The organism is Robertmurraya kyonggiensis, assembly GCF_005116465.1.
Classification (GTDB): Bacteria; Bacillota; Bacilli; order Bacillales; family Cytobacillaceae; genus Robertmurraya; species Robertmurraya kyonggiensis.
In genome coordinates this window covers 1-52,836 of record NZ_SWBM01000011.1, presented here as the reverse complement: position 1 = coordinate 52,836, position 52,836 = coordinate 1, and the positions used below count along the sequence as shown (strand labels likewise).

52 protein-coding genes and 2 rRNA genes are annotated in these 52,836 nt (G+C 39.2%); 2 read left to right on the top strand and 52 right to left on the bottom strand.

Annotated features, from left to right (window positions below; genetic code table 11):
• From FA727_RS24520 to metG, 43 genes are all read right to left on the bottom strand, one after another.
• Positions 1 to 79: ribosomal RNA gene (locus tag FA727_RS24520) — 16S ribosomal RNA — on the bottom strand; the annotation flags it as partial.
• 399 nt (positions 80 to 478) lie between these two features.
• Positions 479 to 1,972 (bottom strand): lysine--tRNA ligase, encoded by a 1,494-nt coding sequence (lysS, locus tag FA727_RS22830; protein WP_194138562.1) that lies wholly within the window; start codon positions 1,970 to 1,972, stop codon positions 479 to 481.
• Positions 1,973 to 2,168: 196 nt separating this feature from the next.
• The gene (gene dusB, locus FA727_RS22825) at positions 2,169 to 3,170 is read right to left on the bottom strand and encodes a tRNA dihydrouridine synthase DusB (protein ID WP_136833758.1); all 1,002 of its coding nucleotides are present in this window, start codon (positions 3,168 to 3,170) and stop codon (positions 2,169 to 2,171) included.
• Between the two features lie 22 nt (positions 3,171 to 3,192).
• A complete protein-coding gene (locus FA727_RS22820; protein ID WP_136833757.1) occupies positions 3,193 to 3,402 on the bottom strand; it encodes a helix-turn-helix domain-containing protein in 210 nt (69 codons plus the stop codon).
• Positions 3,354 to 3,881, bottom strand: coding sequence for a 2-amino-4-hydroxy-6-hydroxymethyldihydropteridine diphosphokinase (folK, locus tag FA727_RS22815; protein ID WP_136833756.1), 528 nt, complete (start codon positions 3,879 to 3,881; stop codon positions 3,354 to 3,356). Before folK ends, FA727_RS22820 begins: the two co-directional genes overlap by 49 nt.
• Positions 3,882 to 4,241 carry a dihydroneopterin aldolase gene (folB, locus tag FA727_RS22810; protein WP_136833755.1) on the bottom strand — a complete coding sequence of 120 codons (360 nt, stop codon included), beginning with the start codon at positions 4,239 to 4,241 and terminating at the stop codon, positions 3,882 to 3,884.
• On the bottom strand, positions 4,234 to 5,079 hold the full coding sequence (gene folP / locus FA727_RS22805; protein ID WP_136833754.1) for a dihydropteroate synthase: 846 nt from the start codon (positions 5,077 to 5,079) through the stop codon (positions 4,234 to 4,236). Before folP ends, folB begins: the two co-directional genes overlap by 8 nt.
• Positions 5,080 to 5,283: 204 nt before the next feature.
• Entirely contained in the window at positions 5,284 to 6,207 is a 924-nt protein-coding gene (cysK, locus tag FA727_RS22800) for a cysteine synthase A (protein ID WP_136833753.1), read from the bottom strand.
• A gap of 185 nt (positions 6,208 to 6,392) precedes the next feature.
• Positions 6,393 to 7,277 (bottom strand): peptidyl-prolyl cis-trans isomerase, encoded by an 885-nt coding sequence (locus tag FA727_RS22795; RefSeq protein WP_246042022.1) that lies wholly within the window; start codon positions 7,275 to 7,277, stop codon positions 6,393 to 6,395.
• Positions 7,278 to 7,313: 36 nt separating this feature from the next.
• A complete protein-coding gene (gene hslO, locus FA727_RS22790; RefSeq protein WP_136833752.1) occupies positions 7,314 to 8,192 on the bottom strand; it encodes an Hsp33 family molecular chaperone HslO in 879 nt (292 codons plus the stop codon).
• 66 nt (positions 8,193 to 8,258) lie between these two features.
• Positions 8,259 to 9,041 carry a type III pantothenate kinase gene (locus tag FA727_RS22785; RefSeq protein ID WP_194138561.1) on the bottom strand — a complete coding sequence of 261 codons (783 nt, stop codon included), beginning with the start codon at positions 9,039 to 9,041 and terminating at the stop codon, positions 8,259 to 8,261.
• A gap of 180 nt (positions 9,042 to 9,221) precedes the next feature.
• Entirely contained in the window at positions 9,222 to 11,201 is a 1,980-nt protein-coding gene (gene ftsH / locus FA727_RS22780) for an ATP-dependent zinc metalloprotease FtsH (RefSeq protein WP_136833750.1), read from the bottom strand.
• A gap of 153 nt (positions 11,202 to 11,354) precedes the next feature.
• Entirely contained in the window at positions 11,355 to 11,906 is a 552-nt protein-coding gene (gene hpt / locus FA727_RS22775; protein WP_136833749.1) for a hypoxanthine phosphoribosyltransferase, read from the bottom strand.
• On the bottom strand, positions 11,896 to 13,329 hold the full coding sequence (gene tilS, locus FA727_RS22770; RefSeq protein WP_136833748.1) for a tRNA lysidine(34) synthetase TilS: 1,434 nt from the start codon (positions 13,327 to 13,329) through the stop codon (positions 11,896 to 11,898). The genes hpt and tilS overlap by 11 nt, the downstream gene beginning before the upstream one ends.
• Before the next feature lie 186 nt (positions 13,330 to 13,515).
• The gene (gene prkT, locus FA727_RS22765) at positions 13,516 to 14,487 is read right to left on the bottom strand and encodes a serine/threonine protein kinase PrkT (RefSeq protein ID WP_136833762.1); all 972 of its coding nucleotides are present in this window, start codon (positions 14,485 to 14,487) and stop codon (positions 13,516 to 13,518) included.
• Positions 14,456 to 15,193: a vWA domain-containing protein gene (locus tag FA727_RS22760; RefSeq protein WP_136833747.1), complete on the bottom strand. Its 738-nt coding sequence runs from the start codon at positions 15,191 to 15,193 to the stop codon at positions 14,456 to 14,458. Before FA727_RS22760 ends, prkT begins: the two co-directional genes overlap by 32 nt.
• A 118-nt stretch (positions 15,194 to 15,311) precedes the next feature.
• Positions 15,312 to 17,792, bottom strand: coding sequence for a stage II sporulation protein E (gene spoIIE, locus FA727_RS22755; RefSeq protein WP_136833746.1), 2,481 nt, complete (start codon positions 17,790 to 17,792; stop codon positions 15,312 to 15,314).
• A gap of 448 nt (positions 17,793 to 18,240) precedes the next feature.
• On the bottom strand, positions 18,241 to 18,696 hold the full coding sequence (locus FA727_RS22750; protein WP_126410813.1) for a S1 domain-containing RNA-binding protein: 456 nt from the start codon (positions 18,694 to 18,696) through the stop codon (positions 18,241 to 18,243).
• Positions 18,697 to 18,826: 130 nt separating this feature from the next.
• The gene (locus FA727_RS22745; RefSeq protein ID WP_136833761.1) at positions 18,827 to 19,213 is read right to left on the bottom strand and encodes an FtsB family cell division protein; all 387 of its coding nucleotides are present in this window, start codon (positions 19,211 to 19,213) and stop codon (positions 18,827 to 18,829) included.
• Positions 19,214 to 19,236: 23 nt separating this feature from the next.
• The gene (gene yabQ, locus FA727_RS22740; protein ID WP_136833745.1) at positions 19,237 to 19,869 is read right to left on the bottom strand and encodes a spore cortex biosynthesis protein YabQ; all 633 of its coding nucleotides are present in this window, start codon (positions 19,867 to 19,869) and stop codon (positions 19,237 to 19,239) included.
• Positions 19,866 to 20,168, bottom strand: a complete 303-nt coding sequence (gene yabP / locus FA727_RS22735; RefSeq protein WP_136833744.1) for a sporulation protein YabP — start codon at positions 20,166 to 20,168, stop codon at positions 19,866 to 19,868. Before yabP ends, yabQ begins: the two co-directional genes overlap by 4 nt.
• Positions 20,169 to 20,259: 91 nt before the next feature.
• Positions 20,260 to 20,529 (bottom strand): RNA-binding S4 domain-containing protein, encoded by a 270-nt coding sequence (locus tag FA727_RS22730; protein WP_136833743.1) that lies wholly within the window; start codon positions 20,527 to 20,529, stop codon positions 20,260 to 20,262.
• Between the two features lie 54 nt (positions 20,530 to 20,583).
• Positions 20,584 to 22,044: a bifunctional methyltransferase/pyrophosphohydrolase YabN gene (gene yabN / locus FA727_RS22725; protein ID WP_246042021.1), complete on the bottom strand. Its 1,461-nt coding sequence runs from the start codon at positions 22,042 to 22,044 to the stop codon at positions 20,584 to 20,586.
• Positions 22,045 to 22,052: 8 nt separating this feature from the next.
• The gene (locus tag FA727_RS22720; protein WP_136833741.1) at positions 22,053 to 23,663 is read right to left on the bottom strand and encodes a putative polysaccharide biosynthesis protein; all 1,611 of its coding nucleotides are present in this window, start codon (positions 23,661 to 23,663) and stop codon (positions 22,053 to 22,055) included.
• A 264-nt stretch (positions 23,664 to 23,927) separates the two neighbouring features.
• Positions 23,928 to 24,464, bottom strand: a complete 537-nt coding sequence (spoVT, locus tag FA727_RS22715) for a stage V sporulation protein T (RefSeq protein ID WP_136833740.1) — start codon at positions 24,462 to 24,464, stop codon at positions 23,928 to 23,930.
• Positions 24,465 to 24,710: 246 nt separating this feature from the next.
• Positions 24,711 to 28,250: a transcription-repair coupling factor gene (gene mfd / locus FA727_RS22710; RefSeq protein ID WP_136833739.1), complete on the bottom strand. Its 3,540-nt coding sequence runs from the start codon at positions 28,248 to 28,250 to the stop codon at positions 24,711 to 24,713.
• An 85-nt stretch (positions 28,251 to 28,335) separates the two neighbouring features.
• Complete coding sequence (gene fin, locus FA727_RS22705; protein WP_126410805.1) at positions 28,336 to 28,566, bottom strand: anti-sigma-F factor Fin; 231 nt, start codon at positions 28,564 to 28,566, stop codon at positions 28,336 to 28,338.
• 326 nt (positions 28,567 to 28,892) lie between these two features.
• Positions 28,893 to 29,453 carry an aminoacyl-tRNA hydrolase gene (pth, locus tag FA727_RS22700; protein ID WP_136833738.1) on the bottom strand — a complete coding sequence of 187 codons (561 nt, stop codon included), beginning with the start codon at positions 29,451 to 29,453 and terminating at the stop codon, positions 28,893 to 28,895.
• Between the two features lie 182 nt (positions 29,454 to 29,635).
• Positions 29,636 to 30,277, bottom strand: a complete 642-nt coding sequence (locus tag FA727_RS22695; RefSeq protein ID WP_136833737.1) for a 50S ribosomal protein L25/general stress protein Ctc — start codon at positions 30,275 to 30,277, stop codon at positions 29,636 to 29,638.
• Positions 30,278 to 30,448: 171 nt separating this feature from the next.
• Positions 30,449 to 31,405, bottom strand: a complete 957-nt coding sequence (locus tag FA727_RS22690; RefSeq protein WP_126410802.1) for a ribose-phosphate diphosphokinase — start codon at positions 31,403 to 31,405, stop codon at positions 30,449 to 30,451.
• Positions 31,406 to 31,462: 57 nt separating this feature from the next.
• Positions 31,463 to 32,833 (bottom strand): bifunctional UDP-N-acetylglucosamine diphosphorylase/glucosamine-1-phosphate N-acetyltransferase GlmU, encoded by a 1,371-nt coding sequence (glmU, locus tag FA727_RS22685; RefSeq protein WP_136833736.1) that lies wholly within the window; start codon positions 32,831 to 32,833, stop codon positions 31,463 to 31,465.
• A gap of 355 nt (positions 32,834 to 33,188) precedes the next feature.
• Positions 33,189 to 33,479, bottom strand: a complete 291-nt coding sequence (gene spoVG, locus FA727_RS22680) for a septation regulator SpoVG (protein ID WP_003347151.1) — start codon at positions 33,477 to 33,479, stop codon at positions 33,189 to 33,191.
• A gap of 162 nt (positions 33,480 to 33,641) precedes the next feature.
• Positions 33,642 to 34,016: a 2-iminobutanoate/2-iminopropanoate deaminase gene (gene ridA, locus FA727_RS22675; protein ID WP_136833735.1), complete on the bottom strand. Its 375-nt coding sequence runs from the start codon at positions 34,014 to 34,016 to the stop codon at positions 33,642 to 33,644.
• A gap of 21 nt (positions 34,017 to 34,037) precedes the next feature.
• On the bottom strand, positions 34,038 to 34,874 hold the full coding sequence (gene purR, locus FA727_RS22670) for a pur operon repressor (RefSeq protein WP_136833760.1): 837 nt from the start codon (positions 34,872 to 34,874) through the stop codon (positions 34,038 to 34,040).
• A 59-nt stretch (positions 34,875 to 34,933) separates the two neighbouring features.
• Positions 34,934 to 35,803 (bottom strand): 4-(cytidine 5'-diphospho)-2-C-methyl-D-erythritol kinase, encoded by an 870-nt coding sequence (gene ispE / locus FA727_RS22665; protein WP_136833734.1) that lies wholly within the window; start codon positions 35,801 to 35,803, stop codon positions 34,934 to 34,936.
• 452 nt (positions 35,804 to 36,255) lie between these two features.
• Positions 36,256 to 36,432 carry a small, acid-soluble spore protein, alpha/beta type gene (locus FA727_RS22660; RefSeq protein ID WP_126410797.1) on the bottom strand — a complete coding sequence of 59 codons (177 nt, stop codon included), beginning with the start codon at positions 36,430 to 36,432 and terminating at the stop codon, positions 36,256 to 36,258.
• Positions 36,433 to 36,542: 110 nt separating this feature from the next.
• Positions 36,543 to 36,806, bottom strand: coding sequence for a biofilm formation stimulator Veg (gene veg / locus FA727_RS22655; protein WP_126410796.1), 264 nt, complete (start codon positions 36,804 to 36,806; stop codon positions 36,543 to 36,545).
• Between the two features lie 332 nt (positions 36,807 to 37,138).
• Entirely contained in the window at positions 37,139 to 38,017 is an 879-nt protein-coding gene (gene yabG, locus FA727_RS22650) for a sporulation peptidase YabG (protein ID WP_136833733.1), read from the bottom strand.
• A 209-nt stretch (positions 38,018 to 38,226) separates the two neighbouring features.
• On the bottom strand, positions 38,227 to 39,105 hold the full coding sequence (rsmA, locus tag FA727_RS22645) for a 16S rRNA (adenine(1518)-N(6)/adenine(1519)-N(6))-dimethyltransferase RsmA (RefSeq protein ID WP_136833732.1): 879 nt from the start codon (positions 39,103 to 39,105) through the stop codon (positions 38,227 to 38,229).
• The gene (gene rnmV / locus FA727_RS22640) at positions 39,098 to 39,658 is read right to left on the bottom strand and encodes a ribonuclease M5 (protein WP_136833731.1); all 561 of its coding nucleotides are present in this window, start codon (positions 39,656 to 39,658) and stop codon (positions 39,098 to 39,100) included. Before rnmV ends, rsmA begins: the two co-directional genes overlap by 8 nt.
• Before the next feature lie 233 nt (positions 39,659 to 39,891).
• On the bottom strand, positions 39,892 to 41,073 hold the full coding sequence (locus FA727_RS22635; protein ID WP_136833730.1) for a resuscitation-promoting factor: 1,182 nt from the start codon (positions 41,071 to 41,073) through the stop codon (positions 39,892 to 39,894).
• A 239-nt stretch (positions 41,074 to 41,312) separates the two neighbouring features.
• Positions 41,313 to 42,080 carry a TatD family hydrolase gene (locus tag FA727_RS22630; RefSeq protein ID WP_136833729.1) on the bottom strand — a complete coding sequence of 256 codons (768 nt, stop codon included), beginning with the start codon at positions 42,078 to 42,080 and terminating at the stop codon, positions 41,313 to 41,315.
• Positions 42,081 to 42,477: 397 nt separating this feature from the next.
• Entirely contained in the window at positions 42,478 to 44,433 is a 1,956-nt protein-coding gene (gene metG / locus FA727_RS22625) for a methionine--tRNA ligase (protein ID WP_136833728.1), read from the bottom strand.
• Positions 44,434 to 44,897: 464 nt separating this feature from the next.
• Between metG and abrB the strand changes: the two genes are divergently transcribed.
• Positions 44,898 to 45,182 (top strand): transition state genes transcriptional regulator AbrB, encoded by a 285-nt coding sequence (abrB, locus tag FA727_RS22620; protein ID WP_126410789.1) that lies wholly within the window; start codon positions 44,898 to 44,900, stop codon positions 45,180 to 45,182.
• 48 nt (positions 45,183 to 45,230) lie between these two features.
• Here the strand turns inward: abrB and rsmI are convergent, their stop codons facing one another.
• From rsmI to FA727_RS22580, 8 genes are all read right to left on the bottom strand, one after another.
• Entirely contained in the window at positions 45,231 to 46,106 is an 876-nt protein-coding gene (rsmI, locus tag FA727_RS22615) for a 16S rRNA (cytidine(1402)-2'-O)-methyltransferase (RefSeq protein ID WP_136833727.1), read from the bottom strand.
• Between the two features lie 32 nt (positions 46,107 to 46,138).
• Positions 46,139 to 46,885, bottom strand: coding sequence for a tRNA1(Val) (adenine(37)-N6)-methyltransferase (locus FA727_RS22610; protein ID WP_136833726.1), 747 nt, complete (start codon positions 46,883 to 46,885; stop codon positions 46,139 to 46,141).
• 50 nt (positions 46,886 to 46,935) lie between these two features.
• Complete coding sequence (gene yabA, locus FA727_RS22605; RefSeq protein ID WP_136833725.1) at positions 46,936 to 47,307, bottom strand: DNA replication initiation control protein YabA; 372 nt, start codon at positions 47,305 to 47,307, stop codon at positions 46,936 to 46,938.
• Positions 47,308 to 47,334: 27 nt separating this feature from the next.
• Positions 47,335 to 48,144 carry a PSP1 domain-containing protein gene (locus FA727_RS22600; RefSeq protein WP_136833724.1) on the bottom strand — a complete coding sequence of 270 codons (810 nt, stop codon included), beginning with the start codon at positions 48,142 to 48,144 and terminating at the stop codon, positions 47,335 to 47,337.
• Positions 48,137 to 49,135 carry a DNA polymerase III subunit delta' gene (holB, locus tag FA727_RS22595; RefSeq protein WP_281280948.1) on the bottom strand — a complete coding sequence of 333 codons (999 nt, stop codon included), beginning with the start codon at positions 49,133 to 49,135 and terminating at the stop codon, positions 48,137 to 48,139. Before holB ends, FA727_RS22600 begins: the two co-directional genes overlap by 8 nt.
• Before the next feature lie 38 nt (positions 49,136 to 49,173).
• Positions 49,174 to 49,503, bottom strand: coding sequence for a cyclic di-AMP receptor DarA (gene darA, locus FA727_RS22590; protein WP_136833722.1), 330 nt, complete (start codon positions 49,501 to 49,503; stop codon positions 49,174 to 49,176).
• A 145-nt stretch (positions 49,504 to 49,648) separates the two neighbouring features.
• On the bottom strand, positions 49,649 to 50,275 hold the full coding sequence (tmk, locus tag FA727_RS22585; protein WP_136833721.1) for a dTMP kinase: 627 nt from the start codon (positions 50,273 to 50,275) through the stop codon (positions 49,649 to 49,651).
• A gap of 48 nt (positions 50,276 to 50,323) precedes the next feature.
• On the bottom strand, positions 50,324 to 51,745 hold the full coding sequence (locus FA727_RS22580) for an aminotransferase class I/II-fold pyridoxal phosphate-dependent enzyme (protein ID WP_136833720.1): 1,422 nt from the start codon (positions 51,743 to 51,745) through the stop codon (positions 50,324 to 50,326).
• Between the two features lie 231 nt (positions 51,746 to 51,976).
• On the opposite strand from FA727_RS22580, the gene FA727_RS22575 reads away from it, so the two are divergent.
• Positions 51,977 to 52,180 carry a sigma factor G inhibitor Gin gene (locus FA727_RS22575; protein ID WP_136833719.1) on the top strand — a complete coding sequence of 68 codons (204 nt, stop codon included), beginning with the start codon at positions 51,977 to 51,979 and terminating at the stop codon, positions 52,178 to 52,180.
• 539 nt (positions 52,181 to 52,719) lie between these two features.
• On the opposite strand, the gene rrf is transcribed toward FA727_RS22575, so the two are convergent.
• Positions 52,720 to 52,836: ribosomal RNA gene (gene rrf, locus FA727_RS22570) — 5S ribosomal RNA — on the bottom strand.

Below are 52,836 nucleotides of genomic sequence, written 5' to 3'. Positions count from 1 at the left end.
CAATATGCAAGCGCTCGACTTGCATGTATTAGGCACGCCGCCAGCGTTCGTCCTGAGCCAGGATCAAACTCTCCAATAAAGAGTAAGAATTAGCTCTTAATTTTTTCGCGTTAGCGAAAATGTTTTTCATTAAAATAAAACTAACGTTGACGTATGATTTGTTTAGTTTTCAAAGTACAATAATGATTTTTTTCGTTAGAAAAAATATCATTCCTTCGTTTTCGCTTTAGCGAAAATATCATTCATTTATCTTCACGACAGTGAAAATATTTTTCATTAATCGCTCAAAGGCGACTTTTTAATATTAGCAGAAATGACTTTCTGCGTCAATATCTTTTTTTAAAAACTTTCTAATGTCTGTCGCTAGTCTTAGCGGCAACAGATAATAATATACCACGATAATAATTCCGAAGCAACACTTTTTTCAAAAATCTTTTAGAAAAAATAAAAGAGAGCAAATTTGCTCTCTTTTAACATATTAACGATGACGCATTAACGGGAATAATAATACATCACGAATAGATGGAGAATTCGTTAGAAGCATTACCAATCGGTCGATACCAATTCCTAATCCACCTGTTGGTGGCATTCCATATTCTAACGCTTCAATGAAATCATCATCCATCATATGAGCTTCGTCGTTCCCTTGCTCTCTTTCTTTTAATTGAGCCTCGAAACGTTCTCTTTGGTCAATCGGATCATTTAACTCAGTGAAGGCATTTGCATGTTCACGAGCGACGATAAATAATTCAAAACGATCCGTGAAGCGTGGATCTTCTTCATTTTTCTTCGCTAACGGCGAGATTTCTACTGGATGTCCATAGATAAATGTTGGTTGAATTAATTTTTCTTCAACCTTTTGCTCGAAGAACTCGTTAACGATATGACCATATAACATAGAATCCTTAATCTCAACTCCATGTTCTTTTGCAAGAGCTCTAGCTTCTTCAACAGTCATCTCTTTCCAGAAGTCAGCACCTGTATATTCTTTAACAGCATCTACCATATGAAGTCTCTTCCATTCAGGCTTCAACTCTACTGTATATTCACCGTACTGGATTGACGTAGTTCCTAGTACTTCTTGGGCAATATGAGCAATCAGATTTTCAGTTAAGCTCATAATGTCTTTATAATCTGCATAAGCTTCATAGAGTTCAATCATCGTAAATTCCGGATTATGTCTTGTCGACACTCCTTCATTACGGAATACACGTCCAATTTCATAGACCTTCTCTAAACCACCTACAATAAGACGTTTTAGATGAAGCTCAATGGCAATACGCATATAAAGCTGCATGTCTAATGCATTATGATGTGTAATAAATGGACGAGCTGATGCTCCACCAGCAATCGCATGCATCATCGGAGTTTCTACTTCTAAATATCCATTGTTATCTAGATAACGTCTCATTACTTGAATAATTTTGCTTCGAGTAATAAATGTAGTTCTACTTTCCTCACTACTTATTAAATCAAGATAACGTTGACGGTATCTTTGCTCCACATCTTTTAAACCGTGGAATTTGTCTGGTAGAGGACGTAAAGCTTTCGTTAATAGTTGGAAGTCTTGAACTTTAATAGAAAGTTCTCCAACTTTCGTTTTAAATAGAGTACCGGTAACACCTACGATATCCCCTAAATCTGTACTTCCAAAAAGCTCGTACTGTTCTTCGCCAACAGCATCTACACGAACGTAGATTTGGATTTGTCCAGTTAAGTCTTGTAAATGAGCAAAACCAGCTTTCCCTTTGCCGCGTTTTGTCATAATGCGACCAGCAATTGTTACAGCAACATTCTTTTCCTCAAGCTCTTCTTTTTCAAGACCTTCATAAGCCTCTGTGATCTCACTTGTTAAATGAGAACGCTCAAAACGTTTACCAAAAGGATCAAGCCCTTTTTCACGTAAATCGTTCATTTTTTCTCGTCTAACTATCAATTGGTCATTTAATTCTTCCTGACTCATATTCATCATCTCCATTACAGCTATGTATTTCAAAATGATAATTGATTAAGGTACGCACATAAATACAAAAAATCATACTATACTATTTTACACAAAATATGTGAAAGAGACACCTATAACGTAATTTAAATAGAATAAAAAACTGCCAGTGATGACCGGCAGTTTTCTTTTACATCATAATGAAAGAAGCTACAGAAGTCAATTGTTAACCCACCTGGGCATCAGTTAACTCTTTGGCCTCTTGCTCTAAAACAAGTTCATTTAATAAATTCACAAGTTCGTCTCTAGTGTTACATGTATTAACAGCAGTGCGCGCTTTGGCATTTCCTTTAATTCCTTTTAAATACCAAGCTGCATGCTTCCGCATTTCACGAACAGCCACATATTCGCTCTTTAAAGCAATTAAGCGGTCAAGATGAAGGATGCACACATCGATTTTTTCTCTTACGGAAGGCTCACCCATAAGTTCTCCTGATTCGAGGTACTTCACCGTACGATAAATCATCCATGGATTTCCTAGAGCCGCTCTCCCGATCATAACACCGTCGCATCCCGTTTCTTCTAACATACGCTTCGCATCCTGAGGTGATTGTACATCGCCGTTTCCGATTAACGGAATGTTAATGGATTGCTTGACTTCACGGATGATGTCCCAGTTTGCTGCTCCTTCGTACAATTGAACGCGGGTACGTCCATGTAGCGAAACCGCGCTCCCGCCCGCTCGCTCAACCGCTTGGGCGTTTCTCACTGCATAAATGTGTTCCTCATCCCAACCCATACGCATTTTTACCGTGACAGGCTTATCAACATTGTCTACCACCGCAGAAACCATTTCATAGATTTTATCCGGGTCAAGTAACCACTTTGCACCTGCATCACATTTTGTGATTTTCGGTACTGGACAACCCATATTTATATCAATAATATCTGCGTTTGTGTTTTTATCAACGAACTTAGCCGCTTCCACAAGCGTATCTTTTTCACCGCCAAAGATTTGAAGGCTTAATGGATTTTCTCGTTCGTCAATATATAGCATATTCATTGTTTTTTGATTTTTTAAAACAATCCCTTTATCACTGATCATCTCAGCACATACTAACCCTGCACCAAATTCCTTAACAGTTAAACGGAAGGCTGAGTTACAAATGCCTGCCATCGGCGCAAGGACTACTTGGTTCTTCATTTCGATATTACCAATTTTAAGCACAGAATACCTCCTTCCCACCACACTATTCTTCTGGTGGTGTTAAATCATGTATGCTAATCTGTAGTATTTCTGCAACCTGTGCCACAAGCTCAGTTGTTGGCATGCGATTACCTCGTTCTACTTCTCCTAAAATAGAAACCGATACACCTAACTTTTCAGCAAAACCTTCCTGTGTATACCCTTTTAGTTTGCGAAAAGCGCGAATACGTCTTCCCCATTTTTCTGCTTCCATATCCGTACTCCCTCTCTATCAGATATTTTATCTAAACATTTCCGTAAAGGTTGATTCGTCCTTGGTAGCTTCTCGTTCGGACTAATCTCCAGGAGTGGAATTAATACAAAAGCTCTTTCTTGCATTCTTGGATGAGGAACAAAAAGCTTATCTGTTTCAATATTTTCTTGATTATACAGAAGAATGTCAAGGTCTATAACTCGCGGCCCCCATCTAATTATCCTTTTTCTCCCAAGACTGTGTTCGATTTCTAAGCAGCTATCCAATAATTCAGAAGGCGCCAAGGCTGTTTTAACTTCAATTACCATGTTTAAAAATGGATCTTGTTCCGTATAGCCCACTGGATCAGTTTCATAAATAGATGAAGCTCGTACTAACTCGATATGAGGATGTTCATGCAAAAGAGTTAAGCAATCATCAATGTTCTGATACCGATCACCGATATTTGTGCCAATGGCCAGAAACGCTCGATTCATAATTTATCTACTCCTTGTAATCTCCACTGCTACTGACTCGTAATGGCCGGGAATTGGTGGATCTGGTTTCGTTACCTTAACTGTGCAAGACGCCGCTCTCGTAAACTGCGAAAGACATGTGTCGGCAATTTTTTCAGCGACTGCTTCTACAAGCTTAAACGGCTCCCCTTCTACTATCTTCTTACACACCTCATACAATTCTCCATAGTTAATAGAATACGTTAGGTTATCGGTTTCCCCCGCTCGCTTCAAATCGACGTTAACCACTAAATCTACTATAAATCGTTGTCCTAAGCGATTTTCTTCTGGAAAAACGCCATGATAGCCATAGAACTCCATTTTATTTAAATAGATTTTATCCATGTACTTGTCCCTTTCCTATAAGAATGTCCATCATTTTCGCCATTCTACTTATTTGTTTCACATCATGAACACGGACAATTTGGCAGCCTTTCTGAATTCCGTAACAAACAGTGGCAGCAGTCCCTTCCGCTCTTTCATCAACAGGGAGATTCAACGCTTGTCCAATGAGTGATTTTTTCGACGTCCCTAAAAGTACGGGATATCCGATGTCGACAAGCCTATCCAACTGTCTCATCATTTCAATATTCTCGGAAAGATCCTTCGCAAAACCAATACCAGGGTCTAATATTATCTTATCGTCCTTCACCCCTGCGTTCTTTGCAATCATGATACTTTCAAACAAATCATTCACGACGTCACGATAAAAATGACCATAATCACGGTTATCACGATTGTGCATTAGAATAATCGGAACGTTATAACTTGCAGCAAGTGTAGCCATGTGAGGGTCTGCTTTTGCGCCCCATATATCATTTAGAATATGAGCACCTGCTTGAAGTGCCGCCTCTGCCACAGTCGATTTATATGTATCTATTGAAATCGGAACTGGGATTTCCTTAGAAATAGCATCAATCACCGGAGCAACCCGCTCGATCTCTTCCTCATCCGAAACTCTCTCATAGCCTGGTCTCGTTGATTCACCGCCAATATCAATAATATCAGCACCAGCCTCAACCATTTGTTTGGCATGAATAACCGCTTGTTCGATCTTATTGTATTTCCCACCATCAGAAAAAGAATCAGGTGTCATATTCAAAATCCCCATAATTAACGTCTTGTTATGATAGTCCAATGTGTACGGTCCACATTCAATCATTCGATTCTGTAATTCTGACATTCTACTCCTCCAAAACTTTCGCTTTCGTTTATTGTAGCATTTTAGAGTTCATTTCTAAAACCTTTTAAAGCTAGCACAAACCGAGAATGACTATAAAAGATTGTTAATTTTGCTCTATCGGGCCACCGGTAAACTAGGTAGCAACTCCATAAAATAGAAAAAAGCAATAGCCTAATGACTATTGCTCCTCTCAGAAATATATAATTACTCAAAAGAATATAATGGTGTACTTAAGTAACGTTCTCCGTTACTTGGGATAATCGCTAATACTTTCTTACCTTTTCCAAGCTCTTTCGCAACCTTTAAGGCTGCTGAAATCGCCGCTCCAGAAGAAATACCACCTAAAATCCCTTCTTCTTTTGCAGCACGGCGAGCAAATTCAAATGCTTCGTCGTTAGAAATTTGAATCACTTCATCGTAAACTTCTGTATTTAGAACTTTCGGTACAAATCCCGCACCAATCCCTTGGATTTTGTGAGGGCCCGGCTTTCCGCCAGACAATACCGGAGAGTCAGTTGGCTCAACTGCATAAATCTTGATATCAGGATACGCTTCTTTTAATACTGAGCCAGCTCCTGTGATCGTTCCACCTGTTCCGATTCCAGAAACAAAGGCATCAAGTTGGTCACCAAATTGTTCAACAATTTCTTTACCTGTTGTTCTTTTGTGTACTTCTGGGTTTGCAAAGTTTTCAAATTGTTGAGGGATAAAATAACCGTTTGCTTCAGCAAGTTCAGTCGCTTTACGAATCGCTCCACCCATTCCTTCAGGTCCTGGAGTTAAAACCAGCTCTGCTCCATAAGCACGAAGTAGGTTTCTTCGCTCTAAGCTCATCGTTTCTGGCATTACAAGAATCGCTTTATATCCTTTTGCTGCAGCGACCATCGCTAAACCAATTCCTGTATTACCGCTCGTCGGTTCAATGATTGTGTCTCCAGCTTTCAGCTTGCCTTGCTCTTCCGCTGCTTCGATCATCGCTAAGGCGATACGGTCTTTTACACTGCTTCCCGGATTCATGTACTCTAATTTTAAATACACATCTGCGCTGTTCTCATCAACAAGACGATTTAACTTAACAACTGGCGTTTGACCTACTAATTCTGTAATTGAATTGGCTATACGTACCATCATGACACCCCTATTTCCGAGTAAATTTATTGGATTAATTTAAATTTATCAATCCTCGCCCAAATTGTCAATCATTTTACTTTAAAAAAACTGAATATTTTTCATTCCAAAAATCTTCACAAAATCGACGGTTGAAGCCCTTCTAATCTAGTAAAAAACACGAGCACGCGCCCGTGTTTTTTCGCTTACTTTTCTCCGTAGAACCAGTCGACATTTACTTCATTCCAAAAATCTTCTACCGTCGAATGTCCTTGCATTTGCTCTAGAGCAATCACTCTTCTGATTTCATCTTTTACTTCTTTAAAATTATACTTTTTCCCTTCAATACGCTCATGTAGCAACGCAATGGCATAGCCGTCTTCGACTTGGATCGGCTCACTCCATTTGTCTGGCTTCAATTTTTCAATTGCTTCTATGTATTTCGGAGAGATAAACTCATCCTCTGCCCGAACGAATCCCATATCGCCACCTTGGCTTGCACTAAATTCGTCAATCGACATTTCCATCGCCAATGTGGAAAAATTTGAACCTTGTTCCAATTCCTTGACCGCTTGCTTAGCTTCATCAAGTGTTTTTACAACAATTTGCGAAACATGATAGGAAGTCGGAATGTTATATAGACTATTGTTTTCGTCGTAATACGCTTTTAATTCTGCTTCTGGAATTTCAACATCCTTTGTTAAAATTTCCTCTAACAGCAAACTAGCTTCAATTTGCTTTCGCCACTCTTCTTCGCTCGATGCCTCTGTTGAATTCCCATACATCGTTTTGACTAAAAGCATTTCCCGATCAATCGCAGCTTCAGGTACTTCAATATCGTATTTTTTCGCAAGTAACTCAACAACCTTTTGATCGATAAGCTCCTTAAGTACATCCTTACCGTATCTTGATTCCATGACATTCAGCCAGTCTTGTCTTGTGATTTCCTCTTTGCCTACCGTTGCAACAACCTCACCTGAGCCAAAGCCCGTCCCTTGTTTAGTTAGAAAAAAAGCAACGGTTAGACAATTTATTAAAATAAGGCCAGCAATTATCAACCATAGCTGCTTTTTCTCCAACTTTTTTTCCAAACCGATTCTCCTCCAAAAATTGATCTGAATCATCGTCTATTTTGCTTCCTCTATTAAATTTTCTAATTCTTCTTTTGTGTAATGATACGTCTCATTGCAAAAATGGCATTGTGCCTCTGCTTTGCCATCTGTTTCGATCATATCTGTAATCTCTTCTTTTCCAAGCGTCACAATCGCATCCGCAAATCTTTCTTTTGAGCATGAACATGTAAAAGAGACCGGTTGTGTTTCAAGAAAACGGACATTGCCTTCGCCTAGAACCTCTTCTAATATTTCTTCCGGAGTTAGTCCTTTTTCAATCAACTTCGAGATTGGCGGGATTGTTTTTAAGCGCTCTTCAATTTGAGTAATCGTTTCATCCTCTGTACCAGGTAATAATTGAATGATAAATCCTCCAGCAGCAAGAATGGTATTATCTGGATTCACTAAAACACCTACTCCGACAGAAGAAGGTACTTGCTCAGATTTTACAAAGTAGTAAGTGAAGTCTTCCCCAAGCTCCCCTGACACAATCGGAACTTGACCAGTAAAATAATCTCTTAAACCAATATCTTTAACAACTGATAGGAATCCACTTGTACCAACAGCTCTTCGCACATCAAGCTTCCCATGTTCATTCAAATCAAAGTGAACTTGCGGATGAGTTACATACCCTCTAACATGTCCCTTCGCATCCGCATCAACAAGTATCGGTCCGAGTGGGCCATCCCCTTCTACCTTGACCGTTAGCTTTTCTTCGCCCTTCAGCATAGAACCCATCATAACTCCAGCTGAAATGGAACGTCCTAAAGCAGCTGAAGCCGTTGGCCATGTTTGATGGCGTCTTTGTGCCTCTCCTACCGTTTCTGTACTGCGAACAGCATAAGCACGTACCTGGTCATTGTAGGCCAATGCTTTTACTAAATAATCACTCATTGTTTTACCCCTTTCAAGATGCATATCATTAGCTGTATTTAAAATACCCTCAAGCTTAATACAACCTTATTTCTTTATCGTTTCCATGTTTCGTTTATAAATGAGCTGGAGACCCTTTAATGTTAAATAGGGATCAACAATATCAATCACGTTTGTTTCTTTCGCAATCAAACCAGAAAGTCCGCCCGTTGCAATAACCTGTAGGGTTTCTTTGCTCTGCTGCTTCATTCTTTTCACAATCTCTGTCACTTGACCTACATAGCCATATAAAATACCCGCTTGCATGGCCGCAACGGTATTTTTCCCGACTACTCCATCTGGTGGAGGTACAATTTCAATACGCGGGAGCTTCGCAGCCTTTTGGTAAAGTGCCTCAGTCGAGATGTTCACACCTGGTGCGATTGCTCCGCCCATATATTGCTTATGTTCATTGACATAGCAATACGTCGTCGCCGTTCCAAAATCAACAATAATCAACGGACTACCATATTCATGAATCGCAGCAACAGCATTCACAATGCGGTCTGCCCCTACCTCACGCGGGTTCTCATACTTGATATCCAACCCCGTTTTAATTCCCGGCCCTACTACAAGTGGCTTAATATGAAAATAGCGTTCGCACATTCTTTCTAACGCTAACATAATCGGAGGAACGACTGAGGAAATAATGATTCCTTTAATCGCAGAAAGCTCTAACCCTACATGATCGAACAAGCTTTTAATGACAATGCCATATTCATCTTCCGTTTTATTTCGATTGGTTTCAATTCGCCAATGGTACTTTAATTCATCTTTATCATAAACGCCAAGAACCATATTTGTATTTCCGACATCAAAAACAAAAATCACCCGGATCACCACTTTATCTAAATTAAAGACACAACATTCATATTCTGCCAACATTTTAACACAAATAAAGCCACTTTTCGCAACATGTTGCTTTTAGGAAAAGCGGAAATCTCGCCGAAAGGATAAATCTCTCGTTCCCACAACACAAAAGGTGCCCCAAATTTAGGGCACCTCATTCATTTACTCTTTTTTATCTTCGTCTGTTGAAGTTGGCGGTACTTCAAAACCATCATCTGTTTTTCCTAAGTCGACAGCTTCAGGCTTTTCTGTGTTTTCCTCGTCCTTCTTCACGCTAATATTAACCTTCACTTCGTCATCCGTAGATGTAGTTCGTTCAGGTAATGTACCATGGTCAAATAAATGCTTAATTTGTTCAGCAACGAGTGTTTCCACTTCTAATAAAGTATTCGCAATCAAATCGAGTTTGTCACGATTTTCAGTGAGAACCCTCTTCGCTTTTTCGTAGCATTCCTTAATAATGCGTTGAATTTCTAGATCAATTTCATAAGCAATTGCATCTGAGTAATTCTGTTCATTATGAAGGTCGCGACCTAAGAACACTTGGCCTCCCTGCGGCTGACCAAATTGCAACGGTCCTAATTTATCACTCATACCGAATTCTGTAACCATTCGACGAGCAAGGGCAGTTGCGCGTTGGAAGTCATTGTGTGCGCCTGTGCTCACTTCACCAAAGACGATTTCTTCAGCAACACGGCCTCCAAGTAATCCAACGATTTTATCAAGAAGCTCAGGCTTTGTCATGAAGTAGCGATCTTCTTTCGGTAGCATCACGGCATATCCACCAGCTTGACCACGAGGGACGATCGTTACCTTATGAACCATTTCAGCTTCTTCTAATACGACACCAATGACAGTGTGGCCGGCCTCATGGAAGGCAACAATGTTTTTCTCCTTCTTGGAGATAACACGGCTCTTTTTCGCAGGTCCTGCAATCACGCGGTCTGTTGCCTCATCGATATCATCCATATCGACTTTCTTTTTGTTGCGTCGAGCAGCCACAAGTGCCGCTTCATTTAATAAATTCTCTAAGTCTGCTCCAGAGAATCCTGGGGTACGAGCTGCAATCGCCTTAAGATCAACCGAATCATCTAACGGCTTATTGCGAGCATGTACTTTCAATACAGCTTCACGTCCATTAACATCTGGGCGGTCTACTGTAATTTGACGGTCAAAACGTCCTGGACGTAATAACGCTGGGTCCAAAATATCTGGGCGGTTTGTAGCAGCAATGATGATAATTCCTTCATTCGCTCCGAAACCATCCATTTCAACAAGCAATTGGTTAAGGGTTTGCTCACGTTCATCGTGACCTCCACCAAGACCCGCTCCACGCTGGCGACCAACTGCATCAATTTCATCAATAAAGATAATACATGGTGCATTTTTCTTCGCATTTTCAAACAAATCACGAACACGGGATGCCCCGACCCCAACAAACATTTCAACGAAATCCGAACCACTGATTGAGAAGAACGGCACGCCAGCTTCTCCAGCCACTGCTCGAGCAAGCAAGGTTTTACCTGTTCCTGGAGGTCCCACAAGGAGTACCCCTTTAGGAATTCGTGCGCCAACTTCTGAGAACTTACGAGGATCCTTCAAGAATTCTACGACCTCTACAAGTTCTTGCTTTTCTTCATCTGCACCCGCAACATCCTTAAAGCGGACTTTCTTCTTTTCGTCATTGTAAAGCTTTGCTTTACTTTTCCCAAAGTTCATCACACGACTTCCGCCGCCTTGAGCTTGGTTCAATAGGAAGAAGAATAAGATGAAAATAATGATAAATGGAATAATCGAAGTGAAGAAGGTTACCCAACCACTTGTTTCCTTCGCAGGCATAACTGTTACTTTCGAAGCAGCCGCTGCTTTATCCACTTCATCTAATAGCTGTTCACTATTCCATACATATGTTATAAAGGACTTTCCATCCTCATAACTCTTAAGGCTTCCTCTTACTTCGTATACCCCTCTTTCAGGCTGAATGCTTAGTTCCTTAACTTCACCTGCTTGTAAATGGGTAATAAATTCATCATAAGACATATCTTCTGTCGGCTCATTATTTCCATTGAAGAAACTTACAACACCAATAATGACCAAAAATATTAGTAAATAAAAGATGGTATTGCGAAAAATGCGATTCATCCCTTACCTCCTCCCACGGTAAACAACTATACTAACTAGTATCATAGTGATTTATTTGAAACCAAGGATTTGTCTTTTTTCGATAAACCCTTAATTTTCAAGCGTGTCTATGCCTATATTTTATAATAGGAATTGAAAAATAATGTTATTATTTTACGCTTCTTCTTTTGTCGTATATACCTCTGGTTTTAAAACACCAATATATGGTAAGTTACGATACTTTTCTGCATAATCAAGTCCATAGCCTACAACAAAGGCATCAGGAACATCGAAGCATACATAATCGGCTTTGATATCTGCTTTTCTTCCAGATGGCTTATCAAGAAGTGTAACGATTTTGATGGACTTCGCTTTACGATAGCGGAATAGTTCCACTAAATAACTTAAAGTTAGACCACTATCGATGATATCTTCAATAATTAAAATATCACGACCTTCAACAGAAGTATCTAAATCCTTAATGATTTTCACTTCACCTGAAGATACAGTGGAATTTCCATAGCTTGATACATCCATGAAATCCATTTCTAAATAGCAATCCACTCTTTTTAAAAGGTCACCCATAAAAGGCATTGCACCCTTTAGGACACCAATCGCTAATGGGAAAGAATCCTGATAATCTTCAGTTAATTGCTTTGCCATTTCTTTAATTTTTGCTTGAATTTCGTCTTCAGTAATCAAGATTTTTTCAATATCATTTTTCATGTTTTGCTGTGCCCCCTAGAAGATCATTGCTTATATACGTTAAAAGAATAATTCTTTGACTCGCTTCACAATCATGAACCGTATAAAGATTCGACTTTTTTAGCCCTGGCACCCAAATGATCTGGTCATTTCGGTCGGTAACAACGGGCCAACCATTCCGCTTATGTATCGGAACCTTTTCATCAATAAAAAGATTCTTTAGTTTTTTCGTTCCATTCATCCCCTTAATGGTCATCCGATCCCCGTTTTTACGAGTACGAATGATCATAGGCAGAACATCCTCCTCCATATAAAGGAGATGTTGAGTTGGAGTCATATTTTTCACCACATCATCACGGAGAATTTCTAACGTTAGTATGTCTCCATTTGGCAAAATAACCTCTCCAGGCTCATTAACCTCTAGTTTATAGGATGTTTGATTTTTATGAGTATGGAATTGAAAGTAGCACTCCTGGTAGGAACGAACTACCTTTAACCCACTTGGAAAATCTAATGTTCCAGAAGGATGAGGACTTTTTAAAATGAAAAAAATCTTTTCAATATGTATGGCGGATAATGAAGCAGGTCTTACCTTATAAAGATAGTTTAATATTAGTTGAATCCCTCTTCTTTGTAAAGGCAAAGGCATTAGATTAAACGCTTCAATATCAATGGAAATTCTAGTACTCGTTTTCTCTGTTATGACTGATTCCAACCGCTCTTCTGTTAGCTGGATCAGAAATGCTTCATCTCTTTCTAACTCTTCACTGAACCGCTGAAATTGCTCATGCACTTGCGGATTTTCTTTTCTTAAAAAAGGAAGCATATATTTTCGAAATCGATTTCGGCTGTACACATCCTTTTCATTACTCGGATCTCTTCGCGGTTCTAGTTGATGAAGCCGGCAATATTCCTCGATCTCTTCCCTATTCAAACAAAGGAAGGGGCGTACAAGTACTCCATTGTGAAATTTTCGTGAAAAAGGAATTCCAGCTCTAGCTTTCCCAGTGCTACCTCTTGTTAATCGCATTAAGATGGTCTCAATTTGGTCATCGCCGTGATGTCCAAGCGCCAAGTACGACAGCTTATTTTTGTCCATAACCTCTTGAAAAAAAGCATATCTACATTCTCTGGCGGCTACTTGCGAACTTAATCCCGATTTCTCCATATGTGCAGGGATATCGATTTGCGTCATTTCAAAAGGAATCTTTCTGTTTTCACAAAAACGTTTAACAAAAAGAGCTTCTTCTTCTGATTCTTCGCCCCGAAACATATGGTCAACATGAGCAACCCAAATTTGTAGATTCCATTTATCTTTTTGACTCCACAAAAAATGGAGAAGAGCTAAAGAGTCTGGACCACCAGAAACCCCTACTAAAATGCCTTGATTTTTAATAGAGAATTGTCTCTTCTCAAAGAAAGCCTCTACTTTTCTTTCCAGCATATTTTTCGCTTCCTTCTAACGCTTACTATTCTCTATTAAGCTTACCATTAATGAAGTTCAAATCACAACAATTCACATGATCGTTTCAGCAATTAAAGATTAACACATAATCTTCATAGATAGAGTACGTATGACACCCTCACTTTGTTTCAAATTTCCGCTGGTTTATTTTTTCTCTGCCAAAAATCATATTCCAAATATATAGAGGAAGTAGAGTACAGAAACAATTGTTACTAATAGAGTGGTTTCAAACCAGCCCCCTTTTCTTTTTTGAGGCGTTTTAGGGGTATACCTCTGGGTCTTAACATGGGCTCTTATTCTTTGTTGTGGCGAGGGCGACACTACTGATTTTGTCTGACTTCCAATCCCTTGGATCATATCCATTCTCATTTGCTTTGCCGACTGATAATTTCCTTGAAGTGCATTTAATATAATGCCCTCATACTTTTTCAATTCTGACTTTTGCTGAATCATGCCACGTAGCTGATTCAGGCCTCCTGTTGTCTTATTAAACCTTTTGGGATAAGCCATATTCATCATAATCATACCTACAGCAAATAGATCATAGGTTGGGTCTGCCTTTCGAGAACCCAATCCCCAGTATCCTCGATCATAGAACTCCGTAAATTCTTTAATCGCTCTCCCCTGCATCGTGGTGCCGCCAACATCAATACAACGAATTCGTGGTGGCGGTCCCATCACAATTAAATTTTCCGGCTTCAAATCACCAAAAACCCAACCTTGCTTATGTAGGGTGTGGAGATCTGAGAGCAATTGGAGAACAAGAACCTCGGTCCATCCATTCCCTTTTTGTTGGATAAAGGTGAGTAGATCTGGACCGTCTATATACTCCATGACATAAAAGGACACCGTATGATTTCTTTGAACCCAATCGTCTACGTCAACTAAAGAAGGTCCGAGGGATGACCCTTGGACCTTTGCGAAGGATTTGAGGACATTAACCTCCGAAGTGATCGACATTCCATTGTCGCTCATTTTTAGCGCTACCTTTTGGTTATGAAATTGTGCCAAATAGACAATTCCGTTCGCCCCAAATCCTAATTCTTTTAGTATCGTATAACGATGATGGTGCCATTTCCCTTCGATAATCGTTCCTGGACTAACTTTACATAGATTCTTCAAAGTACTGTTCATCATCACGAGATAGCAGACTCCTTAGAGAACGTTTTTTCTTAAAATAAGCACAAGCTTCACGAATGGCAGGACCTGTTGGGGTAATACCTCCCGTTGTCAGCTTAGGGAAAATACTTGTTAATGATTCAAGCTGTGGTGTCCAATCCAGCAATTTTTCGACATCTTTCTTTTTCCCGGGAAATACAAATACCCCAAATTGATTATTCCCCGAACGTGCATTAAGGCTCAAAGACAGGTCCAATAAGGCTTCTTTCACAGTCGGAAGCTTATTTTTCATGCTGGCACTTGTGTCGACAAGAATCAACACGTCCAAATTCACGGTTTCACCAAGCTCATCGACCACTTCCATGACTTCGCCCCTTTGTTCAGGCGGTAAATCCTCTACCGACTTCGAATCTCCAAGAATTTGTCGAAGTTCTTTGTTCACAACCCCTTGTAAGGTTTGCGTCATCGCCTTTCTTGTCACCATTTGCACGGTTTGAGATAATTTCTGCGCATAGACAACCTGGCTAACACCACCACCTGACATCGCAATACCTTCTATTTCCTTCATTCCTTTTTCATCAATTGTATCGTGCTCCATCACACCAATCACATTCACCGTTATGCCTTGCTCCTTTGCTAGAGCAGCCATTGCAATCGGATCTTCCCCTTGATTTGAGCAGCCATCCGTAATCAATAGAATTTGTTTGATTGTTCCTGGATTCATCCTTTCTCCTCCTCTTCACAGGTTGTTACCATTTTCGTCACGAAGAAGAGGAAATATACATGAGGAAAAGGATTAGTTTACTCCGTTGCAACTTATTCTATTCTTACCGAATCCCCCCTTAATTTGCTTTTTTACGATATTTGTTAATTGGAATCGTTGCCCACTTCGGTGTATTATGCTTGATTTTCGTAACGACCACAGTCATATCATCTTCAATCGCATTGCGAGAGCGAATAACCTCCTCCATAATCAAATCGGCAACTGCCTGCGGATCATCTGTATCAAGTTCTCCAATTTTCCGTTTCATCCATAAATCATAATTTTCCACATGCCTAGGTCCTTCAAACACTCCATCACTCATCATGATTAATAAATCACCTGCTTTTAACTGTTCATTCACCACCTCAACATCGAAATCTTGTAATATCCCAATTGGTAAGTTACTAGCCTGAATTTTTTTCACGGTGTTTCCTCTTTTAATAAAGCTTGGAATTGAGCCTACCTTCAAAAATTTAGCAGAGGCATTCTGTAAGTCGATCATGGCTAAATCTAGCGTCGAGAAAATTTCGTCAGTTGTTCGCAGTGAAAGAATGGAGTTAACCGATTTGATCGCGAGTTTTTCTTCAATACCGGATTGAAGAATTTTTTGTAAAAGCTTTAATGTTTCTTTGCTCTCGATATGAGCCCGTTCTCCATTTCCCATCCCGTCACTTATGGCGACTGCATGCTTCCCCCCATTCAATGTAATCATCGAATAACTGTCTCCCGAAACAAATCCTCCGTCCTTTGCCGCATGGGCAACCCCTGTTTCAATCGTAAAGGCCTTCGCAGAGCGGAACGTCACGTGGCAAAAACCATTTGGATACGTGGCGCATTCTTCCGAATTCACGATAATCGTTTCTCCTAATATATCTGAAAGCATTGGAGCAATGAGTTTCTCGCACTCTCCATGTCCGTTGCAGTACGGAATTGTCATATCAATGTCCACATTGCCTTGCTCCAAGCTATAAATTTCCACATGCTCAATATGAAGCCCAAAATCCTGAAGGGCCAAATAGATTTGCTCTTCCTGCTGATGGTGGTTATCTCGTTCACGTTGAATTTCTTTTGCAAAATTCCCCATCACTGTCGATACACCTAGCAATTGATCTGCTACAAGTCTGCGACTCTCTTGCACTTGTTTCTTAAGCTTTTGATTTGCTTGAAATAACGTAAGCTCCTGTTGAACGGTATTGATTACTTTTTGCGATTTTGAACAATGCTTGTTCCAATCACGGGAAAGCTTTGGAGAAATTTGTCCATCATTTTCATCCATTTCATGCATAATGTCTTTCATATACTCATAGGTTGTATTAAAGTTCCTTGCCCAGCAATAGTCTTTCTTAAAACACATTTGACACGTTTTCTCCGTGACATTGCTTAGAAAATGATCTACGTCTTTTGATTCACGCTCTTCCCAATCATTTATTTCATCATAGGCGGAAAAGCTATTTGAGAGCGCTTGAAAAACAGATGAAAACTGTTCGACTCTTTTTGCCGTAACGTCACGCATTTTCCTCATATAATGTTGCTGTTCTGCTGCGTATTCTGATGTACCAGGGATAAATTTGGCCAATTTCGAGGTCAAGCTTTGCGGTGTAAGTAAAAAAAGTAGAATGGCTGCTGCTGATTCTAATAGACTCTTATCAAGATTCGCACTTCCATCACCGTACATCCCAATTAGTAGAGTAGAAATAAAAAGACCGATCGCCACTCCAATCTTTTTCCCTTCTTGTAAAAGCCCACCTAGTAACCCAGAAAAAGCAAGCAGACTCATATGAAAGAAACTCGTTACATTGGCCAAGCTAAAAATAAGCCCTGTTACAACACCTACGGTTGAGCCCACTGCTGCTCCTGCTACTAATGCAAAAACAAGAACTAAATAGCGAGACATGACATGCTCCAACGACAGGTCATATATAGACCAACCAATCGTTCCAGTCATGACAGAGGCGAGCATGATGATAAGACATACTACTTCTTCCGTCTTCAGTGTTTGTCTTCTTTTATTCGTCAAAATGAGTGGGATACTCTGTAAAAAGATTAATGTCAGGATAAATCCTAAGCTTGCTTCAACTCCCGCCATCATTGTTTCATAGAGAGAGATTTGCTTCGTCATAATGAAGCCCTTCGCAAGCTTACTTAATAGAATGGTGAAAAAAACAAAGAATGGCAGTGCTCTAAATTCGTTTTTTAACCAATTAAGAGCAATACGATAAAAAATCAGAAAAGCGACCGAAACACCAAAAGCGTAAACTGCATCGATTATCGTATGGGTGGCAGCTCCTGCAACTAGACCTAGTAAGGTTATAGGGGTGCGTTCTCTCTTTAATAAATAGACAGCCGCAAAAAAAGGAAGGATAAATGGGGTAAGCGTTGACAAAATTAATGCTCGCCCAAGCAAGAATCCGATAATAAACAGGATATACCCTTTCTTTAAAAAGAAGGTATCGAGCTTTAACTGGAGCTTTTTCATCACACCAGATAAATCTGGTCTTGCTTTACTATTTAGATTTAAACCACCGACAGGCTCAATAAGCATCCGTTCTACCTTGTCCATAAAAATTACACTCCTCACTTTTTGGATTAATCATCATAATGACTTCAAAACGGACTATTATCACGTTCGATGTAGAGATATCTGCAAATGCAAATATTCAACAATCGAAGCGTTCCAACCATCCGTCTCTCGTTTCGTATTTAAACATTATGAAATTTAATAGTTGTTGATTATTATAAGGAGAATCATTTCAGAAGTTTGTCAAAATTATGGACAAGCTTTTATTTTTTGTTCGACTGATTTCATGTTTATCCACGAAAAGGAAACAAAATGTAGCCACGTATTCGCAAGAATCAGGACTTATTCATCGCTCATAATTAGAGATTTTGCAGATTTATAAATAAATGACAGGTCTAAAATACTATTTATTTACAAACAAAAAAAGCAAGTCATGTAGACCTGCTTTTACGATAGAAAAAACTAAATATATATTCAATTCAGCAGCAAGTTAGCCTCTTCTAGCGCCTCTTCCGCCACGCTTTGATTCTGTGTTACGTTTTAAAGAAGATAGGCGGTCTTCACTATCCTTTAAGAACCGAGCCATTTTTGATTCAAAATTTTCTTTAGGAGCGCGACTATCATTCGTTCTTCCTTGACGAGCACGTCCTCCTTGACCTCTTGAATCGCCACCTCTAAAGCTTTTTTCAGGTCTAGCTGGTCTTTCAGGTTTATCTATTGCCTTCTTAATGGAAAGACCAATTTTCCCATCCTTCTCAACGTTGATGACCTTCACCTCAACCTGGTCACCTACTTTAAGATGGTCATTGATGTCTTTTACATAATTGTCTGCGACTTCACTAATATGGACAAGCCCTGTTGTACCTTCTGATAATTCTACAAACGCCCCAAAATTAGTAATGCCGGTTACTTTTCCTTGTAACTTGCTGCCTACTTCGATTGACATAAAAAAATTTTTCCTCCTTAAGAATTTAAGAAATCTTACTTGGGTCAACTTCCAATAAATATAATAATAACGAAATTGATCACTACTATATATTATACAGAATAGGAAAAAAGAGTGTCAATAATACAAGCTATTCGGTTGTTTTTTCCTTTTTTTCCTTAGTTGGGATATTAAAAATGAACTCTCCCTCTTCTGAAAGGAAATACTCCTTACGAGCAAGCTTCCCGATGTACTCATCGTCATTTAATTTTACAATTTCTTCCTTTAAAATCTTCTCATCTTTCTTTAGGCCAGTAAGCTCGGAGTTCAACTGTTTTTGCTCCTGCTTAATCTCATCTAAAGAGGAGGCCTGCGAAATGAGGGTGGAAATCATAAAATACGACATCACTCCAGCAAAAAGGACGAAAACAACTAATCTACGAAGTAAGAGTTTTTTTCTTCTTTTTGCTCCAATTTCATTACGTTCTTGCTCCAGAGCATAGCCTGACTGTAATTTTGTAACACTGCGATTATTCATTGCACCCACGTTCGCACCCTCCTTTACTTTTTATATTTTTTCAACTTGGAAATTAGTTTAATAATGATATTCTTTGTTTTATGGAAAAATCCTGCAAATTTATTATATAACTTCTCGAGCATTTTTTTAATCTTTTTCGGCAATAAATTCCATAAAAGAATAATTAGCCACCCAAAAGGCTTTAAAGATACCCTTATAACAGATAATAAGACCTTAATAATCCACTTAACAAGGGCATAAAGTCCCTTTCCTAGCATAACTATTAAAGAAATTATCGCAAGAAGGAGTGAATAGATTGGCTTATAGATCAAAATATGGAAGGCTTTGACGAAAAACCGATAAATAGAGATTACCATCGAAATGACAATCTCTAGTAATCTTAAGTATCCTCGTTTCAGTAGACTTTGATAGGCTGCAAATCCACATAATAGTGCTAGAAAAATATAAAATCTTAATTCCCCTTTGTTAACCAAGAACAAAACATAGAAAATAGACAAGCCTTGTAAGAACCAAAAAAGGATGTCGTTTATGAATACCAACCAGCTTTGTCGCTTTGATCTTTGCAAAAACCGGTTGTAAGTATCGAGGGCAGCTCCAAAGTAGCTTCCCATCCCGATCATCGCGATCATGGTTAGAAATTGAGTCGAAAGCGTCATCGGAACAACTTGCTAAAGAAGCCTTTAGCCTTCTCCCCATGCTGGTCATCAAGGTAAACAAGATCAAAGATTTTCCCCTTAATCGACACGATTCCTTTGTCCACATCAAGGTTCTTCATTTGTAGATTTTGACCCTTTATCGCTAAGAACCCCATTACCGTTTCAAGGAGAAATTCTTCATTGTCAAAGCTCTCTACTTGTTTTACTCCTGTTATATCTAACAGTCTTCTTCCCCTCATGATGACGTCATGTTCTTGTACAGGGGCTTTCGGTGTATTTGAATCATAATATTGGCTCATTTATTCATCCCTCACTTTTTCCAAATACGCTTTTGTACAAGTGTATGAGGAAATGTGCAGGAATAGAACAAGCTTTCAGAGTCGAGGTAAGTTACTCTTCTGTGTCAATAAGCTTTTCTTCAGAGACAACGGAGTACATTCCAGCTGCTTCTTCTTTTTTTGTTGTTTCTTGAAGTTTTTCGATTTTGACGGTGACTCTTTTTTGGCCAAAACGAACGGAGAGTTCGTCACCGACTTTTACGGTTGAGCTTGCTTTGGCGACGATTCCGTTGATGGTGATTCTTCCTTGGTCACTGACTTCTTTTGCTAATGTTCTTCTTTTGATTAGTCTGGATATTTTTAAAAATTTGTCTAGACGCATATGATTCACTCCAAATTATAATTTCTTATATAAGTGTTGATAACAACAAAATTATTAAAACCCTTTGCTTTTTGCTTCATTCCAAAAATGGTCTAGTTCCATTAAAGTGAATTCACTGAACTCTTTGCCAGTTTCTTTGACTCGTTCTTCTACGTAGGAGAAGCGACGTTTGAATTTTTGGTTGGTGCTTAGTAGTGCTTCTTCAGGGTTGATTTTTAAAAAGCGAGCTATGTTGATGAGGGCGAAGAGAATATCTCCAAACTCTTTAATGAGCGCTTCTTGGTCGTTCGATTTCATTTCTTGCTCAAACTCTAGAAGCTCTTCTTTTACTTTGAGCCAAGCATCTTCTACATGCTCCCAGTCAAAACCGACTTTTGCCGCACTTTTTTGCAATTCGTAAGCTCGTAATGTACTCGGAAGGTTCTTGCTGACCTTGTCTAATAGGGAAGTAGTTGTCTCTTCTCCTTTTTCTTCTCGCTTGATTTCCTGCCAATTTTTCACCACGTCATCGGCCGTTTCAGCCTGTACATCACCGAAAACATGCGGATGACGGCGAATCATTTTATCCGAAATGGATTCAATGACTTCCGAAATAGAGAAATAACCCTCATCCTCCCCGATTTGGGCATGAAGCATGATTTGTAAAAGGACATCCCCTAACTCTTCAATCATGTGATCGATGTCTTCCTCGTTGATCGCCTCGATCAGTTCATAGCATTCTTCGATTAAGTACTTTTTCAATGATTGATGGGTTTGCTCTTTATCCCAAGGGCAACCATTTGGCCCACGAAGTGCTGCAATAATTTGGCGAAGCTTAGAGAAATCTTTATAAAGAATCGTCTCATCTGAAAGAGGAGGAACATAAACCGAAGTAAGGTTATTCAATGTTACTTCCCGATCCAGCTCATACAGAAGAACCTTTGTCACCTTTTCTTGTTTACTTCCAGCAGCCGTAACGATATACACTTCATAATCATCTGGAAGCTTCTCCATCAAGGTTAATTTAACTTCGGACGCGATAAATGTGTCATAGACTTGCCCAATGATCACGTGCTGGCGGATTTCGATTTCATCTCGATGAAGACTCGTCCCGTCTAAAAGCTGAAAGCCTTCAATTGGATCCATTTTAACCGCTTGAAAAAGAGGATCCAGAAAGCTTTGTCCGCCACTAATTTCTATCTTAATACCTTGCGCTTCCTCTCGTTCTAAAAGCAACTGCACTGTTCGCTCTGCAACAAGTGGATGCCCTGGTACGGCATAAACAATCGAATCCTTTTCTGCAAGATGAAACAATTCACGCGTTATTTCCTCGTATACCGCTTCAAAGGTGTCGTGTTTTTCATAAGTCTCATCAAAGGATGCAAACGAAAGGCCCTCTTGCTCCAATTCCTTAATAACCGGATGTTCCTTTGTGCGCAAATAGATATGTTTCGATTCCTTTAGCAAACGATAAATCCCTAATGGGAGCTGTTCTAAGTCGCCAGCCCCTAAACCAATGACAACAATTTTATTCAAAACTTCCTTCATCTCCTTTTTCTATTTGGAAATAAATATATGATTCTACTCCCAAAGGGCAGTAGTGTTAATTCTTCCTTTGTAAAAATCCCCGTCCGAATCACAACTAGAAGATAGGTGAGACCTCCAAATGCAACGGCACCTAATGCTTGTATCGTAGCGATTAGACGTTCATGGCCAAACAAATATAGATAATCCGTCAAATAGATAAATCCTTTTAAAACAAAAAACATCGTGAGCGATGATGCGGCCGCCTTCACCAAAAATAATCCAAGCTTCAAACGGTGTTGCATCAGCATTTGCAATCTGATTAAGAGAATGACTATGATGAGGCCTAATGCACCATTGGATGCCCACGCAGCTCCCAGCGTTCCGAACTTTTGAACAAGAACTAGGTTTAAAACATATTTCATTCCGAATCCAACTAGCACGATTAGAGCTGGGAAAAGCGTATAGCCAAAGCCCTGAAAAATAGCAATCAGAGTAAGAATGATTGAACCAAAAAGGACTGTACAGCTTAACAGAGCAAGAACATTTGAACCATTGCTGTTTTCAAATAGCATGATATTGGTTGGCTCCATAATGGTCATTAATCCTACAGTTGCACCGAGCCCGATAGCAACGCTTACTCTGAGTGATAAGTGAACCTTTTCATTCAAACTTTGCATGTTTTTCTTCATCCGTTCACTTGCTATTAGCGGGACAAGAGATAGAGACATGGATGTAGCCACAATGGTTCCTAACTGAATCAATGGTTGTCCCCGATCATAAACCCCTTTAAGTACTTTAGCATCTTCTCCATTTATGCCACTTGCTATGAGCAAGGCATATAAATTCAAGGAATCAGCAAGCTGAAGGAGAAGAAGGAGCATTCCACTGATACAGACAGCAAAACCTTGTACAAATAGAACCTTAAAAATTCGACAGGATTCTTTAAAGCTCAAACTATGTATCATTTCTCGAATATGAATGGATTTATAATCTTTTTTTGCCCAGATAAAGGTCAGTAAGATCAGTGCACCAATTAATCCACCTGTTATTGAACCAAAGGCCGCACCCGCCCCCACTTCATACATGTTGTAATTTGCTTTCACAAAAACAAAGGCTGTTACTAAAATGGTTCCGACTCGTATGATTTGCTCCCCAACCTGCGAAGTAGCTGTCGGAATCATGTTCCCAACCCCTTGATAATAACCTCTCAGTAGAGCGGTAATAGGAGAAATCAGAAAAACAACGGAGATTACACGAATTAAGATCGATAGCTTCGGATCGTTCATTTGCTCCCCGATCCACTCAGCCCCAAAATACAGAATGGTAAACAATAAGATACCAAGGATAAGTAGAAAGAAGGCAGAGATTACGATTAATTTTTGCTGGTCTTCTCGACTTTTCTGTTCTATATAAAGTTTTGAAATCACAATAGGAAAGCCTGTAGTGGCAAGCACCAGAGCGACTCCATACAGTGGGTAGACTTGCTGATATATGTAAAAGCCCGTATCCCCGACAATATTTTGAAAGGGAATCCGATACACTGCACTTAAAATTTTGATGATGAGCGCGGCAACGGTTAAGACAAGGGCTCCTTTTACTAAAGTTTTCGATTGATTAACAGGCTGCACAAGCCGAACTCCTTCCAGAACACGATTTCAACTGCCTGTATTATAGCATAAGAAGGTTTCCTGAACCTTCCTTAAGAAGAAGGCATAAGAAAAAGGCAGCGGGTAAGCTACCTTTTTTGAGGATATGAATTCAAATACTATGAGGTCCACTTTTCTATCTGTCTAGCTCCGAGCGCTATCGGCTCTACAGTCAATCTGTCCAGCGCTGCTAGCCAGCTCGCCTTATGCTTGTCGCCGATGGGCAAGCGCTCTCCGCTTTTCTATCTAAGATTCCATCTGTCTCGCTAGGAATCCTGCTGCGGTTTCGACGGCTTTTTGTTCGACTTCTCCAAGCGAACCCTCTTTTGTGAATATAATGACTGACCCGATTGGATCCCCGTTGGCAATAATCGGACCGACTACATAGGAAGAAATCGTTTCTTCATTTCCATCTACTAACGACAGTCCACCTTGTTCCGTTTTCAAAACTGAGTTGCGATCTTCCATCGTTTTTTCTATAGTTCCACTGATGTTCTTATTCAAATAATCCTTCTTCGATCCACCTGCTACAGCAATATAGGTATCTCTGTCACATATTAATACTGGATTTCCCAAGCTATCAAATAAAGCTTCAGCATACTCTTTAGCAAAATCGCTTAACTCACTGATGGGAGAATATTTCTTTAGAATGACTTCACCATCGCGGTCCACGAATATTTCTAGCGGGTCCCCTTCACGAATGCGAAGGGTTCTGCGAATTTCCTTCGGAATAACGACACGACCCAAATCATCGATTCGACGAACAATACCAGTTGCTTTCATCCAACGTTGCCTCACTTTCATCTGATGATTTAAAAGACTGACATGAATTTCAACTGATGTGAAATCTTGTCATGTTTGAACTTAGTATCTTTCATATGGAAAGTTCTATACACAAACAAAAATTTTTCTCCTATATGGTAAATGTTCCATCAGAGTAAAATGATTCCAGTGTTCTACTTTAATTCCCTTCTCATTACGAAATGAAACGTCCTATATGACCTATTTCGTATAAAAAGTTCACCCATATTAAGATACTGTCTTTTCCTCATCTCTTTTTGCTTCTTGGAGGCCTTGGACCATTTTGAAAGCAGCTTGAAGCCAATGGGCCACTTCTACGCCCTTAATGTGCAGAACGATTTTGAGACGATTCCCTTCCATCCCTAAACCGACCATTCTGCGATACTCATTACTGATTTCGAATATCTTTTGTCCATTTATTCTTGCACTTTCTTCTTCTGATAAAAGGATCGTGACTTCATTCTTTACCTGCTTCATAGATTCTACACCCACCATTAAGGCATGTGCTTTGATTTCAGCAATTTGGAATAAATACGAAACCTCTTCCGGATACTCACCAAAGCGATCCACAATCTCTTCCTGCAGTTCTTCTATTTCTTCTATAGATGTTGCTGCTCGGAATCGTTTGTACATTTCAATTTTTTGGTGTCCATCAGAGATATAAGCATCTGGAATGTAAGCATCAATCTCGACGTCAATTTCTACACTACTTTTTTGTTCAATTTTCTCAAATTCGCCTTTACGCTCTTCAATCGCTTCTTTTAGCATTTGAGAGTATAAATCGAATCCAACAGAGTCAATAAATCCGTGCTGCTGTGCACCGAGAATATTTCCCGCTCCTCGAATAGATAAGTCACGCATAGCGATTTTGAAACCAGATCCAAGCTCGGTGAATTCTTTAATCGCCTGAAGTCTTTTTTCTGCGACCTCTGTCAAAACCTTATCTTTTCGATACGTAAAATAAGCATAGGCAACACGATTAGAACGGCCGACTCGACCGCGTAGCTGATACAGCTGTGATAATCCCATGCGGTCTGCATCAAATACGATGAGTGTATTCACATTCGGAATATCGACCCCTGTTTCAATAATCGTCGTGCTCACAAGAACATCAAATTCACCCGAGAGAAAGCCTAGCATAACAGACTCGAGCTCATTTTCACTCATTTTCCCATGTGCATACGTCACACGTGCATCTGGTACGAGCATCGAAATCTCTTCTGCTTTGCGCTCAATATCTTCAACCCTGTTATAAAGGAAGTAGACTTGGCCATTACGAGCTAACTCGCGTTCAATGGCCTCGCGTACCAATCCACCATTGTACTCCATCACATAGGTTTGAACAGGGAAACGATTTTCAGGTGGCGTTTCGATAACAGATAAATCACGTACTCCTAGCATCGACATATGCAGTGTTCTTGGAATCGGAGTAGCTGTCAAAGTTAAAACATCTACATTTGTTTTTAACTGCTTAATTTTCTCTTTATGGGTTACGCCAAATCGTTGCTCTTCATCAATGACAAGCAAACCTAAATCGCGATAGACAATATCTTTTGACAGTATTCGATGGGTACCCACAACAACATCGACAGTCCCATTTTTCAAACCATTAATTGTTTCAGTTTGCTGCTTCTTCGTTCTGAATCGGCTTAAAAGCCCAATATTGATCGGGTAATCCTGAAATCTCTCTCGCATCGTTTCGTAATGTTGCTGCGCTAAAATCGTCGTTGGGACGAGAATCGCAACTTGTTTTCCATCCGCAATTGCTTTGAAAGCAGCACGAATCGCCACCTCTGTTTTCCCGTAACCTACGTCACCACAAAGCAGACGGTCCATCGGACGTTCTCTTTCCATATCCTTTTTAATCTCGATAATAGAGCGAATCTGATCCTCTGTTTCTTGATATGGGAAGGAAGATTCGAATTCTCTTTGCATTTCTCCATCTGGCGAGAACGCATAACCCTTTGTAGCCTCACGTTCTGCATAGAGCTTGATTAAATCATCAGCAATATCCTCAACAGAAGATTGAACCTTTTTCTTAACCTTCTTCCAATCATTTCCGCCTAGCTTATATACCTTCGGCTCTTTGCCTTCAGAGGCCACATATTTTTGTACAAGATCAATTTGCTCTACTGGAACATAGAGCTTGTCACTACCTTGATAACGAATATGCAAATAATCCTTATGAATCCCATTGATTTGTAATGTCTCAATTCCTAAGTATTTACCGATCCCGTGATTGACGTGAACAACATAGTCGCCTACTTTTAGCTCCGAATAGCTCTTGATTCGTTCAGCATTGGAAAGCTTTTGACTACGACGAGCCTTTTTGGGCTTTTTGTTGAAAAGCTCTTCTTCCGTAATCACAGCAATTTTTTGAATCGGAAGCTCAAATCCTGTTTGGAGATCCCCTTCCATGATTTGAACTTTTCCAGGCATTAGATCCTGATGCCCTTGAATAATGGTCGATTCCACTCCGTAATCTTCTAGTACACTTTCAAGCTTATCTACGCGTTTACTATCTGCTCCAAGAAAAAGAATAGCATACTTCCCTTTTTTCAATCGATCAATTTCCGTTTTTAACACATGCATTTGACCGTGGAAATTTTGCATTTGCTTGCAGGAAATATTAATAATATTTTGCGGATTTGTGCCTGGAACATGTCTTAAGAATAAAGACATATAGACCATGCTTCGTCTTGCCTTTTGAACCATTCGCTGAATTTGATGACTAATCACCACATCGTGAATCATTTTGCCTTCCCCTAAGAGGCTCGTATACCATTCGGCTTCCTCTTTTTCTAAGGAATCGTTCATTTCCTGAACTCTACTAATTTCATCGACAAAAATCAGCGCATTCTCTGGTAAGTAGTCAACTAGACTATTAGATTCTTCATAGGCAAATGATAGATATTTGAAGACCTGCTCTGGTTTTTGCAGATTCTTTAATTGTTCAATTTCATAACTAATGTTTTGCGCTAGGAGCTGTTTTGCCTTTTCATCTTTGATCTTTTTCAAACTTTTCCCCAAGCCTTCCTCAAGCTTGGCTGCTACTTTCTCGTAATGCTCCGCCTGAAAAAGTGTTTCTGTTGCCGGACCAATTAAAATGTCCTTCATTTTATTACGCGAACGCTGGTCTTCCAGAGAAAACGAGCGAATCGATTCAATTTCAGTATCAAATAATTCGATTCGTATCGGATCCGATTCCGTTAGCGGATAAATATCAATAATCCCTCCACGAACGCTGAATTCCCCTGGTGAAGAAACCATTTCCGCTCTTGCATAACCCATTTCAACAAATCTTAGGAGCTGACGTTCAACATCGATATCTTCCCCAACCGCTAATTTTAATTGTTGTTCTTTCCAAAGAGCCTTTGGTGGGATCACTTTTCTTAATCCCGAAATCGGAACCACGATGATTCCCTTATTATTTCTACTCCAATGATTTAAAACATCAATACGCTGTGCTTTTAATTCAGGGCTTGCGACACTCATTTCGGCAGCTATCAATTCGTTCGCAGGGTATAAAAACACTTCCTGCTCGGAAATAAGCTGAATGAGGTCATCATACAGCTTTTGAGCCTGTAAAAGATTATAAGTAACAATTAATAATGGCTTTTTTGTTTCGTTGTATACGGATGCTAAAAATACCGTTCTAGCAGAACCAGACAATCCAGCGACCAATTGTTCTTTAAGGTCGCCTTCAATTCCTGCTATAACTGAACGGGTGTCATCCTGCCCGATAAAAAGCTGTTTCAGACCGAACACAAGACTCCTCCTCCCTTTTCCAATGGCAAAAAATTCATCAGTTCCAAACAGAAAAATGCTTTGGAATATCGTCCAAAGCTTGTTTCTAGTGAATCAGGTAATCATTTTGATAATAGGCTGGATTCCGTTCGAGCGATTCCTGACAGTCTTCACAAATGGCTGTAATGTTTATATCTCCCGTTAAATCATAGGAGACCATATCCATCCGTTCTTCATCTGTCAGTTTGTGCAAGCCCAACTTTTCCGTATCCACAGATAAATTATCAATTGTACCTATATGAACTCCACAGTGGCGGCAATGGTATTTTAAGGCCATTCAAAGCCCTCCTTCTAAACGACTCTTTGCTATTATTATTGACCGTTTAAAAGGGGCTTTATTCATATTTATTCTATGCTGTATTCGTAATGATCGTTTTTTTCTATCGAAAAAAACCTGTTGTTAAAATCCTACTTCCGTTGGCCAGCGGCCAATTTTAACGTAGAAATAGTCATTTGGTACATCGTACCTAGTTAGCATGTTCTTTTCTCATTGTTTCACGACCAGTTATCATTGAAAACAAAGATAAATTCATAGTTTTTTGCTCCAAAGGCAACAAAGTTTGAGAAAAGAGCCTTATTCTATGAATCAATTGCAATTTTGCCTTACTGATTATATTCGTTCATCACTTGTAAAAATGGTTTCTCTAGAATTGCATCACAAGCTTCCGAGCACTTTTTCACAACCTCTTCGATTAAAGACTGTTCTTCTTTGGAAAATCGACCTAACACGTAGTCCACGATAGGCTGACCGTTTGAAGGTCGATTGATGCCAACTCGTATTCTATTAAATTCTTGACTACCCACATGAGCAATAATAGATTTCATGCCGTTGTGGCCACCCGCACTCCCTTTTTGTCGCAAACGAATCCTTCCGACTGGGAGATCAAGATCATCATAAATGACAATTAAATCTTCAAGATCTATTTGATAATAGTCCATAAGTGGACGTACTGATTCACCAGATAAATTCATATAGGTTAAAGGTTTCAACAAGAAGACTTTTTCTCCTCGGACATTCCCCACACCGTATACACCCTTGTGCTTCGCCTGGTCGAGTGGAATTTGCAGTTGCTCTGATAAATAATCAATGACTTCAAATCCTATATTATGCCTTGTTTTTTCATATTGTTTCCCTGGATTCCCTAACCCCACGATCAATTTCATAATCTCACCCTTATTCGCTCTTTTCTTATCCTTTGTTGAATCAACCTAATCTCAATCAAAACTTGTCCTATCTAAATTATAATCAAGCTACGCAAAAAAAGCATATGTAAAGAAAAGAGACGATATCTATACAGGAAGGGGCTGACCTATACAGTCAGTCCCTCATCTATGCATGTAGCTGATTATTCGTCTGTTGATTCCGGTTCTGTTTCTCTGCCTTCTTCATTATCCGGAGCACCTTCTTCTTGCTGCTCCCCAGAATCAATTTCCTCTTCTACTTTTGGCGGTAGAATCGAGACGATTGTTTGCTCTGCCTCAGTATTTATTGTATAACCTTGCTCACTTGTAATATCTCCAACCGTAATCGTTTCACCGACTTGTAGCTGGGTAACATCAACCTCAATCGCCTGCGGGATATTTGATGGTGTGGCAGTCACAGATACTTCATGGAGCGCCTGTTGCATGACACCGCCATCTTTTACTCCCTCTGCTTCACCGATTAAGGTAATTCGTACATCAGCATGAATTTCCTTCGACATATCGACTGCAAGTAAATCTGCATGAACGATTTCACGCTTGATCGGGTCAGATTGATAATCGGTTAAGATGACATTCACTTGCTTCCCATTTAAGTTTAATGGAAAGACGCCATTTCTACCAACTTCGCGCATGGTTTTCAAAAAGTCTGCTCCATTTATGTAAACAGAGGTACTTTCGATTTTGTTTCCATACACAACGGCCGGGATATTCCCTTCCTGTCGAATCTTCGTTAATGCAGAATTTCGAAATTCCATTCTCTCAACAGCTCGTAAAGCTGAACTCATCGTATGATCCCCTTCCTATTGGTGCATAACCTCTTGAGTCTTTTCGAAAAGAACTTTTCGAAATAGACTCTCCTTTATAAAAAATGCCCAAAAGAAGTAAGGAATAAACATTTATTTTTTGATCAAGCAAAGGCTTGCTCATTAAAAGCAAGCCCTTGTTTTTTATAGAAATCAATCAAATAATGTACTTACAGACTGGTCTTCGTGAACGCGAATAATCGCTTCACCGATTAATGCAGCAACAGATAGCTGCTTAATCTTTCCGGATAATTTTTCTTCCGAAAGTCTAATGGAGTTTGTCACAACCAACTCTTTAATCTTAGAGTTTTCAATTCGTTCAATCGCAGGACCTGACAATACAGGGTGTGTACAGCACGCATAAACTTCCACAGCACCGTTTTCGATTAACGCATTGGCAGCAAGAGTGATCGTACCTGCCGTATCAATGATATCATCAATCAAAATAGCAACCTTGCCTTCAATGTTTCCGACAATGTTCATCACTTCAGCCACATTTGGCTTAGGTCTACGTTTGTCAATAATAGCAATTGGAGCTTTTAAACGTTCTGACATCTTACGAGCACGAGTTACACCACCATGGTCAGGAGAGACGATGACAATATCTCTGTCAAACTCTTTACTCTTGAAATACTCAGATAAAATCGGAACGCCCATTAAATGATCCGTAGGGATATCGAAGAAACCTTGGATTTGCGGAGCGTGTAAATCAAGTGTAATAACACGAGTTGCTCCAGCAACCTCAAGTAAATTCGCCGTAAGCTTTGCAGTAATTGGTTCACGAGCACGGGCTTTACGATCTTGTCGTGCATAGCCGTAGTATGGCATAACAATATTAATTGTTTTCGCAGAAGCTCGTTTTAAAGCATCAATCATAATAAGTAATTCCATTAAATGCTCATTCACTGGAGAACTTGTTGATTGGATAATGAACACATCACAACCACGAATACTTTCTTCGATGTTGATTTGAATTTCTCCATCACTAAAACGTTGAACAGAACACTTACCTAATTCTACCCCGATCACCTTTGCGATTTCTTTTGCAAGCTCCGGATTTGAATTTAACGTAAACACCTTTAAATTCGGATCTAAATACTGGTTTGACATGATGAACCTCCAATTGCTTTCTTTTATTTTGGCTATCTTCTAAAAGAAAAGAGCCTCTTATTTATTTTTGATTTTCTCTGCGTACTGTTCCTTATTAACCTGACGAGCTCTTGCAATAGCTAATGCATTCCCTGGAACATCTTCAACGACTGTTGAACCAGCAGCAACGTATGCCCCTTTTCCAACGGTTACAGGTGCCACTAAATTAGAATTGCAACCAATGAACACATCATCTTCAATCTTAGTTAGGAATTTATTTTTACCATCATAATTAACAGTTATAGAGCCGCAACCAATATTCACATCACGACCAACCTCAGCATCTCCAATATAGCTCAAATGCGATGCTTTGCTGCCTTTACCAAATACAGTCTTCTTAATTTCTACAAAGTTCCCGATCTTTACTTCATCATGTATTTCTGATTGCGGACGGATATGAGCAAAAGGCCCAATATTTACGTCTGCACCAATTTGGCTATCATGCGCAACCGATTGTCGAATGACTGTGCCTTCTCCAATATGACAATTCTTAATCTCACTGTTCGGTCCAATTTGGCAATCAGAAGCAATTTTTGTTTGACCAGTAAGAACGGTCCCTGGATAAATAATCGTATCTTGACCAATTTCTACATCGGCATCAATATACGTATTTTTCGGATCAATAATCGTTACGCCATTACGCATATGAAATTCATTGATTCGATTTCTTAAAGTGCCTTCAGCCTGAGAAAGAGCAACTCGATCGTTTACACCAAGCGTTTCATCAAAATCATCCGTTTGGAATGCCGTTACGATTTCACCACGATTTTTTAGAATCTCGATCACATCTGGCAAATAATACTCGCCTTGGACATTCTCATTCGAAACATTTTTGAGAGCATCAAATAGCGCTTGATTGTCAAAGCAATATGTACCTGTGTTTATTTCTTTAACTTTACGCTCTTCGTCTGATGCATCCTTATGCTCAACAATCTTTTCTACGAATCCTTTATCATTTCTGATAAGACGACCGTAACCTGTCGGATCAGCTGTATAAGCCGTTAAGACTGTTACTTTAGCATTTGTCTCTTCATGCTGTTTCAACAGTGCTTCCATTGTCTCAGCTTTAATTAAAGGCGTATCTCCACAAACAACTAGTGTTACTCCCTCTTTGCCTTCAAGCATTTCTTGTGCTTGCATAACTGCATGAGCAGTTCCAAGCTGTTCGGCTTGTAATGCATAGCTGCACTTATCACCTAATTGAGATTTCACTAGTTCTGCACCATGGCCAATTACTGTGACAATATGGTCCATATCAAGCTTAGAAACTTGATCAACAACATGTTGAACCATTGGCTTGCCACATACGGGATGTAAAACCTTATAAAGCTTTGACTTCATCCTTGTCCCTTGACCTGCGGCTAATACGACCGCATAACGTTTAGACATTGACAGTCCTCCATTTAACCCAAAATATTAAAAAGAAAAATTAAAGCAAATGCGCTTGATTTTTCTGCAAAAAATTAAATTTAATCCATTAAGAATATATCCTAAAAACACAACTATTTCAAGGAAACATCACAAAGTACAAATAATTGTCAACGCAAAAAGGGAAGTGTCTATCCTAATGCTAATTGGGGCAAAAGGTGCATTTTAGAAATATTACTTTTAGAGGATCTTATCAAAAATATTTTAGTAGAGGTTTAGGAATGGAGAATTTCGGGTAAGAATTCGAGGTGAAGAATGAAAATAATTCCCATAAAAAAAGGCACTACTTGATGCAGTAGGCCCTTGTTGCTATATCCTATGAAGCTCCGGCTTCTTCAAATTCAACTTCTAATTCACCTAGACGGTGGTATTCAGCCAAAACAGCTTCTTGGATTTTACCGCGTGTTCCAGAATTGATTGGATGAGCGATATCACGAAATTCACCATCCGGAGTACGTTTGCTTGGCATAGCCACGAACAAACCGTTGTTTCCGTCGATGACGCGAATGTCATGAACAACAAACTCATTATCAAGTGTAATCGATGCGATCGCTCTCATACGTCCATCTGTATTTACACGGCGTAGTCTTACGTCAGTTACTTCCATTTTGTTCACCACCTTTGCAAATAGATACAAATCTAGTTAATTAATTCCACAAATTTTCTAGTATTCCTTCTTTTCTGTAAAAATTTTTTAAAAATTGGGTCTAAATTGTGAACCCGCTTTCAAAAAATACTAGAAAAGGGAGATCCTTGTGATTAAAGGATCTTATTTTACTAGAGCAATGACTTCGATTTCTACTAATGCATCTTTTGGTAGTCTTGCAACTTCAACGCAAGAACGAGCTGGTTTATGAGTTGAAAAATACTCACCGTAAACTTCATTGATCGCTCCAAAGTCATCCATACTCTTAATGAATACGGTTGCCTTTACCACTGTCTCGAACGAAGCCCCTGCTTCTTGTAGGACAGCTTGGAGGTTTTTAAATACTTGATGTGTTTGTTCTTTCACATCGCCTACTACCATTTCACCTGAAGCAGTTAACGGAATTTGTCCTGAGCTATAAAATAAGTCATTTACGACAATCCCTTGTGAATAAGGACCAATCGCAGCTGGTGCCAGATTTGTTTGCACTACTTTCATAAGTGAAGCCCCCTATCATTTTTATACTAATAAAGATTCTATCTTTTGAAAATAGTTTCCTTCACTAACTGTGATCTTTTTTTCTCTCACATCAACATCAGATAGTTTAACAAGAGATAGATAATCGTCCACTAATCGATCTTCCGTTTTTTCCGCTTCCACCAAAACAGCAATTCCTGCTACAGAGGCATTAAATTCATCTAATAAGCTGATCATGCCGTTAACCGTTCCGCCTGCTTTCATGAAATCATCCACGATTAGCACATTTGAGCCCTCTTCTAAACTTCTTTTTGAAAGAAGCATTGTTTGAATTCTTTTTGAAGAACCCGATACATAATTGATACTCACCGTTGAGCCTTCTGTTACTTTGCTGTCCCTTCTCACGATCACAACCGGAACATTCAACTGGCTCGCAACCGCGTAAGCTAACGGAATACCCTTAGTAGCAACTGTCATTACCACATCGATTTTTGTATGAACATAAGCTGACGCTAATAGTCGTCCTGCTCTTTGTAAAATAGAAGGATCACCTAGTAAATCCATCATGTACAAATACCCACCAGGTAAGAGGCGATCAGGCTTCGCAATTAACTCACATAGTTCCTGAACAAAGGGTCTTGCTTCCTCTTCCGAAACCTTCACATAAAACTTAACCCCACCTGCTGCTCCTGGAACCGTTTGTAATGTACCGATGCCTCTCTGTTCAAAGGCTTCTTTAATAATTCCTAAATCCTCACTAATAGAGGATTTTGCTGACCCATACTTTTCTGAGAAAAATGACAGAGATACAAGCTCTCTAGGGTGGTCTAGTAAATAATTCGTCATATCGATCAGACGTTCACTTCGACGAAACTTCACCATTCAAACCTCCTTTTAATCCGAATATTTTATCGTTAATATATCATTAATATACGGATCTAATCAAGAGTATGCCTTTCCCCTAGCATTCTAACCGCAAACACTTGGTCACAAAACCCTCTTAATCCATTGTATAAACGATGCATTCTAGAATCATGCTGGACTAATGCAAAGACTGTTGGTCCACTGCCACTCATCAGAACAGCATCTGCACCAAATCGATACATTTGCTCTTTGATTTGAGCTACTTCCGGGTACACATTCAATGTAACATCCTCTAGAACATTGCCAACATTTTTGCAAACACCGGCAAAATCTTGTTGATGAATCGATTCAATCATTCCTGCAGTGTTTGGATGAGAAACCCCATTCAATTGAAGACGACGATAAATATCTGCCGTTGAAACCCCAATCAATGGTTTTGCGAGAACGATCCAACAACTCGGAGGCGCAGGAAGATGCTCAATCTTTTCTCCTCTACCTGTCGCAAGCGCTGTCCCACCGTACACACAAAATGAAACATCTGAACCGATTTCCGCACCAAGTACCGCTAGCTCGTCCATGGTCAATCCGAGCTTCCAGAGCTTATTTAACCCTCTTAGTGTGGCCGCTGCATCACTACTTCCACCTGCAAGACCGGCCGCAACAGGGATTGTTTTCTCTATGTTAATTTGTACGCCTTCTTTTACCTGAAATTTATCCTTCAGCAATTTCGCTGCTTGGTAAGCTAGATTCCGTTGATCATCCGGAACAAAACGATTTTGCGAAGTGATCTTAATCGTGTCCTCAGATAACAAAGTAAGCTCAATCCGATCGGCTAAATCAATCGTTGTCATTATCATTTCAACCTCATGATAGCCATCTGGACGTTTATGTAAAACATCTAACGATAAATTAATTTTGGCTGGTGCCTTTAACAAAACCTTCAAAAAATCCACCTACTTGAATTTTTTCGCGTTAGCGAAAATAATTTTCCTTAATCCTTTGCAAAGCAACAATAACTATGCTTTTTCGCGTTAGCGAAAATAGCTTTCCTTAATATTTTTCGCGCTAGCGAAAACAGCTTTCCATCGATCCTTTTTTCACCTTAATATTATATGTATGGACATGACGTGAGAAATTCATCCATTTTTCGTCCTATTGTACCATAAAACAATTTATCTAGACGTGCTCTTCTTCACAATTCGTATAAAGAACAATGTTTTTTTGCTTTAGCGAAAAGAACAATGCTTTTTTGCTTTAGCAAAAATAGCTGAGTTTTTTCGTGCTAGCGAAAATAACTCTCATTTATTTCTCCATTATGAAAGTATACTAAATTGAATAAGCCGGGGCTAGTTGGCCCCGACTTTAACGTAGTGAATTCAATTATTTTCTGAAAAGGTTATTGCTTATTGGCTAGCTGCTGCTCTGCGAGTTCAATTGCTCGCTTAACCATATTTCCAGCATCTTTTGCTCGAATACCGCCCCAACCTTCTTTTTGGACAACATCATAAAAGCCCAACTCTTTGGCAAGCTCTTCTTTCAAGCCCTCTGACATGACACCTCGTCTTCTGCCCAAAACGAACAGCTCCTTTCTTCACTACGTATTCTTATTATGAATAACGAAAGGTTAAAAAATGTGCAAAATAAAAAGCAGCAAACCATTGTTCACTGCTCACACAATATAACTTAGCTTAACGCTACTTGTCCTGTTGTATCTTCATAGAAGGTAATTTGAACCGTTTCTGTAAGTACATCTGCATAGCTGTACGATACACGTTCGAATGCATTTTCATCCTGATCTAACTCAATCACAAATACCGATGGATAAGTTTCAGCCAAAATACCTGAACGTTCAATCGTCTTTCTACGTCCACCGTTGGCCTTAAGCAACAATCTTTTCCCTAAATTTGAATCCAGGGCTTTCTTAATATCAACTAAAGTTTTTGCCATTCGGTCCACCTCACTATGTAAAGTATAACACACTGACACAATAAAGTCAAACACAAAAATATAAATTATAACAGTGTTTAAAAATGATTGTCAATATATTTTATTCCACATTTTTTTCTAATTTTCTACAATTAAGCTTTTTGGCGATAGCAAAAATAACTTTCCCTTACTTCACGTTAACGAAAATAACCTTCCTTAATATACTTTCCTGTTTTGACAAGAATATGTATAGCTATACAAAATAGTATAATGATGCGGATTATTCCAATTTAACTAAAGTGGGAGGTATGTTTGCCCCCCACTTGGTTTTTATATAATTATTGTCGAAAAATTTATTCCTGATTCTCTGCGGTGTACGGCATTCCAGTTCTCAAAATCCCCCTCGTCTCAACGCCACCTAATCCCTTTTCCCCTGTTAACGTATTTCTCAACACATCCCAAACATTGATTCTTTCCATAAAAGGGGTAAAACTAATTTTCGCCACTATATAGACAGGATCTAAAGCATGGATATTCACCCGTGTCGGTGAACTAGCAAAATTGGCTCCGGCATGTATAAGGGATTCAAAATGGGACTGGCAAGCACCAGCAAAAATTACGAGATGGTCCAAATTAGGAATTTTTTTACGAGCCTCTGTAACGGTTTGAACGAAGTATTTCGAATGTCTGTACGCATTAATATCAGTGATGGAACCTTTCGATTTCGAATAGGCGTCATGGCCTGTAATCACGAGGATATCTGGACGGTAATACTCAAGAAGTTGACCAATTTTCTGAGGCATCTCTTTCTCGTTACAATGGATGCCTGTTACCGGAATCCCAATCCTTTCGTAAAGACTCAAGCATTTCTTTAAGTAGGTTGGATCCCCATCAATGTGAAGAACACGCCCCGGCATTTGAAAATAATTAACCTTTTTTGTATAGCCGTCTGTTGTTGCATACTCTTGTTTCTGTTGCAATAAATCTATATCTTGTTGAAACAATCGATAGGACTGTTCCTCTAGAGAGCGAAATTCTCGTGTCAGCTGCATCCGCTTTGTTTGATCAATGACCAATAGATCTTCATAAGGAGCATCAGCGATTAAACGAAAATCCTCACCATATAAGACAGCTATTTTTTGACCATTTTCTTCTTTAATATCAATGACTCGGAACAGAATATCGCATTTATAAGAAATTCTTCCGACAATGTCCATGAGGTTTATCGTCACATAAAGTCACTCCAATTCATCCAAGTAGAGCCCTCTAGCTTTTCGTTCATAGAGGTAATAGTCGGCAAAAATATCAACCTTCCCTCTGTAACTCCACTAAAAAACAGCAATCACTTTATTTCAAAATATGCATTTGACTAGAAACATGTGCTTTTGTCGGACAATAAAAAAAGGAGGCTCCAATAAGAACCTCCAGCGTGTAGCCATAATTAAATAAAGTAAGGATATAGAGCATCGCTTAATACTGCAAACTCCTCAATAGAAAGGGTTTCTCCCCTTCTAGTTGGTTCGATACTTGCTTCACTTAAGGCAGTGAGTATTTGTTCCTTCTTCTCTTTTCCAGCAGGAAGCTGGCTCGTAAGATTGTTTAGGATTGTCTTTCTACGTTGAGCAAAGCTTGCTCTTGTCACTGTGAAGAAAAATGCCTCATCTTTTACGGACACTCGTGGTGTTTTTCTCACAGCTAGACGAATAACTGCTGAATCAACATTTGGTTGTGGCACGAACACCGTTTTTGGAACAATCATAACTGTCTCTGTTTCCGTATAATACTGAACAGCAATGGAAAGAGAACCATAGTCTTTAGTCCCTGGCTTCGCAGCAATACGTTCCGCCACTTCTTTTTGTAGCATACAGACAATCCCCCGGATCGGTAGCTTGTCTTCAAGTAGCTTCATGATAATCGGAGTCGTCACATAGTAAGGTAAATTTGCTACAACCATGACATCCTCAATCCCTGCAAATTCCTCTGCGACAATCGAAGCGACATCCGCTTTTAGAACATCCTGGTGAATGATTTTCTTATTTGGGTAAGGAGCAAGTGTTTCCTCTAAAATAGGCAGTAATCGCTGATCAATTTCAAACGCGACTACTTTTTTACTTCTACGCAATAATTGCTCTGTCAAAGCACCGATACCAGGGCCAATTTCGATCGCACCCGAATCTTCTGTCAGATTGGCATGATCCACAATCCGATTTAATATATTTGTGTCGATTAAGAAATTCTGTCCTAGACTTTTCTTAAAAGAAAATCCGTGTTTTTCTAAAATCGCCTTCGTTCTGACAGGCGTTGCAATATCTTTATTCATCCTTCTCCTCCTGCTGTATCACTTTTATGGCCTGCGCAAAGTCCTCCTGCGTAATTTGAAACATCTGTAGTCGTTTATGTAGCTGCTTTCCATTGGTATAACCGATTTTAAGGAGCTTTCCAAGCTTTACTCTTCGTTCCTTCGAGCCGGTGCCACCAATTAAGCCAGCGACTAGTAAATCCTCCTGAGAGATTTCCTCGACTGCATCATCCATCATCAGATACGCATCCTTTAATGCATTGCGTATGACGTCTGGTGATGCGTGTTCGACTCCTACTCCCCTGCCGTGCTTATGAAGAGCATCCTCTTTGGGAATGAATGCGTGTTTGCATTCTGGAACGTGAGCAGTAATCGTTTGTCTAATTTTTTGACCAGGAAAATCCGGATCTGTAAAAACGATTACGCCTCTTGTTGCTTGCGCAAGCTTTATCTTTTCAATCGTTTCTTCATTAATGGCCGAGCCATTGGTTTCAATGGTATCTGCTTCAACAGCCCTTTTTATCGCGGTCGTATCATCCTTACCTTCTACGACGATGATTTCTTTAATCTTCATAAATCCTCCAATAAATCTCGAAAGCTTCTCTTTGATCATTTTTTTTGAAAAAATTGATAAATAACTGAAACATTTTTGTAATGTTGTTCGTCTATACAAGTGTAATGAAAAACGAGTAAAAAAACAAAGTGCATCTCACAAATAGCAAAAAAAAGCAGAGGATAACCCCCTGCTCAAAAACAAACCTATTCGTAAGTAAGGTTTAAATATATCTAAACTAAATGTATTAGTAACTAGTTCAAAATTTTAATTTTTACCGTTTTTCTGCCCCAGCGATACGCATCTGATTTTGACGAAAAGAATACGTCAATCTTATTGCCTCTGATAGAACCACCTGTATCAGCAGCTACGGCATAACCGTACCCTTCTACATACACCTTTGTTCCTAATGGAATGACACTTGGATCAACCGCTATAATTTTCGCATTTGGGTTCGCTTTTAAATTGTAACCCGTTGCCGTTGTTCCAGAGCAGCCATTACAATTAGCTGTATAAGCTGTAGAGCTTACATAGAATTCTTTACTTACGTTATCTGCACCACGAGATACTGTTTGTGCAATCATTTTTGTACCAACTGCCACTACCTTATCACGCTTTTCTTTCACAGTCGTTTCATTCAGTAGCTTTCGTGATACTTCCTTACCGTTTTCAAGAACAACTTCAAATTCCTTCTTAACGAGTCCTTCTTGACCTGAGGTAATTGTTTTTTCTGTTCCTTTTGTCAGGGCTTGATCTTTCTTCGTCACAACAGCAAATTTAATTGGTTCTTCCACTACATCGGTGACTTTTTCAACTCGAGTGACCATAACTTTAGTCTCTTCAGTGACGGATTCGTCCTTAGTTGGTTCTACACGGTCTAATTCATTTAGCGTGATTCCTTGTTGTAATAAAAAGTCAGCGACCGTAGTCGAAGTTGACCATACCTGCTTTTCTTTCCCACCGTCAGAGAGTGTTACAGAAAAAGCCTTATCTACTTGAATATGTAGATCGTCTTTAAGTTTTGAATCTATTGTGGGTTGAACCTTATCATGCTCGCTCAAGGTTATTTTTTGCTCTTTTAAAAACTCTCCAACCGTATCGGCTGTTGTCCAGACTTGTTTCTTTTCGTTTCCCTTTACCATTTGGACCTGTTTTGCTGGTTCCCATACAACCTTAAGATTCTCTTTTACTTTCGTATCGGCTGATGGTGATACATAGTCTTCTGAGTGAAGTGAAATATCTAACTCTTTTAATACTTCTTCTATTGTTGCTGCATGTGTCTTAACGACTTTTTCTTGACCATCTAGCGTAAGTGCTACTGTTGTTTTCGTTGTTTCGTAGAATACAAACCCAAAGGCTGCAGCAAAAACTACGAAACTAGCTAAAATAACGGTCAATTTCTTTTTACTCAAAGACTTGGAAAACAGGTTTTTCATGTTTTTGATTACGATGAAAAACGCCTCCTTCTCTCTCGAGTGATTATATAGACTTAACCTCTTGATGTCAACCCATCTACTCCTCCCCTGAACATATTCCCTATTATGCAAAATTTATCCATAGATGAAAAGAGAGAGTTATCGACACGGTTATCCTATGAAGAAAAGGAGACATGTAGAACTTTTTAGAATGAGAATTTAATTGGACAAGCCTCATCCTAATTCGACAGCATTCTATATCATTTAATGCCGAAAAATTTCTTGGCATTTTCGGTTGTTTTTTTCGCAACTTCTTCATAAGTGATCCCTTTAAGAGTTGCAATTTCCTCTGCAACTAATTTAACATAACCTGGCTCATTGCGTTTTCCGCGATGAGGGTGAGGAGCCAAATACGGGCAATCTGTTTCAATTAAAAGTTTGTCCAGTGGAACGGCTTCTGCTACCTCTTTTGGTTTCCGTGCATTCTTGAATGTAACTGGTCCACCTAATGAAATATAGAAATTCATGTTTATGCACTCTTCTGCTACTTCTACACTTCCGCTACAGCAATGCATGATTCCCCCTACTTCACTAGCGCCTTCTTCTTTTAGGATTTCTACAATATCAGCCGTTGCTTCTCGATTATGAATGACAATTGGAAGCTTCACTCTTTTCGCCAGTTGAATTTGCTTCCGAAATACTTCCTTCTGAATGTCCTTCGGAGACTTGTCCCAATGGTAGTCCAACCCCATTTCCCCAATCGCTACAACTTTGGGATGGTTCGCAAGCTCTTCAATCCAAGCCAAATCCTCATCTGTCATATCAATTGCATCAACAGGATGCCAACCAACAGCTGCGTACATAAAATCAAACTGTGCTACGAGCTCCATCGCTCTTGTAATCGTTGGACGATCAAAGCCAACAATAACCATATTTTCTACGCCCTCTTGCTGAGCTCGTTCGATGACTTCTTGTAGATCTTCGTCAAATTGTTCGGCATTTAAATGAGCATGTGTGTCAAATAACATCAAAATTCTCCCTTCCAAGCAAATATTATTTTTATGTATCATTCTTTTCTCTTAAGTTACATTTATTTAATCTCTCGTTTCATTATCTCGATAAAATAGTTTCTATCTCTCGAAAATTATCTCCATATATACGATTTTTACTAAAAAAACCTATTTAGCAGTAATCATCAATATTTTAATAAAAGAAAAACATAGAACTGTCTCGCGCAAATTGTTACACGTGAAACATTTCTATGTCTATCAAAAAGCGGAAGCTGCTCGCCCAGCCCAGACAAGCGCTGGAAAACTAGAGGATGAGATCGTTTTTTGACCTCGTTCTCTGGTCTGAAGCGACCAATGAAAAATGTTCTTTATTTTTCAATCGAGGGGCTAGCCGCTGAAGCTAGATCACAAAACTTTATTTTACTCGTGCTCCGAGAGGAAGTGCTTCCGCAATGGTTGCTAATGATAACTGTCCATCCTTAGAACCTGCTAAAATCATTCCTTCAGAAAGCTCGCCACGTAGCTTCACTGGCTTAAGATTCGTTACACAAACGACTTTACGACCAACCAACTCTTCTGGCTTATAATATTGGGCAATTCCAGAAACGACTTGGCGCTTTTCGTACCCTAAATCTAATTGAAGCTTTAGTAATTTATCTGCCTTTTTAACTGGCTCCGCCTGAATTACTTGAGCAACACGTAAATCAACCTTCATAAAGTCCTCGATCGTGATTTCTTCACTATCAGGCTTTTCTTCTTTTTTCTCTTCCACTGGAGCTGGAGTTGGAGCTCCTTGCATCTTCTCTTTAATAAAAGTAACCTCTTCTTCGATATCAAGACGTGGGAATATTGGATTTCCTTTTGCCACCTTAACGCCTTCTCCAATCGGACCGAACTGAGATAAGCTTTCCCAAGAAGTAAGTTCAGGAGCATTCGCATTCAATTGATTGAAAATCTCTCCTGGTGTACGAGTAAGGAACGGTTGTAGTAAAATCGCTGTTCTTCTTAGAGATTCAACCAAATGAGCCATGACAGAACCTAGCTCCTCGAATTTCTCTTCCTTCGCTAACACCCAAGGTTGTGTTTCATCTATATATTTATTCGTTCTGCTCACTAACTGCCATAAAGTTGTTAAGGCAACAGAGAATTCCATCTTCTCCATGGACTCTTCATACTTTTGAACAGTCTCTTCACTCACTTGAAGCAACTGCTGATCAAATTCAGTGTTTGAGCTCTTGTATACTGGAATAACCCCATCAAAATAGCGATCAATCATCGCAACTGTACGGTTAAGGAGATTTCCAAGATCATTTGCTAGATCAAAGTTAATTCGCTCTACAAATCCTTCAGGTGTAAAAACCCCATCAGATCCAAATGGAACTTCACGCAGCAAATAATAGCGAAGTGCATCTAAGCCATAACGATCGATTAACGTAACGGGATCAACAACATTCCCTTTTGACTTTGACATTTTTCCATCCTTCATCAAAAGCCAGCCATGAGCAAATACTTTTTTCGGAAGTGGTAAATCTAAAGCCATTAACATAATTGGCCAATAAATCGTATGGAAACGAACAATTTCCTTTCCGACTAAATGTACATCAGCAGGCCAATACTTCTGATACTTCGAATCATTGTCAGTACCATAACCTAATGCTGTAATATAGTTGGATAAAGCATCAATCCAAACATAAATAACATGTTTCGGATTTCCAGGCACCTTGATGCCCCAATCAAATGTTGTACGGGATACAGCCAAATCTTCTAATCCTGGCTTTATGAAATTATTAATCATTTCATTTTTTCGAGATTCCGGTTGGATAAACTCAGGGTTTTCTTCATAGTATTGCAGCAGACGATCTGCATAGTTGCTCACTTTAAAGAAGTAAGACTCCTCTTTCACTTTTTCAACAGGTCTTCCACAATCCGGACAATTTCCGTCCGTTAATTGACGTTCTGTGAAAAATGATTCACAAGGCGTACAGTACCAGCCTTCATATTGATCTAAATAGATATCCCCTTGATCTAATAGCTGAGCAAAGATTTTCTCTACTACTTCTTTATGTCGATCTTCAGTAGTTCGAATGAAATCATCATAAGAAATATCAAGCTTCTTCCATAAATCTTGAATACCTGCCACAATTTCATCAACATATTCTTGTGGTGTGACACCTTTTTCTTCTGCTTTTTTCTGGATCTTTTGACCATGTTCATCCGTTCCAGTTAAGTACATGACATCAAAACCACGCATGCGTTTATAGCGAGCCATTGCATCTCCAGCAACTGTCGTATACGCATGCCCTATATGTAGATTTCCACTTGGATAATAGATGGGGGTAGTTAAATAAAACGTTTTTGAATGTTCCTGCATAAATTTCCCTCCTTATAGGGATACAAAAAATATATTTCAGACGAATACTATCTATATATGAAGAAATACACTCGTCATCATTACCTATTCTATCATCAAAATATACCTAAAAATAAGAAAATGTGCAAACAGAACAGGAATATTCTCGCAATTCAAAAGGGAGGTGCTTATCACATACGCTAATGAAGAAGAAAAAAGAAGAACTTTGTCGATTCATGTCGTAAAAATAAATCCCTGAATATAATGAATTTTTAGATATCTAATGCATTTTTCTTGAAATTTACAAATAACACGATGTAAAATCAATGTAACAAATGATCCAATAATTACTAAAAAAATACAAATAAAATTATTGACGTTTATGGGAATTACTGTTATTATTGGTTTAGAGAAAATTTTGTCGAATTATGGCGAAAAATAGATAGATAAAAATATATTTTTGGAGATTGAGAGGAGATTTTAATATGAAATCTACAGGTATTGTTCGTAAGGTTGATGAACTTGGTCGCGTGGTTATTCCGATCGAATTAAGACGTACATTAGGAATTGCAGAAAAAGATGCTTTAGAAATTTACGTAGATGACGAGCGTATCATTCTAAAGAAATACTTACCGAACATGACTTGCCAAGTAACTGGTGAAGTTTCTGATGACAACATGACATTCGCTGACGGTAAGTTAATCTTAAGCCGTGACGGTGCAGAAAAGCTAGTTAAAGAAATCCAAGACGCTTTCACAGTTAAAGCATAAATTTAAAATATTCAAAGGCCCCTCTTTTGTGAGGAGCCTTTTTTAATCTTATTCTTCAACATGATACGCTTGGTATACTTCTCTTTTATTTAAGTTTCGATCCTTCGCAGTTTGCTTGATCGCATCTTTGGACGAATAGTTTTTCACGGAAATATAGTGTTCAATATGCTCGACTAGAGATAAAGATTCCCACCACACATTGGCTTCTTCCGCTCGTTCCGGACTTCCTTCAACAATGATACAGAACTCTCCTCGAATCTCATCCGTTTGCGACCACTCAACGACTTCACTCATCGTTCCACGAATAAACTCTTCGTATCGTTTCGTTAACTCTCGACAAAGGGCAACCTTGCGATCTCCAAACACATCCAACATAAGCTGTAACGTTTCCTTTAAACGATGCGGAGATTCATAGAAAATCACGGTAGACATCAATTTTGAAAGCTCCTCTAGCTCCCGCTTCTTGTCTTTTTTCTGTCTTGGTAAAAAACCATAAAAGTAAAAGGGCTGTGTTGATAGACCAGATGCAATTAAAGCTGTAAGTGCTGCATTTGCTCCTGGAAGAGGCACGACTGTTAAATTCTCATTTGTCGCTGCAACAACTAATTCATAGCCAGGGTCTGAGATCGTTGGCATTCCGGCATCACTCACGAGCGCAATTTTTGCACCGTCCTTCAACTTTTCAATTAGCTTTTCCCCACTTGTCTCTTTATTGTGCTCGTGATAGCTGACAACTGGTGTAGCAATCTCGAAATGATTGCAGAGCTTCTTTGTATTTCTCGTATCCTCCGCTGCGATTAGGTCCGCTTCTTTTAAAAGTCGGATCGCCCGAAAGCTCATATCTTCTAAGTTTCCAATTGGCGTTGGGATTAAATATAAGATCCCTTTCGTTTGTTCATTTTCAAAGCTTTTTTGCTGCCACATGTTCGTTCACCTAAACCTCTTTATTTTCTCTACTACGCCTTATCTCCATAGAGAATTTCCTTTATTTCCGGTGTGTACTCATTGTTCTCTTCGTACACATATAGCGGGGGAAGTATTTTTAAATCGGATTTCCCATCCTTGATTGCTTCGACTAAAAGGGTGTTTGCTTCCTTGCCCCTTTTTGGATACACAAACTGAATTCTTTTTGGCTCCAATCGATATTGACGCATGAGCGTAACAATATCCACTAATCGACCTGGACGATGAACAAAGGCTACTTTCCCACCTTGTTTAGCCAACTGGCTTGCGACACGAATCGTATCCTCTAACGTACAATAAATTTCATGGCGAGCGATAGCCAAATGTTCATTCGCATTAATCTCTTCCTTAGATGGCGTTGGAAAATAGGGAGGATTACAAGTCACCACATCAAATTTTCCGTTCCCTAGCTCACATGGCATATCCTTAATATCCCCATGAATCATCTGAATACGATCTTCAAGTTGATTATACTCCATGCTTCTTAACGCCATATCATAGAGTCGCTCCTGAATCTCTACCCCTGTAATCTTTCCTTTAGTCCGGGCACTAAGAAATAGAGGGATAACTCCATTGCCACTACATAAATCAATTAAGTTCCCCTTTTGAATAGGAACATAGACAAATCTCGCAAGTAGCACGGCGTCCAAAGAAAAGGCAAAAACCGATGGGCTCTGGATAATTCGTAGATCCTCTGCCAATAAATAATCCAGACGCTCATCATCTTTCAATTGAACCATTTTGATCCTCCTAGTTGAAAAAAAAGCCTTCCCGTGTGGGGAAGACCAACTTATTTTTTATTAAGAAAAGATAGGCAGAAAAGACAATCTCCTTCTTTACGAGGACTTCCAAAATGCAAATTACATATATGGAATCCTTCCTGGTAGAGTCGGGCTAAGTTATCATAACCTTCACCGATATCTACGATTTTTTCATCTGGATGCCCAGATGCTTTCTTTTGATTCTGATTTTGATCCAATTGCTCTACATCAGAGGTTGTATGTTCTAGCCGACGTCTTAGATGAACATTTTCTAGTTTCAGTGAGTTATTCTCTTCCAGTATTTCCGCTAAATGCTCTTTTAACTCACCGAGCTGTTGATACAGCTGTCCAATTCGCTCTTCCATATTACTCACTGAATCAAAGATTTCTTTTTTATTCACGCTTCCACCTCAATCGTCTGTGGATTCCTACATAGCGCCTTCCTTTAATATTTCATCCAGTGTATATTCGAGGACACGCTCTTGGTCTATCATTTCTACTTGAAGAATACGTTCTAAAATATTTAAACCAACAACTTTCCCTAGACCAGCTGGTGTGCCGATAATTTCGCCAACATCCGGAAGCTGTTCCTTTGCTGATTCATATTCATCATTCTCATATTTTAAACAGCACATGAGTCGACCACATAATCCAGAGATTTTCGTTGGATTAAGAGAGAGATTTTGATCCTTCGCCATTTTGATAGAGACAGGTTCAAAATCGCCGAGGAAGCTAGAACAGCAAAGCATACGACCACATGGGCCAATGCCACCAAGCATCTTGGCTTCATCGCGGACACCAATTTGTCTTAACTCAATGCGAGTTCTAAAAATGGCAGCCAAATCCTTCACCAATTCTCTGAAATCAACCCGACCATCCGCTGTAAAATAAAAGATCACTTTATTCCGATCGAAGGTGTATTCGACATCAACAAGTTTCATATCCAGCTGATGAAGATCAACCTTTTCACAACAAACCTCATAAGCTTCCTTCGCGGATTGCTTATTTTCCTCTACGATCAGACGATCCTTTTGATCGGCAATTCTCAGAACTTTTTTGAGTGGGAGGACAACATCATGTTCATCCACATGCTTTGGACCAATGACGACCTTCCCATACTCTACACCTCTAACCGTTTCCACGATTACAAAATCGTCCTTCTGAATTAAGAGATCTCCGGGATCAAAATAATATATTTTCCCCGCTTTTTTAAAGCGGACACCTACTACATTATACAAAGGTAGATCCCTCCTGCAATTCTAGCACAAGCTGCTCCATAAGCAGCTGCGGATTCATATTTGCATGCAACTTTCGTTTAGCGTCCAGCACAGCCGTCATCTGATGGGCTAGGCGCTGTCCAGATGTTTGCAAAGCAAATTGTTCAAGACGACTGCTCTCGTCCAAATAAACAGCCTGGTTCTGCTTCCCAAGCTGTATATATAATAAATCTTTAAGGATTAGAAGTACTAAATCTAGTCCCTGATCGATCTGCTCTTTCTCTTTGAAGTGTAAGAACCAATTTTCTTGAAGCGCGACTAAAGCTTCAAGTGGATTTTTTCTTAATACTTCATATAATTTTACCACTATGCTTTGGGCTTGTGCAAACCATTCATCATTACTTAGAAGAAGTCCTTCATCCAAATTATTGGTAAGTTGTGCAATGATTGGTGCCTTTTTTTCTGAAACGCCTTTTTCTATTAATTTTTGAATCAAATGATCTGGAGATAAATGTTTGAAAGTCACAATTTGGCAACGCGATAGAATGGTTGGTAAAATTTGTTGGGCTTGTTCAGTTAATAAAATCGCCGTTGTTTCAGCGGTTGGCTCCTCTAAAAATTTCAACAAGCTATTTGCAGCGTTCACGGTCATCCGATCAGCATGGACAATCGTGTACACCTTCCGTTTTGACTCAACCCCTGTTTTCGAGAACTCTTCCTGTAAGGACTGGATTTGATGCTTCTTAATAGACGCCCCATCTGGCTCAACCACATGAATATCAGGATGATTGCCACTATTAATCCTTTTACAGTTATGACACGTCTCACAGGGAATATATCCTTCGATTGGATTCGTACAAAAAAGACTTTTCGAAAGAAGCAGACTAATCTCTTTCTTCCCTGTCCCTCGCATCCCCTCGAATAAGTAAGCGTGGGCTAACCGACCTTTTTGTATACTATTCTTTAACATTTTCAGAACGTTTGGTTGCATTTCTTCTAAGGTTTCCCACATACTCACATCTATCATCTCTCTTACTTTTATTTCAGGTACTAAAAATTATGAAACTGTTCAATTGGCAATACAAACACTGTTGCTCCACCAACTTCTACTTCGACAGGGTACGGTACATAAGTATCTGCATTGCCACCCATCGGTGAAACCGGAGCAACCATTTGCTCCCGCGCCTGACAATTATCTTTGATAACTTGTAACGCTTTATCGACCCGGATATCCTCTGTTCCGATCAAGAACGTCGTATTTCCCGATTTCAAAAACCCGCCGGTACTTGCTAGTTTTGTCGCACGAAAATTATGGTCCATTAGGGCACTTGATAATCGATTACTGTCCTTGTCTTGCACCACTGCTATAATCAACTTCATAATACCAGCTCCTTTAATTTTCCGTTTGTATTATGTCTATTATAACAGGTTATGGAAAATCCGATAGATTGAATCTTTAGGAAATCCGCATAAACAAACATGCCTTAAAGAATCATCTTTAAGACATGTCTGTTTGCAATTAGGATTAAAACAATCCCTTTACCTTCTGATAAGCTGCGTCTAATACAGCGTCAATTGTTTGCCCTGCATCGATTTTGTACATTCTTTCTGGAAATCTTTTTAATAAAATCTGGTATCCTTCACGAACATCTTGATGAAATTGAAGATTTTCTAAATCCAGTCGATTAACCTCTCGCTCACTGCTTTTATTAATTCTCTCAAGACCAATTTCCGGTTCTATATCAAAATACAAAGTTAGTTTTGGCATCATATCCTCGATCGCAAAACGATTAATGCTATAGACCTCATCAATCCCTAGCTTTCTCGCATGACCTTGATAGGCTAGAGAACTATCGATGAATCGATCGCATAGTACAATATAACCTTCTTTTAATGCTGGCTCTACTTTTTCAACTAAGTGCTGTCTTCTAGCTGCTGCGTACAGAAGAGCTTCTGTTCGAGGGTCCATCGCCGTATTGTTCTTATCTAGAACAACATTGCGAATTTGCTCAGCAATTTCAATTCCACCGGGTTCTCTTGTATACAATACCTTCTCTCCGTCTGCTTGCAATTTCTCTAAAAGCATCTGCAGAACTGTTGTTTTGCCAGCCCCTTCAGGACCTTCAAATGTAATAAATATTCCTTTAGTCATTGTTATCCTCCAATTTTACTAAGAAAAGCGTATAACGCTCGGTCATTCTTAAATTTCTTTCTGTGTAAAAACATTCAATTTCCCTTCTGTTAAGAGCGCTCCCCCTTGGAATCTGGCTCCTGAATTCACTAAATGAATGAGGCCTTTCACATCCTCTTTTGTGATCATTTCCCCTTTTAGTAAAAGAGGAATCCCAGGTGGGTAAGGAATTATTGTTTCCGCACATATATCATTCTCAGTATCTTCAATCGGCACACTTACCTCTCGATTTGAATGCAGCTTATGTAATATCGATATTTTTTCTTTATGAAAATAGTCAGATGTTCCCTTTGTTTCTTGTTTAGGAAGATTAATCTCCCTCAGTTGTTTCATGATTTCATCAAATGGAAAAGACATATTCTTTTTCAACAATGGCAATACGAGCAAAACGTTAATAGGATCCGCCATTTCTGTATAGATTCCCTTTTCTTCAAACACACGCTGTAATTCAAAGCCTGTCTTGACGCAACGTGATTGTAGTGTCAGCTTTAATGGATCTCCCTGATGATTAGGGTATTCTAACACCTTCACATAATCTAAAGTTCCTAATTCCTTCTTAAAGACCTCTACCGATTCTTTTAGAAAGGCTTCATCCTCTTTTGTATATGTCCCTATATAACTCCGAGCCACATCTAATGACGCCATAAGCGGATAAGATGGGCTACTTGATTGTAAGATTCGTAAATAGTGATTTACTCTCTCTACAGAAACATACTCACTGTTGACATGCAAAAACGACCCCATTGTCATCGCAGGCAAAGTTTTATGAGCAGATTGCACAACCACATCTGCTCCTAATTCAACAGCAGATGGCGGAAAATACTCGCCTCCAATAAAATGTGCCCCATGCGCCTCATCAATGAGTACCGGTATATGTTTATCATGAGCAAATTGAATAATTTCTTTCAAATTAAAAGTCATGCCATAATAATTCGGATAGGTTAAAATAATCGCTTTGCAATCAGGGTATAATGCATAGGCATTTTTTATCGTATCAAGAGATACCCCTCCTGCCACTCCCCAGTCTTCATGCTGTTCTGGACCAAGAAGTACAGGCTGTGCCTCTGTTAACTCAATTCCATTTAAAACGGATTTATGACAGTTTCTCTGAATAAAAGCAATGTCTCCTTTTTTCAGGGTGGCCATCATCATTGCAAGGTTGCCAACGGTAGACCCATTCACAAGAAAAAAGCTTCGCTCCACCTTATATGCATCAGCTAAAAGTTCCTCCGCTTCTAAAATAGCTCCTTCTGGAGAGTGAAGATCATCTAAATTCGTTAATTCTGTTACATCGATATTCAGTATGTCTTGGAAAAAGGGAGTCGACTGTAACAGCAAGCCATTTTTATGTCCTGGAACATGTAGTGAAATTGACTTTTCTTCATTATGTTTTTTTAAAGCCTCAAATAAAGGCGTATCAAACTGATTCATTTTATCACCAACAATTTTTGTACACTCATCTATTTTACCAATAAAAGAATAATTTATCTAAAAATCTTTAGAAGACATACAACGAATGCGAATTCGTAACATAAACTAAGATTAACCTCTTCATCAAGTTTTCGATATGAATTTTACCCTCCTTTTAGCACGCGAATATTCTAAAAATTGTTATAGAATAGGGGATTTATGGGCAGAATAGTTGTGTGGAGGTGGAGTTACTTGAGTTCGTCATTAGCAAAGAAGTACCCTGGGGAATTATGTGTCGTTTGCGAGCAATCAAAAGTTGAGGGCATTCATCTATATACATCTTTTATCTGCTCACACTGTGAAAAAAGCATTATTTCTACGGATACAAGAGACCCTCAATATAAATATTACTTAAAGAAACTAAAGAAAATTAATACACCTGAAATTTATTCATAGGCAAGGGCCCTCATGGGGCTTTTTTTCATGGATTTTATGGAGTGATTAGCGGAATTTCATTTTAATAAGCTAAGAGGCTTTTGAAGTTTTCTTATTTACCTTGCCCGGCAACATCCTTCTCTCACAAGGGGACAGCCCCTAACTACTATCGGCGCCGAAGCTTAACTTCCGTGCTTGGACTCTAGTCGTCTATGACCGTCGGATCTCTTCGTCAGCTTCACTCGTTCATTGTTGATTTTTTGATTTTCGGCAGGTGTACCCACGATACCCACTTAACCGGAGAAATTCCGTTTATTTTGAGAAATTAATGGATATTAGGTGAAATAGGCGGAGATTTTCCGCTAATTGACCTACAAAGCTTTAAAATCTTGAAAAATGTATAGCTTAACCGGAAAAACTCCGCTTATTTATAGATATATAGGTGAAATTCTTGAATTAGCCGGAATTTTTCCTCCTATTTTTCAATGAAAATTCAACACTCATCTTTATTAGAGCTTTAGATCAAAAAAAGAGTACCTCATTAGATACTCTTTCGCTTTGCCCGGCAACGTCCTACTCTCACAAGGGGACAGCCCCTAACTACCATCGGCGCTGAGAAGCTTAACTTCCGTGTTCGGTATGGGAACGGGTGTGACCTTCTCGCTATCGCCACCGGA

Bases quoted from the DNA above. Each gene is read 5' to 3' on its own strand.
- lysS (WP_194138562.1), bottom strand. From the start codon at position 1,972: ATGATGAATATGAGTCAGGAAGAATTAAATGACCAATTGATAGTTAGA.
- FA727_RS22820 (WP_136833757.1), bottom strand. From the start codon at position 3,402: ATGGAAGCAGAAAAATGGGGAAGACGTATTCGCGCTTTTCGCAAACTA.
- folB (WP_136833755.1), bottom strand. From the start codon at position 4,241: ATGGATAAAATCTATTTAAATAAAATGGAGTTCTATGGCTATCATGGC.
- folP (WP_136833754.1), bottom strand. From the start codon at position 5,079: ATGTCAGAATTACAGAATCGAATGATTGAATGTGGACCGTACACATTG.
- cysK (WP_136833753.1), bottom strand. From the start codon at position 6,207: ATGGTACGTATAGCCAATTCAATTACAGAATTAGTAGGTCAAACGCCA.
- hslO (WP_136833752.1), bottom strand. From the start codon at position 8,192: ATGAGTGATTATTTAGTAAAAGCATTGGCCTACAATGACCAGGTACGT.
- ftsH (WP_136833750.1), bottom strand. From the start codon at position 11,201: ATGAATCGCATTTTTCGCAATACCATCTTTTATTTACTAATATTTTTG.
- hpt (WP_136833749.1), bottom strand. From the start codon at position 11,906: ATGAAAAATGATATTGAAAAAATCTTGATTACTGAAGACGAAATTCAA.
- tilS (WP_136833748.1), bottom strand. From the start codon at position 13,329: ATGCTGGAAAGAAAAGTAGAGGCTTTCTTTGAGAAGAGACAATTCTCT.
- prkT (WP_136833762.1), bottom strand. From the start codon at position 14,487: ATGATGAACAGTACTTTGAAGAATCTATGTAAAGTTAGTCCAGGAACG.
- FA727_RS22760 (WP_136833747.1), bottom strand. From the start codon at position 15,193: ATGAATCCAGGAACAATCAAACAAATTCTATTGATTACGGATGGCTGC.
- spoIIE (WP_136833746.1), bottom strand. From the start codon at position 17,792: ATGGACAAGGTAGAACGGATGCTTATTGAGCCTGTCGGTGGTTTAAAT.
- FA727_RS22750 (WP_126410813.1), bottom strand. From the start codon at position 18,696: ATGTCAATCGAAGTAGGCAGCAAGTTACAAGGAAAAGTAACCGGCATT.
- FA727_RS22745 (WP_136833761.1), bottom strand. From the start codon at position 19,213: ATGAATAATCGCAGTGTTACAAAATTACAGTCAGGCTATGCTCTGGAG.
- yabQ (WP_136833745.1), bottom strand. From the start codon at position 19,869: ATGACGCTTTCGACTCAATTTCTAACCATGATCGCGATGATCGGGATG.
- yabP (WP_136833744.1), bottom strand. From the start codon at position 20,168: ATGAGCCAATATTATGATTCAAATACACCGAAAGCCCCTGTACAAGAA.
- FA727_RS22730 (WP_136833743.1), bottom strand. From the start codon at position 20,529: ATGCGTCTAGACAAATTTTTAAAAATATCCAGACTAATCAAAAGAAGA.
- spoVT (WP_136833740.1), bottom strand. From the start codon at position 24,464: ATGAAAGCAACTGGTATTGTTCGTCGAATCGATGATTTGGGTCGTGTC.
- fin (WP_126410805.1), bottom strand. From the start codon at position 28,566: ATGGCCTTAAAATACCATTGCCGCCACTGTGGAGTTCATATAGGTACA.
- pth (WP_136833738.1), bottom strand. From the start codon at position 29,453: ATGAAATTGATCGTGGGGTTAGGGAATCCAGGGAAACAATATGAAAAA.
- FA727_RS22695 (WP_136833737.1), bottom strand. From the start codon at position 30,277: ATGAGTTCAGCTTTACGAGCTGTTGAGAGAATGGAATTTCGAAATTCT.
- FA727_RS22690 (WP_126410802.1), bottom strand. From the start codon at position 31,405: ATGTCAAACCAGTATTTAGATCCGAATTTAAAGGTGTTTACGTTAAAT.
- glmU (WP_136833736.1), bottom strand. From the start codon at position 32,833: ATGTCTAAACGTTATGCGGTCGTATTAGCCGCAGGTCAAGGGACAAGG.
- spoVG (WP_003347151.1), bottom strand. From the start codon at position 33,479: ATGGAAGTAACTGACGTAAGACTACGCCGTGTAAATACAGATGGACGT.
- ridA (WP_136833735.1), bottom strand. From the start codon at position 34,016: ATGAAAGTAGTGCAAACAAATCTGGCACCAGCTGCGATTGGTCCTTAT.
- veg (WP_126410796.1), bottom strand. From the start codon at position 36,806: ATGGCAAAAACTTTAGTTGATATTAAGAAAGCCCTGGATTCAAATTTA.
- rsmA (WP_136833732.1), bottom strand. From the start codon at position 39,105: ATGAATAAAGATATTGCAACGCCTGTCAGAACGAAGGCGATTTTAGAA.
- rnmV (WP_136833731.1), bottom strand. From the start codon at position 39,658: ATGAAGATTAAAGAAATCATCGTCGTAGAAGGTAAGGATGATACGACC.
- FA727_RS22635 (WP_136833730.1), bottom strand. From the start codon at position 41,073: ATGAAAAACCTGTTTTCCAAGTCTTTGAGTAAAAAGAAATTGACCGTT.
- FA727_RS22630 (WP_136833729.1), bottom strand. From the start codon at position 42,080: ATGTTATTTGACACACATGCTCATTTAAATGCCGAACAATTTGACGAA.
- metG (WP_136833728.1), bottom strand. From the start codon at position 44,433: ATGCAGGAACATTCAAAAACGTTTTATTTAACTACCCCCATCTATTAT.
- abrB (WP_126410789.1), top strand. From the start codon at position 44,898: ATGAAATCTACAGGTATTGTTCGTAAGGTTGATGAACTTGGTCGCGTG.
- rsmI (WP_136833727.1), bottom strand. From the start codon at position 46,106: ATGTGGCAGCAAAAAAGCTTTGAAAATGAACAAACGAAAGGGATCTTA.
- FA727_RS22610 (WP_136833726.1), bottom strand. From the start codon at position 46,885: ATGGTTCAATTGAAAGATGATGAGCGTCTGGATTATTTATTGGCAGAG.
- holB (WP_281280948.1), bottom strand. From the start codon at position 49,135: ATGTGGGAAACCTTAGAAGAAATGCAACCAAACGTTCTGAAAATGTTA.
- darA (WP_136833722.1), bottom strand. From the start codon at position 49,503: ATGAAGTTGATTATAGCAGTGGTGCAAGACAAGGACAGTAATCGATTA.
- tmk (WP_136833721.1), bottom strand. From the start codon at position 50,275: ATGACTAAAGGAATATTTATTACATTTGAAGGTCCTGAAGGGGCTGGC.
- FA727_RS22580 (WP_136833720.1), bottom strand. From the start codon at position 51,745: ATGAATCAGTTTGATACGCCTTTATTTGAGGCTTTAAAAAAACATAAT.